Source organism: Micromonospora rosaria (assembly GCF_001567585.1).
GTDB classification, from domain to species: Bacteria; Actinomycetota; Actinomycetes; order Mycobacteriales; family Micromonosporaceae; genus Micromonospora; species Micromonospora rosaria.
Genome location: NZ_LRQV01000032.1, coordinates 1 through 56311, shown reverse-complemented (window position 1 = coordinate 56311; position 56311 = coordinate 1). Strand labels below are relative to the sequence as shown.

Genomic DNA, 56311 nt, shown 5'->3' with positions numbered 1-56311 from the left:
GGCGTGGTCGGCGGCGGGGTGGTCGGTGGTGGCGTGGTGGGTGGGGGCGGGGTGGTCGGTGGGGGCGTGGTCGGCTGGGGGGCGACGACCACCGGCACCGACGCGGTGTTGTCCGAGGGACGGGCGTCCAACGTCCAGCCGCCGACCGTCCACTCCAGCGGGTGCGTCCCGGGGGTCACCCCGGTCAGCTCGACCCGGACCCGCACCGTGTTGCCCAGCCCGATCGAGCCCAACTCGCAGTCGGGCGGGTCGAGTTGGCAGGAGCCCACCTCCGGCTCCAGCGCGGTGACCCGCACCCCGTCGGGTACCCGCAGATCGAGCTGGACCTCGACGGCCGGGGTCGGCCCCCGGTCGGTGACCGTCAGGGTCAGCGAGGTCCGCTCGCCGACCCGCACCGGGGCCGGTGGCTCCAGCACCGCCGTGGCCACGTCCACGAAGCGCTGCCAGGTCGGCTTCCGGTGCCGCCCCGGGAACTCCCAGGTCAAACCGTCGTGTACGGCGGTGCCGAAGTCGTACGTCTTGACGTACTCGGTGCTGGTCGGGTCGGTGTACCGGCGGGAGCTGTACGCGAGCCGGCCGCCCTCCGGCGACCAGGCCACGTCGCGCGGGCGGTGCGGCCCGTCGTCCGGGGCGGTCAGCGGCTCGGTGCAGGTCGCCTCCGGAAGCTGCGGCGCCAGCACCTGGCAGTCCTCCCCGGCGAGGTCGGTCACCAGCAGCCCGTCCGGCCCGCGTCCGAAAGCGATCCGGGTGCCGTCCGGGGCGAAGCTCGGCCCGTAGTCGGCGGTGTCGCACTCCGGGCAGCTCACGTCGGTCAGGTCCAGTTGCGCGCTGCCGTCGAGCGCGTCGGCCGTCCAGACGTGGCTGTCCGCTCCCGCCCCGTCCGGTTGGCCCCGGACGAAGGCCAGCGTCAGGCCGTCCGGCGACCAGGCGGGCTGGCTGTCGGCGAACTCCCCGCCCGCCGCCGGGGGCACGGTCAGCAGATGCTCCCCGGTCGTCGCGTTCGCCACCACAACCCGGCTGGGCAGGCCGTCGACGGACCGGGTGTACGCCACCCGGGTCCCGTCCGGCGACCACGCCGGGTCGGTCTCCCGCTCGGTGCCGGTCCGGTCGGCCAGCGGCAGGAGCTGCAGGTCGCTGCCGTCGGCCCGGGTCACGTAGAGCCGGGAGACCCGCTGGCCGTCCACGGTCTCGAACCGGTTCACCATGATCCGTTGGCCGTCGGGCGAGTAGTCGGGGCGGGCGGTCCACGGGTCGCCGTTCACCGGCCGCCAGAGCAGGTCCGGGTCGGTGGCCGCGCCCGGGTCCTCGCGCAGCACCGTCACCCCCAGGTCCCGGGGGTCGGTGGCGTCCGGGCGGACGTCCTGCACCGTCACCGTGAGCCGGTCCGGCGCGGTGGTCCGGGTGACCAGCAGCCGGGGCTCGCCGCCGGTCGGCGGCAGGTACCAGGTGGGGTGGCCGACCAGCCGGTCCTCGGCGAGCCGCAGCACCGCCTCGCACGGGCACCAGTCGTCGCGCGGCACCCCGGTGTAGACCAGGTCGATCTCGCCCCGCGCCCCGTCGGTGCCGGTGGTCCGGCTCAGGAAGACCAGGGTGGTGCCGTCCGGGGACCAGCTCGGCGCGTGGCTCTCCCAGAGTTGGTCCAGCAGCAGCCGCTGGTCCCCGCCGACGCTGTTCATCAGCCAGACCTTGCGGTCGGTCGGGCTGTCCGGCGCGGCCGTGTACGCGATCCGGTCGTTCGCCGGGTCCGGGTCCCAGGCCGGCTCGCCGGCCCCGTCCGCGCGGGCGGTGAGCGCGACCGCCGGCCCGCCGCCGTCGACCGGTACCCGCCAGACCTGCGGCACCCCGCCGTCACCGCGGTGGAAGGCCAGCGCCGTGCCGTCCGGTGACCAGGTGGGCCGGCGGTTGTCACCGGTACCGTCGGTGACCTGGCGCAGCCCGCTGCCGTCGGTGCCGATCACGAAGATGTCCCGCCAACTCCCCACGCCCTCCCGGGTCTGCTCGAAGGCGATCCGGGTGCCGTCGGGTGAGACGGCCGGCCGGCCGGCCACCTGCGTCGGGTCGTCGGTCAGCCGCGCCGGCTCACCGCCGGCCCGGCTGACCCAGAGCTGGGCCAGCTCCGACTCGCGCCGGCTCACCCAGGCGACCAGGGCACCGGTCGCCGACACCTCGTCGTCGAAGTGCGCCGGCCCGGACCCGAAGAAGGGTACGGAGACCGCCTCCACCCCGGTGCCCTCGACCAGCCCGATGCTGCGGTGCCCGGTGCCCAGGTACGCCACCCGCAGCTCGGCCGGCGGGTCCGGGTCGGCGAGCGCGGCCGGCTCGGCGTACGACACCCCGCTGGGCGGGACGACCAGAGCCCAGCCAGCCAGCGCCGCGACCAGCCCGGCCACGGCGACGACGAGTGGGGACCTTCGGGTGGGACGCAATCGGCACCTCGACAGGATCAGGTGGCGCCCATCATCGACGCCGGCCGGCGGCCGGGACAGGACCCCCGGGACAGGGAAGCGGGCACGATCCGCCGCCGGTACGGGCACCCCGCCGCTGCCTCCGCCGCGCCGAGGGGTGACGGGCGGTGGTGAGAAGGGTTCCCCTCTCTACCGGAGGCGTTAACAAGGGGCCCTTCCTTTCAGATCAGGTCGTGCCGGAGGGCGTACGCGACGGCGTGGGCCCGGTTGCGCAGGTGCAGCCGGGTGGTCATGCCGTGCATCACGTTCTTGACGGTCCGCTCCGAGTACGACAGCTTGGTGGCGATCTCCCGGGTCTCGAAACCGTCGGCGACCAGCCGCAGCACGTCGACCTCCCGGGTGCTCAGCCCACCCAGGGTCAGGCCCCGCGGGTCGAGCACCTCCCGCTGGAGCCGGCGCATCTGCCCGAGCAGCCGGCCGAGCAGGTCGGCGGGGACGCTGCCCTCGCCCCGGGCCGCCGCGAGGATCACCTCGACCAGACGACCGGCGGAGGCCTCGCCGCGTCGTACCACCCCGACCACGCCGCACTCGACGGCCGTGGAGAGCTGCGCGTCGTCGATGCTGGCCGGGACCAGGACCAGCCGGTTCTGCTCCCGGCGCAGCCGGCGCAGGGTCTGGGCGGTCTGCGCGGTCAGGGTGTCCGCGACGACCAGGGTCACCGCCGCGTGGGCGGCCTCCGCGTCGGTCAGCACCCTGACCTCGGGGCGGGCCGTGAGTTGTCCCGTCACACCCGTCCACGAGATCGGATCGGTGGCGTGCACGTAGACCGGTACCCGGTGCATTCTCGTCTCCTCACTCACCGTGCCGCCGCCCGGCGCGGCCGACCGCCCGTGCAGTATGCGCAGCGCGTCTTCGCGTTCACTTAACGTCGTCCACAGGGGCACCACGTTCTGCCCGCCGCCGTACCCCGATGGCCACTGGCAGCACCGGGAAGCGTGCCTACGCTCGACCAGATGCGGGCATCGGCGAATCTGGGCAGCACCGCGGTGAGCGTCGCCCCGGGCGGCGAGGTCGAGGTTCCGGTGACGGTGCGCAACGCCGGCGACACGGTCGAGGCGTACCAGATCGAGATCCTGGGCGTGCCGGACGAGTGGGTGACCGTGGAGCCGCCGACGCTCACCCTCTACCCGGCCGGCTCCGACACCGTCGTGGTGACCTTCCGCCCGCCCCGGTCGTCCCGGGTGGACGCCGGGGACCGGACCTTCGGGGTACGGGTCGTGCCCGCCGAGTATCCGGACTCGGCGCTGGTCGAGGAGGGCGTCCTCACCGTCGAGCCGTTCTACGAGGTCGCCGCCCAGGTGCAGCCGCCGTCGCGGAGCGCGGTGCGGACGGCCCGGTACCGGATCGACACCGACAACCTCGGCAACGTCACCGAGCAGGTCTCCTTCGCCGTCGCCGAGGGCACCGACCAGGTGACCTTCACGCTGCCCGCCGCGCCGGTGGCGGTGCCCAACGGCACCCGCGCGGAGACCCGGCTCCGGGTCCGCGCCCGCCGGCTGCTCTGGTGGGGCGAGCCGAAGCAGTACCCGTTCACCGTCGAGTTGACCCCCGGCGACGGCCGGGTCCGCACCCTCGACGCCACCTTCGTCCAGCGTCCGGTGATCTCGGCGGGGCTGCTGAAGCTCCTCGCCGCGCTGCTGGCCCTGCTCCTGGTGCTGCTGGCGCTCTGGTTCGGCCTGCTCCGGCCGCAGGTGGAGACGGCCGCCCGGGAGGCGGTCGAGGCGGAGAACGCCCGGCGGGTCGCGCAGGACGGCCCGCAGTCGCCGAGCCCGGAGCCGGTCCCCCCGGCGGCCTCACCGGAGGCGCCGGGCGGTGCCCCGGGCACCGGCGACGGCCAGGGTACCGACGGGGGCGTCGGGCCGGGTGGCGTCGGCGGCCCGGCCGGTGGCCCCGGCGGGGAGCAGTTCTCCGTCGCCATCACCTTCCGCACCAGCCCGAACGGCTCGGCGGAGCGCAGCTACACCGTCCCCGAGGGCCGGACGTTCCTGCTCACCGACTTCCTCGTCGACAACGTGCAGGGCGACGAGGGCACCCTCACCGTCACCGCGAACGGCGTCCGGGTCGTCACGTACGCCTTGGAGAACTTCCGCAACCAGGACTACCACTCGGTCACCCCGATCCGGGTGCCCGAGCGGGCCCGGGTGACGCTCACCGTGGTCTGCCGCCGCCCCGGCCAGCCGGCCAACGCGCCCCGCGCCACCACCTGCCGGGAGTCCCTCTACCTGAACGGCGTCCTCACCGCCCCGCCCACCACACCACCCGCCGAGGACTGACCCGGTCGGTGCCTTGCGCCGGTCACCGGTCGGTGGCGGGGGCGGGAGCGCTGGCCGACGGGGAGGAGGAGCCGGTGTCGTCGTCCTCGCCGGGGCCCGGGGGCTCCGACGGCCCGGTCGGCTCCGGGGAGGGCGTACCGGTCGGCTCCGGCGGGGGCGTACCGGTCGAGGGCGACGGGCTGGGGCTGGTCGGCTCCGGATCGGGCGTCTCGCCGCCGGTGCCCGGCGACGGCACCTCGCTGGGAATCGGCAGCGGACGCCCCGGGCGGTCCTCCCCGGTCGGGGTCGGGGTCGGTGCCGCCGACGGCTCGCCGTCGGCGGCACCGATGCCACCCGTATCCCCGGTCGACGTCACCGACGTCGGCCCCGAGGCCGAGGTGACGGTGGCGAAGGCCTGGTCGCACCGGGTGCCGTTGAGGGTGAACTCGCGAGGCGCCCCGGCTCCCGTCACGTCGTGCGTGCCACGTACCGACAGGGTGGTGGTGCCGCCCGGGGTGAGGGCCTGCCCGGCCCGGACCGTGATCCCCTGGCCCTGCTGGCGAACCTCGACGTCGTCCGGGCTGCCGACCAGCCGCTGCCCGGCGGGCAGGGTGAAGCCGAGCTGCCACGAGGGCAGCACGGCGGTGCCGGAGTTGGTGACCACTACCTCGGCGACGAAGGTGCCGTCCAGGTCGTGCCGGGCCACGTACCGGGCCGCGCAGCCGGGGACGGGCTCCACCGGGGCGGCGTCGGCCCGGACGCCGTCGCCCGAGTCGTCGGCCGTACCGACCCCGGGCAGTTGGGTACCGAGGACGGCCACCAGGATCGCCGCCGGGGCCGCCGCGAGCAGCAGCGGGTGGCGTCGCCGTCGCTCGTCCGCACCCCGCCGGCCCGAACCGTCCCCGGCCCGGGTGCCCGGTCGACCCGGTCCGCCGGCCACCGCGCCGCCCGCCGGGCGTCGGCTCCCCGCACCGGCCGTGCCGGTGAGCGCGCCGGTGCTGGTCAGCGCGCCGGTGTCGGTCAGGGCGGCGGGGCCGGCTGCGCTCGCCGGGACGGGAACGGGGACGGGGGCGGGCGGCGTGCCGGGTGTGGTCAGGGGACGAGGGCCGGCGACCCGGGCCAGGATCTCGGCCGCCGCCACAGCGCTGGGCCGGTCGGCCGGATCCGGTGCCAGGCAGCGCCGGCACAGCTCGGTGACATCCTCGGGCAGGCCCGGCACGTCCGGTACCGCCGGGCCGATGCCCTTCTGGCGCTGGCGGATCAGCTCGGTCGGGGTCGAGCCGTGCGCCGGGGGCCGGCCGGTGAGGCACTCGATCAGCAGCAGGCCCAGCGCGTACAGGTCGCTGGCGGGGACCGCGGCCTCGCCGCGCGCCTGCTCGGGGGCCATGTACCGGGGTGTGCCCAGCACCTCGCCGGTGCCCAGGTCGGTGGGCTGGCCGACCGACTCGGCGATGCCCAGGTCGACCACCTTCACCCCGGCCGGGGAGAGCATGACGTTGGCGGGCTTCACGTCCCGGTGGACCAGCCCGGCGGCGTGCGCGGCGGCCAGCGCGGCGGCGACGTCCGCACCGATCCGGACGGTGTCCGGCCAGTCCAGCGCGCCCGTACCCCGCAGCCGTTCGGCCAGCGTCCCGCCGTCGACGAACTCCAGGACCAGGTACGGCACCTTGCGCTGGCGGCCGTGCCGGGTCTCGCCGTAGTCGTACACGCCAGCGATGTGCGGGTGGTTGAGCTGGGCCGCCGCGTACGCCTCCTGGCGTACCCGGGCCCGGAACCGTTCCTCGGTGGCCAGCCGCGACGCGAGCAGCTTGACCGCGACGGTCCGGCGGAGCACCCGGTCGGTGGCCCGCCAGACGACTGCCATCCCACCCTCGCCCACCGGCTCGACGAGCTGGTAGCGGCCTCCCAGCACCTGCATCCGGTCCTCCCAGGTGAGTCGGTCGAGACGATCGGCGTCTTCGTCTCGGCGACCGCGCCTTGGGATGAGCCGGGCCGCCTGGGTCGCTGGCCTCGGTACCCCCTCCCGGACCAGGGAAAACCCCTGCCCTGAATCTGATCCGGTCGGCCCGGTGCCACCCCACCGGGCAGTTGCCGCGCGCGTCCTTTCGAACTGCCCCGTCTATGCGACCGCCGGCCGGCCGCCGGCGACCCTGGGCCCGCCACCCCGCGTGTCCGAGGCTGCCCGCCACCCCGCGTGTCCGAGGTGCCTGTCGCACCGCGTGTCCGAGGTGCCTGTCGCACCGCGTGTTCGAGATTGTCGTCCGGGGCCGGTCAGCCGCGCGGGGCGGCTGCCCCGGCCATGAGGGCAGCTCGAAAGGACGCGGACAGCACCATGCCGCCCGGCGACCGGAGGGAACGCGCGCACCTCGTCGTCCAGCCGGCCGCGGCGAGGGCGCCTGGACCGGCGGGGACACTCCGGCCGCCGTCCCGGTCCGGGCTACGGCGTCGGGTGGGCCGATGGTCGGCGTAGGTGTTCGGCGATTGTGGACAGGGCGGCGTCGCCCAGGTCGCCGGAGGGCTGCGGCAGGCGCTCGACCAGGCGGGTCAGCGCGCCGTTGGCGAGGGTCGCGCCGGCCGCCGACCCGGCGGCGATGCCCCACCCCACCGGGCCCAGCGGGGTGCAGCCGAAGAACTGGCTCAGGCCGGGGGTCTGCACCACCGCCACCAGGACGCCGACCGAGGCGGCGGTGGAGAGCAGCACCCCGGGGCTGGTGCCGCCGGCCAGGACGGTCTGCCCGAGCTGGGTGCCGACCAGGGCGGCCAGCGCGACCGTCCCGGCCCGGCGCTGGGTGCCGGTCCACCGGGCCAGGGTCCAGCCGACCGTCGCGCCGAGCGCGGTGGAGGTGGCGCGGAGCGTGATCTCCCGGTCCAGGGTGCGGCCCAGCGAGGTGTCCGGGCCCTCCCGGAGCAGGTTCTCGCTGTGCCCCGCATCGGGTGGCCGGACCGCGATGGCCAGCGCCGGGGCCAGGTCGGTGAGCAGGTTCACCAGCAGCAGTTGGCGGCCGTTGAGGGCGGACCGGCCGGTCGCGGCGGCGCTGACGATGCTGAACGCGATCTCCCCGAGGTTGCCGCCGACCAGGATGCTCAGCCCGTGCCGGACCGAGGACCACATGGCCCGCCCCTCGGCCAGGGTGGCGATGATCGTCTCCAGCCGGTCGTCGGTGACCACCAGGTCGGCGGCGGCGCGGGCGGCCGGGGTGCCGCGCTGGCCCAGCGCGATGCCGACGTCGGCCAGCCGGATCGCCGGGGCGTCGTTCGCGCCGTCCCCGGTCATCGCCACCGTCCGGCCCGCCGCCCGCAGCGCCTGGATGATCCGTACCTTGTGGGTGGGGGTGCACCGGGCGACCACGTCGGTGGCGGCCAGCCGTTGCGCGACCGCCGCGTCGTCCAGGTCGTCGAGTTCGCTGGCGGTCACCACCCGCTGCCCGTCGCCGGGGCTGATCCGCCCGGCGATCGCCGCGGCGGTGGCCGGATGGTCCCCGGTGATCATGATGGTGTGCACCCCGGCGCGGCGGATGTCGGCCACCGCCGGGGCGGCGCTGGCGCGGACCCCGTCGGCGAGGGCGAGCAGGCCGACGAAGGTCAGCTCCCGCACCTGGTCGTCGTCGAGGTCCCCGGCGTCGACCGGGCGCTCGGCCACGGCGAGGATCCGCTGGCCGGCGGTGGCGTGCCGGACCAGCTCCTCCTGCACCCGCTGCCGGCCCGCCTCGTCCAGCGGCTCCACACCGGCACGGGTCCGGCGGGTGGTGCACCGGGGCAGCACCGTCTCCGGGGCGCCCTTCACGCTGAGCAACTGGCCACCGTCGCAGGTGCCGGAGGTGGCGTGGTACCCCCGGGACGGCTCGAACGGCAGGCTGCCCGCCGGCCGCCACGCCCGCGCCCCGGTCTGCTCGGTCACCTCCGCCGTGCGGGCGCCCCGGCGTACCGCCCGGTCGGTCTGCTCGGGCAGTTCCTCCGGGTCGTCGGCGGCCGGGGTGGCGCGCAGGCCCACCGCCAGCACCCGCCGCAGGTGCCCGTCCAACTGGTCGGTCGGGGCGTACCGGTCGCCGTCGCCGATCCCGGAGAGCACCAGCCGCCCCTCGGTGAGGGTGCCGGTCTTGTCGAAGCAGAGCACGTCGACCCGGCCCAACGCCTCGATGGTGCGCGGGTTGCGCACCAGCGCCCCGTGCTCGGCCAGCCGCCGGGCCGCCGCGAGCTGCGCCGCGCTGACCATGAAGGGCAGCCCCTCCGGCACCGAGGCGACGGCGAGGTTCGCGGCGGTGGCGGCCGTCTCGGCCAGCGGTACGCCCCGGACCAGCCCGGCCCCGGCGACCGCGACCGCCGAGGCGATGGCGAGCGGTACGGACTTGCTGGTCAGCCGTTCCAGCCGGGCCTCCACCCCGCCGGTGGGTGCGCCCTGCCGGGCCAGCGCCATGCTGCGTCCCGCCTCGGTGTCGGCGCCGACGGCGACGACCAGGGCGACGCCGTGGCCGGTGGCGACGGTGGTGCCCTCGTACACCATGGAGCGACGCTCGGCGATCGCCCCGGCGACCACCGGCTCGGAGGTCTTCGCCACCGGCAGCGACTCCCCGGTCAGCGAGGACTCGTCGGCCTCCAGCCCGACCGCGTCCAGCACCCGGCAGTCGGCCGGTACCGCGTCCCCGGGGGCCAGCACGACCACGTCCCCGGGGACCAGGTCGTCTGCGGGTACCACCTGCTCGTCGCCGTCACGGCGGACCCGGGCGGTGACCGCCGAACGGGACAGCAACTCGGCCAGGGACCGTTCGGTCCGACGTCGGTGCACCGCGCCGACCAGGGCCGATCCGCCGACCACCCCGCCGACCAGGGCGGCGTCGACCAGCGAGCCGAAGGAGGCGGAGAGCACCGCCCCGGCGGCGAGGACCGGGGTGAGCGGGTTGTTCAACTCGTCGACGAAGGCCCGCAGCAGACCGGCCGGCCCCGGCTGCGGCCCCGTCCCGGCACCGTGCCGCCGGGCGGCCTCCGCCGAGGTCAGCCCGTCCCGGCCGGTGTCGAGCCGGCGCAGCGCCGCGGCCGTCGGCATCAGGTGCCACGCCGTGGTGGGCGCGGTGGGGGTGTCGGCGGGCGCGGGGAGCTGGTGGGCCCGCCAGACCCCGTGCACGAAGGCCAGCGCGCCGGCCGCGTTGACCGAGGCCAGGGTACGTCCCGGCAAATGCTCGGGCGGGGCGGTGAACGCGCCCAGCGCGCCCAGCCCGCTGCCGGCCATGGCGATCCGGACGTTCTGCCGGGTCATCCGGCGGGCCACCCCGACCGCCTCCACGATCAGCGCGGCCACCCGCAGGTCGGTGCCGACGAGCAGGTGCGCCCCCCAGGGCGGCGGGTCGTCCGGCCCGGCCACGCCGAGCCCGCAGTCCGCGGCGGCCAGCGCCGCCCGGTCCCCGGAGACCACCAGCACCACGGCACCGTCGCGTTGCAGGTGCCGTACCGACTCGGCGAGCCGGTCCCCGGCGGGCAGGACGGCGTCGGCGAAGCCGTACCGGTCGGCGTCCGGCGCGGCGACGACCAGCCGCAACCCGGCCTGCCGGGCGGCCGTGGGCAGGGCGTCCGTGCCGGGCGCGGGTTCCGCCTCGACCCGCAGGACGGCGGTGAGCGTGTCGTGGCGGGCCAACCCGAGCAGGTGGCCGCCGGTGGCGCGCAGTTCCCGACTGCCCTCGGTGTCGCCGGGGTCGGTGACGGTCAGCCGGTCCAGCGGGCCGAGCCGCCACCCGTCGGCGTGCCGGACCTGGTCGGCGGCGTTCGGGTCGAACAGCTCGAAGGCGCGGGCCGCCACCTGTTCGGTCTCCGCTCCGGCCAGCGGGGCCAGGTCGGCCAGGACGCTGCGGCCCGACCCGAGCACGGCGGCGTCCACCAGCACCGTGTCGATCCGGTCCAGTTCCCGCAGCACGCTGCGGTCCATGGCGATCACCCCGCGCCGGGCCAGCAGGGTGCCGAGTTGGGCGGCGTACCCCTCCCGGCCGCTGCCGGGGGCCTTGGGGAGGCTGGACAGGGCGAGGGCGGCGGCCCGCTTGCCGCCGAGCGTCGGCAGCGCGGCGGCCCCGGCGGCGGCCCCGGCGGCGAGCGCCCGCATCACGTACCGCTCGGCGACGCCGTCCGGCTTCGGTCGGGGCCGGCCCACCTCCGGGGCCCGCGCCTTGGCCCGGTCCGGCGTGCCGGTCAGCCGGGGCTCCGCCTGCTCCCAGGTGTGCAGCTGGGCGCGGGCCTCGCCCCACTGGACCACCCGCTGCGCGCCGTCCAGGACGATCCCGGCCCAGCCGCCGGTCAACCCCTGCACCACCGCCTCGGCGAGCGGGAAGAGCACGTCGGTACGGGGGTCGGCGTGCAGGCCCCGGCTGGCCAGCGCGTGCAGGCGGGGGTGCAGGTCGATGGCGGTGAGCAGGCCGGCCACCTCGCCGGGGACCGGGGTGAGCGGCAGGATCCGGGTGGCGGCGGAGATGGTCAGGCCCAGGCCGTCGGAGACCAGCGCGCCCAGGGTGCGGGCGGTCCGGGGGCCCTCCTCCGGTGGGTGCGGCGGCGGGATGTCCGGGTCGGGTTCGTGCTCGCACCGGCGTTCGGCCCGGACGACCGTGGCGATCAGGTCCTTCAGCCGGGGCGCGGGTTCCCCGACGGCGACCACCACCCGGCCGGACGGGGCGTTGACCCGGGCCCAGGTCACCCCGGGCAGCCGCTCCAGCGCCGCCTCGACCTGCCGGGCCAGCACGTCCCCGCCGTCCTGGCAGACCCCGTGCACCTCGATGTGGTGCCGCCCATCGGTGGACCAGACCCGTCGCCGGCTGAGTCCGGCCATCCGGGCCAGCCTGGTCGCGGCCGTCCCGACGGTCCGGGTCGCGTCGTCGACCACCCGGGGTACCGCGGGCAGCGACGGCATGCCCGCCAGCGGCGGCACCCCCACCGGCGCGCGGAGCAGGCCGGCGAGGCGGCCCAGCGGGGTCATGAAGGGGTACGTCCGCTACCGGTACCGGCGTCCACGCCCGTGAGCTGCCCCATCTCGCCTCCCGCGCCGTTTGGTCCGGCGGCCTGCCTTCCCGCCGTCGCGTCCGTTATGCCTCCGGTTTTCGCCTGCCCGCCTGCGGTTCGGCGCTGGTCGGGGGCATGGACCGGGGCGTCGGTGGAATCCGGGGATGGTCGTCCGACATCGGGGAGGCCAGGATGGGATCGGTGCTGGGGCAGCTCAGCGACACACGGGAGATGGTGCACACGTACAACCGTCGGGTGGAGATCCCGATGGTCGGCGAGGTGGCCGTGCCGCCGCCGGACAAGGTCGCCTACTACGCCGGGCTGGGCGTGCTCGCCGCCGTCGGGGTGATCGAGTGGCCGTTGGCGTTGGTCATCACCGCCGGCCACCTCCTCGCCGACCAGCACCTCTCCGGTCTGGCCAAGGGGATCGGCGAGGCCCTGGAGAACGCCTGACGCCACCTTCGCCGTCGTCGGTGTGACCTGAGCCCGGCGTGACCTTGCACCCGGCGTGACCTTGCACCCGGCTTGACCTGAAGCCGGGTGCAAGGAGCAGGCTCGGGGTCATGGTGACCGAACCGCCGGCCAGCGACCGGCTGTACGCCCCGCACCTGCGGGCGATGACCGTGGGCAGTGTCGCCCTGGTGTCCCTGCTGGCCTTCGAGGCGCTGGCGGTCGGCACCGCCATGCCGACGGTGGCCGCCGCCCTGGACGGGCTGGCCCTCTACGGCCTGGCGTTCGGGGGCACGTTCGCCGCCGGGGTGATCGCCATGGTGGTCTCCGGCATCTGGTGCGACGCGCGGGGGCCACGGCGACCGATGTGGCACGGGGTGGGCTGGTTCGTGGTCGGGCTGCTCGTCGCCGGGAGCGCCCCGGTGATGGAGTTGCTCGTCGTCGGCCGGATGGTGCAGGGCTTCGGCTCGGGCCTGCTCACCGTGGCGCTGTACGTCGTCGTCGGGCAGGCGTACCCCGAGAACCTGCGGCGCAAGGTCTTCGCCGCCTTCGCCGCGGCCTGGGTCGTACCCTCGCTGGTCGGCCCGGCGGTGGCCGGGCTGGTCGTCGAGCACCTCGGGTGGCGGTGGGTCTTCCTCGCCGTGCCGGTGGTGGCGGTGCCGGCGGCGCTGCTGGTGCACTCCGGCGTACGCCAAATCGGGACGCCGGCCGCGAGCCGTCCCGCGCCGGGCGCCCGGACGCGGATCGCCTGGGCCTGCGCGGCGGGGGTGAGTGCCGCCCTGCTGCACTACGGCGGGCAGCAGCGCGGCGTGCTCGCCGTGGTCCTCGTCGGTGCCGCCCTGGTTGGCCTGGCCGGCTCGGTGCCCCGGCTGCTGCCGGCGGGGTTCCTGCGGGCGGCGCGGGGTTTGCCCACGGTGGTGGGGCTGCGCGGGCTGGCCGCCGCCGCCTTCGCCAGCGCCGAGGTGGTCATCCCGTTGATGCTCTCCCGGGAGCGGGGCTTCTCGCCGACCGCCGCCGGGCTGGTCCTCACCACCGGTGCCCTCTCCTGGTCGCTGGGCGCGTGGGTGCAGGGCCGGGTCGCGCCCCGGTCCCTGGCGACCCTGCCCCGGGTGGGGCTGACCTGCCTGACGGTCGGCACGGCGACGGTGATGCTCGGCGTCCTGCCCGCCGTGCCGGTGGCGGTCGGGGTGGTCGGCTGGGCGGTGGCCGGGCTCGGCATGGGCCTGACGTACCCGTCGCTGTCGGTGCTCACCCTGGCCCTGTCCGCCCCCGGTGAGCAGGGCCGCAACAGTTCGTCGCTGCAACTGGGCGACAACCTGTGCACCGCCGTCGTGCTGGCGCTGACCGGTTCGGTGCTCGCCGTCGGCGCCGCGCCCGGCCCGGGGACGTACCTGGCCATGCTGGCCGTGGCGGTCGGCTGCGCCCTGCTCGGCGCGCTGCTCGCCGGTCGGGTGGTGCCGCCGGCGGTCATCCGTCCGGGGGACGGGGTCGGCGACGCAGCCGTGGCGGGCTCACGTTCCGCCTAACGTGACGTCATGTTCACACTTGCGGCGATGGTGATCCTGTACGTCTTCGGCTTCGTCTTCCTCTATGCCGTGATCCGGGTGTCGGTCCGGCACGCGATGGAGGACCTGGAGGTCCGGCGGGCGGAGGCGCTCCGGATGGAGCGGATGGCCGCCGAGCGGGACCGGGACTTCATGCAGCAGAACGCCTTCCTCGCCAACGGCTGACCACCGGCCCGGCGGTGGCGTCCCGGCGTCGGCCCGGTGGCTCCCGTCGGGGTGCCGGTCGCGGGGGCTGACCAGCGGGTGCGAGGATCGGACCCGTGATGGGGACGTTGAAGACCGAGCCCGCCCGGACCCGCCTCGACCTGCTCGCCGCGCCGGTCGCCGCCGCGATCGGCCAGTGGCCGGCCGACGCCCCGGTGGACGTCGACGAGGTGCTGGTCGCGCCGATCGACGCCGACCTGGCCGACACGGCGGCCTTCTGCGCGGCGTACGAGGTGGGGCTGGACGAGTCGGCCAACTGCGTGGTGGTCGCCGGCAAGCGGGAGGGGCAGGTCCGGTACGCGGCCTGCATCGTGCTCGCCACCACCCGCGCCGACGTCAACGGTGTGGTCCGCCGGCTGCTGGAGGTCCGCAAGGCGAGTTTCGCCCCGATGGCCGACGCGGTCGAGTCGACCGGGATGGAGTACGGCGGGATCACCCCGATCGGGCTGCCCGAGGAGTGGCCGATCCTGGTCGACTCCCGGGTCGTCGCCACGCCGCACGTGATCATCGGCTCCGGCGTACGGCACAGCAAGATCGCGCTGCCGGGGCCGGCGCTCGGCGTGCTGCCCGGGGCGCAGGTGATCGAGGGCCTGGCCAAGCCGGCCGCCTGAGCGGCCGGCTCCGCTTCGATGCATCGTTGTTGATGTTGTTGCACGTGAAACATCGGCCCGGTGCAGGTCAGTGCGGTGCCGACTCCCGGTTCTCCACCTCGGTCAGGGCGGCGAGCAGGGTCTCCGGCTCCTGGGCGCCGGTCACCGCGTACTTGCCGGCGAGCACGAAGGTCGGCACGCTGCTCACCCCGATCTGCCGCGCGGTGGTCAGGTCCGCGGTCACCTCGGCGCTGCCGGCGTCGGAGTCCAGGTGGGCGCGGACCGCCTCGGCGTCCAGGCCGAGCCCGGCGGCGACGGTGGCCAGCGCCGCACGCGACCCGATGTCCACCCCGTCGGCGAAGTGCGCCCGGTGCAGCGCCTCCACCGCCTCGACGCCCTGCCCCCGCTCGTCGGCGTACCGGATCAGCCGGTGCGCGTCGAACGTGTTCGCGGCGATCGCCCGCTCGAAGTTCATGGTCAGGCCGGCCTCCGCCCCGACCCGGGTGACCTGGGCGGCCATCTGCTCGGCCCGCTCCCGGCCACCGAACTTCGCGGCCAGCGCCTCGATCAGCGGTACCGGCCGGGCGACCGGCGTCGGGTCGAGCTGGAACGGGCGGTACCGCAGGGTCACCGGGCCGTCGTACGACGCCAGCGCCTGCTCCAGCCGGCGCTTGCCGATCCAGCACCACGGGCAGACCACGTCGGAGTAGATCTCGATCTCCATGCCCCCGGACAACGCGCCACCCGGACGGTCTGTTCCCGGCCCGGCCTGCTGTTTCCAGCGTTGGCGGGCCTCAGGTGGTCTGTTCCCGGACCTGGCGCTTGAGTCGGGCCAGGATCGCGGTGCCGCCCCGGACCCGCAGCGGGCTGATCGCCTGGGCCAGCCCCATCCGCTGGTACAGGTCGTCCGGAACGGCCAGGACCTCGGCGGCGCTCGCCCCGGCCAGCCCCTCGGCCAGGATGCCGGCGAAGGCGCGGGTGGTCGGCGCCTCCGGCGGGCAGTCGAACCAGGTGGTCACGGTGCCGTCCGGGGTCACCTCGGCGCGCAGGAAGAAGGCGGTCTGGCACTCCGGCACCTGCTCCATGCCCTCCCGGTCGGCGAGTTCGGCCGGCAGGGGTGGGATGACGTCGGCGTACTCCAGCAGCATCTCCAGCACCACGTCCCGGGGCGCGGCGGCGAACTCGTCGACGATCTCGGCCAGCGTGGTCGGCATCTCGGGCATCAGGTCAGGCTACCGCCGCCAGCAGGGCCCCTTCCGCAGGTGTTAAGAAGGGGCCCTTCCTCTACCGGAAGCGTTAATAAGGTGCCCTTCCTTTCAGTAGTTCGGGGCGTGTTCGGTGATCTCGCTGAGGGCCGAGGTGGGGTCGAGCTGCATCGCCAGGTCGCCGAGGGAGACGATGCCGACGAGCTTGCGCTCGGCGTCGCAGACGAGGATCCGGCGGATGCCGCGTTCCCGCATCAGCGCCGCCGCCTCACCGGCGCTGGCGTTCTGCTCGATCATCACCACCTCGCGGGTGGTGATGGAGCCGATGGTGGTGACCTTGGGGTCGCTGCACTCGGCCACCGCCCGGACCACGATGTCCCGGTCGGTGACGAGGCCGGCGAGGGTCGCGCCGTCGGTCACCACCACGTCGCCGATGTCCGCCTCCTTCATCACCCTGGCCGCCTCTTCCAGGGTGGTCTCCGCCGGCAGGTAGACCACCTGCCTGGTCATCACGTCACCGACCCGAAATCCGGCCATGAGAGCCTCCTGATGCACAGACAACCCGATCGGGCACCGGTACCCAGTCATACGATCGCTACACCCGGTCCGGGTGCTTCCCGAGTGTCTGTTCACACTCCTGGCGCATCTCGTCCACCATTCGGGGGACCAACCCGTCGAGGGGTACCTCGACCCGCTCCCCGGTGGCCCGCTCCCGGACCTCCACGTACCCGTCGGCGAGGCGGCGACCGACCACCACGGTGCGGGGGATGCCGACCAGTTCGGCATCGGTGAACTTCACCCCGGCCGAGACGTGCGTCCGGTCGTCGACCAGCACCCGCAGGCCCGCCGCGGCCAGCCGCCCGCCGAGGTCGAGCGCCGCGTCGAGCTGCGGTCCCTTCCCGGCCGCCACCAGGTGTACGTCGCACGGCGCGACCGCCGCCGGCCAGACCAGCCCCCGCTCGTCGTGGTGCTGCTCGGCGATCGCCGCGACCGCCCGGGACACCCCGATGCCGTAGCAGCCCATGGTGGGCCGCACCGGTGTGCCGGCCGGGCCGAGCACGTCCAGCGCGAAGGCGTCGGTGAACCGGCGGCCGAGCTGGAAGATGTGCCCCACCTCGATGCCCCGGCGCATGGTCAGCTCGCCGGTCGGGCAGGCCGGGCAGGGGTCGCCGGGGCGGACCTCGGCGGCCTCGACGGTGCCCTCGGGGTGGAAGTCCCGCCCACTGACCACGTGCACCGCGTGCCGGCCCGGCTCGTTCGCCCCGGTCAGCCAGGCCGTGCCGGGGGCCACCCGGGGGTCCACCAGGTACCGGATGCCGAGCGCGCCGAGGATCTGCGGGCCGAGGTACCCCCGGACCAGGTCGGGCTGCTCGTCCCAGCCCTCGAAGACGGCGACGCTCGCCGGGTGCAGGGCCGCCCCGATCCGCTTGAGGTCCACCTCCCGGTCCCCGGGCACCCCGACGACCAGCAGTTCCGCCGCGTCGACCCCGGGGCGGCGGACGGTCAGCACCACGTTCTTCAGGGTGTCGGCGGCGCTCCAGTCGTCCCGCCCGGCGAGCCGGCGCGCGTTCGCCAGCGCCACCAGCGCGGCGATCGTCGGCGTCTGCGGGGTGTCGTGCACCTCGGCGGGCGGCTGCGCGGCCGGGTCACCGGGTGCCGGGGCGCGGGTCACCACCGCCTCCGTGTTGGCCGCGTACGCGCAGGCCGTACAGCCGACGAAGGTGTCCTCGCCGACCTCGGTGGCGGCCAGGAACTCCTCCGACGCCGAACCGCCCATCGCCCCCGAGGTGGCGGCCACGATCGTGTACGCCAGCCCCAGCCGGTCGAAGACCCGCCGGTACGCCACCCGGTGCCGGTCGTACGCCGCCCGCAGGCCGGTCTCGTCCAGGTCGAAGGAGTACGCGTCCTTCATCAGGAACTCCCGCCCGCGCAGTACCCCGGCCCGGGGTCGGGCCTCGTCGCGGAACTTCGTCTGCACCTGGAACAGCGTCACCGGGAAGTCCCGGTACGAGGTGAAGAGGTCCTTCACCAGCAGCGCGGCCATCTCCTCGTGGGTCGGGGCGAGCAGGTGCTCGGCGCCCCTGCGGTCGGCCAGCGTGAAGATGTCGTCGCCGTACTCCGCCCACCGTCCGCTGGTCCGGTACGGCTCCGCCGGCAGCAGCGCCGGGAAGTGCACCTCCTGGTCACCGATGGCGACCATCTCCTGCCGGACGATCTCGGTCACCCGGTCCAGCACCAGCTTGCCCAGCGGCAGCCAGGTGAACCCGCCCGAGGCGGCCCGCCGGACGTACCCGGCGCGCAGCAGCAGCCGGTGGCTCGGCACCTCGGCGTCGGCCGGGTCCTCGCGCAGGGTCCGCAGCAGCAACGTCGACATCCGCAACAACATGCGCGCAGCGTAGGACCCCGCCGTCGGCCGGCGGTACCGATTTGCCCGGCGGTTCGCCGCCGCCGGGCGGCGCTGCCCAGTGCCCCGTCGGTGACGCGGGCGTCAGGGCGTCAGGGGCGCCTGGTGGCGGCGACGAAGGTACGCCAGGTCCCGGGGGTGAAGGCGAGGACCGGGCCGTGCGGGTCCTTGCTGTCGCGGACGGCGACGCCGCCGGGCAGGTCGACGGCGACCTCCACGCACTCGCCGTTGCCACTGCGGGTGGACTTGCGCCAGGTCGCGCCGGTCAGCGCGTGGGTCAGATCGTCCACGATCTCATCACTTCCTTCATCAGCAGCACCGACTGTCCGTGAGGCAGGGCCTCGCTGCGGACGCTCTCCCACCTCGCCAGCAGGATAGCGACCTGCTCATCGTTGTCGATGGTCGTGCCGCCGAGTTGGTTCTCCAGGTGCCCGACCCAGCCGCCCTCGGCGTCCCGGGCCAGGGTGAACGGGCCGGCGAGCCCGATGTGCCCGCTGATTTCCGCCGGGACGACGTGCACGCTGATGGTCGCGCGTTCGCTGGCGTCGACCAGGTGGGTGATCTGCTGGGTCATGATGCCCCGGAACCCCTCGTCGGCCCGGCGCAACGCCGTCTCCTCGACCACCACGACGAGCTTGGGCGGGGTCGGCCCGGTCAGGATCGCCTGCCGGTCCATCCGTACGGCCAGGCGTTTCTCCACCTCCTCGTCGCTGAGCATGTCGTCGGCGCGCAGGACCGCGCGGGCGTAGTGCTCGGTCTGCAACAGGCCGGGGACGAGCGTGGGGTGGTAGCAGCGCAACTGCCGGGCGTTCTGCTCCGCCTCCAGCCAGGGGCGCAGCCAGCTCGGTTGGCCGTCACGCTCGGCCATCTTGAGCAGGGAGACCAGCAGCCCGTCCGTCTTCAGCACCTCGTCGGCGCGTTTGAGGAACAGCCGGTCGAGCGGGCGGTGTCCCAACTCGACGGCGGAGACCTGGGAGGCCGAGTAGTGCACCAGCTTCCCGAACTCCTCCTGACTCAGCTCGGCGTTGAGCCGGTACCGGCGTAGTTGCGCCCGGATCAGCTCCGAGGTCGGTTCACCTTCCACAGTCCCTCCACGATCCGTCCGCCTCCGTCCCGGCGTGCCGCGCCGGGTGCCTGTCGGCGTCCCGCCTCCCGCCCCGACCGGCCTCGACGGCTTCCGGCAGGAGCGCCGCCGTCAGCAGACTGTCACACAGTGGTCACGATCCGAGGAGGTCGACATGCTCAACCCGTTCCGTCGTGGGCGGGCCGCCGGGGGACGCGGGTGGTGACGCGCGACGGGTGGCCGGTACCCCGGCTCGGGCCGTACCCCGACCGGCCCCGCGCCTGCCCGGCGGACCGGCCGCCGCACCTGCCGCTGCGGCCGTTGTGGCTGTGCCGGGCCTGCGGTGGACCGTGGCCGTGCGCCGAGGCCCGGCTGCTGCTCACCATCGAGTACGCGGAGCAGCCGGTGAACCTGGCGGTCTACCTCTCGGGGCTGTACCACGAGGCCTCGCACGACCTGTTCCGGCTCAACCCGCACGACGGGCCGACCCCGCGCGACCTGTTCGACCGTTTCGTCTCCTGGGCCCCGTACCGCCGGTCGGGTCCGGGCGGGGATCGTCGCCGATGAACTCCCTCACGTTCCCGGGGCGGTGCCGGCGTCCCCGCCCCGCCGGGTGCCAGACTGTCGCTGGCGTTTGGAAGGGCCCCCTTTACAACCGTATGCGTTAACAAGGGGCCCCTCCTTCCACCCGCGAAGCGGAGGGTTTCAGTGCGCTGGCGCAGTTACGTGGCGGTCGGGGACAGCTTCACCGAGGGCATGGACGACGCGTACCCGGACGGGACGTACCGGGGCTGGGCGGACCTGGTCGCCACCCGGCTGGCCGTCGAGGCCGGCCCGGACTTCGGCTACGCCAACCTGGCGATCCGGGGGCGACTCTTCCCGAACGTGGTGGCCGAGCAGGTGCCCGCCGCGCTGGCCATGAAGCCCGACCTGATCAGCTTCGCGGCCGGCGGCAACGACGTGCTGCGCCGCAGCTTCGACCCGGAGACGCTGGTCTCCCGCTTCGACGAGGTGGTCGGTGAGCTGCGGTCGAGCGGGGCCGACGTGGTGCTGTTCCGGTTCGCCGACCTGATGGCCCGGCTGCCCGGTCAGCGGCTCGTCGCGCCCCGGGTGGCCCTGCTCAACCAGGCCGTCGGGGAGACCGCCGAGCGGCACGGGGCGATCCTGGTCGACCTGTACGCCGACGACACGTACCTGAACCCGCTGCTGTGGAGCACCGACCGGCTGCACCTCTCCGCGGCCGGGCACCGCCGGGTGGCCGCCCAGGTGCTCACCGCGCTCGGCGTCGGCTGCGACGAGGAGTGGCTGCTGGTGCCGCCGCACCCGGAGCCGTCGCCCTGGCTCGCCGCCCGCGCCGCCGACCTGCGCTGGGCCGGGCAGCACCTGGCCCCGTGGATCCGGCGTCGGCTCACCGGCCGCTCCTCCGGCGACCTGGTGACCGCCAAGCGCCCGTCGCTCGGCCCGGTCGACGCCGACTGACGTGCGGACGATCCACGCCGGCACGCTGCTGCGGACCACCCCGGACGCCGAGCCGCGCCCCGGCCAGGGGGTGCTGGTCTCCGGTGACCGGGTCGAGGCCGTCGGCCCGCTGGACGAGTTGACCGGGGCGTACCCGCAGGTCCGGGTGCGGCACTGGGCCGGCACCCTCGGGCCGGCGCTGGTGCACGACGGGCCCCTGCCGGCGGCCCCGACCCCACGGGAGCGGGTGCACGCGCTGTTCCGGCTGGGCGTGGCCGCCGTGCCCGCCGCCCGGCTCACCGATCCCGACCTGCGGGCGGCGGCGCTGCGCAGCCACGTCGCCGTCCCGGCCACCCCCGCGCCCCGGGTCCTCACCGTCGGTGTCCGCGCCGACCTGGCCGTCTTCGCCCCCGACGGCACCTGCCTGGCCACCGTCGTTGCCGGCCGCCTCCTGCATCGCACCACCTGACCCGGGGCGACGGGCGTAGGTTGGGGCTCATGCCTGTGCCGAGTGATCCGAATCCCCGTTTCCAGTCGTACGCCGACCCGCAGCGGCTGGTCAGCACGGAGTGGCTGGCCGAGCACCTGGGCGACGACGGGCTCGTCGTCGTCGAGTCCGACGAGGACGTGCTGCTCTACGACACCGGGCACATCCAGGGTGCCGTCAAGGTCGACTGGCACACCGAGCTGAACGACCAGGTGACCCGGGACTACCTGGACGCGGCCGACTTCGCCGAACTGTGCGCCGCGAAGGGCATCGGCCGGGGCGACACGGTCGTCTTCTACGGCGACAACTTCAACTGGTGGGCCGCGTACGCCCTCTGGGTCTTCTCCCTCTTCGGCCACGCCGACGTCCGGCTGCTCGACGGTGGCCGGCAGAAGTGGATCGCCGAGGGGCGGGAGGTGACCCGGGAGAAGGTCACCCGGCCCCGCGCCGAGTACCCGGTGCCGGAGCGCAACGACGCGCCGATCCGGGCGTACCGGGAGCAGGTGATGGCGCACATCGCCACCGGTCGGCCGCTGGTCGACGTCCGCTCGCCCGGCGAGTACACCGGCGAGATGCTGCACATGCCGGACTACCCGCAGGAGGGCGCGCTGCGCGGCGGGCACATCCCGGGCGCGGTGAGCAAGCCGTGGAAGTCGGCGGCGAACGAGGACGGCACCTTCAAGTCCGCCGACGAACTGCGCGCCATCTACACCGACCAACTCGGGTTGAGCCCGTCCGACGACGTGGTGGCGTACTGCCGGATCGGTGAGCGGTCCAGCCACACCTGGTTCGTCCTGCGCCACCTGCTCGGGTACCCGCAGGTGCGCAACTACGACGGCTCGTGGACCGAGTGGGGCAACCTGGTCCGGGCCCCCGTCGTCAAGGGCGACCAGCCCGGCGGCCTCACCGGCTGAGCCGAGTGGTGCGGAGGGGTCCCTTTCCAGCGCGTACGCGCTGGAAAGGGACCCCTCCTAACACCTGAGCCGGCCGTACCTGACCAGCAGTCGGGCGGCGGCCAGCGTGAGCCCGGTCGTCATCAACGCCTGCACCGGGTGGAACGGCCCGGTCACCAGGTCCGCCAGCACCCCGAGCGCCACCGCGACGAGGGCGGCCCAGGTCGACCAGATCCGGCCGAGCGGGGCGACCACCCCGGCCAGCCCGAGGAGCACCCCGACCACCAGGTGCGCCCGGAGCCAACCGGAGATGTCGTGCAGCACCACCCCCTCCCGGCTGAGGCTGGCGTACTGGTTCGTGGTGAGGTCGCCGAGGCTGACCACGACGTCGATGACGGCCGCCCCGCAGAGCAGCGCGCCGGCCAGCGGCAGGGGCCGTCCCGGGCCGCCCGGCGTGCTGGTGGTCACCACCGGACCGTCGGTGCGCTGCGTCACCGTCCCAGGTTATGAGGGTTGTATCCGACATGTCCGGCGAGCAGTCCGATTCGCGCGGGGTACGGTCCGGTCTCGGCTCGCGTCCGGTCCACCACGAAGGGTCGATGGGGGACTACGCTGATCGAGTGACGGTCGAGCAGCAGACCCGGGCGGCCCCGGGGCGGAGTCGGCGACGTTCCCGACGGGACGAGATCCTCGGGATCGCGGTCGGGCTCTTCGCCGCGCGCGGTTACCACGGCGTGTCGATGGACGACATCGGCGCCGCCGCCGGGGTGACCGGGCCGGCCCTCTACCACCACTTCGCCGGCAAGGAGGCGATGCTGGTCGCCGCCCTCGTGCCGGTCAGCGAGGGGCTGCTCGCCGGTGGCCGGGAGCGGGCCCTGCGGCACGCGGAGGACCCCCGGGCGGCGGTCGAGTCCCTGATCACCTTCCATGTCGAATTCGCCCTGGCCAACCCGGCCGTGATCGCCCTGCACCTGCACGAGCTGGACCGGCTGCCCGAGGAGCCCCGGCGGGAGATCCGCCGGTTGCAGCGGCTCTACGTGGAGGAGTGGGTGCGGGTGCTGACCGCGTTGCACGCCGGGCTCCCCGCCGAGGAGGCCCGGGTGCTCGCGCACGCCGCCTTCGGCCTGATGAACTCGACCCCGTTCCTCGGCGGTGAGGTGGACCGCCGGCGTCGCGCCGAGCTGCTGCGCGCCGCCACCCTCGCCGCCCTGCTCGCCAGCCCGCAGTCCTGACCGCTGGTGGACGACCGCCGGGTCGTGGTTCCCTGACTCCCGTCCCCACCCCTGGACGCTGGAGGAATACATGATCGAGTCGTTGCTCGTCGCCAACCGTGGCGAGATCGCTCGTCGGATCATCCGGACCGCACGACGGCTCGGGATCCGGACCATCGCGGTGCACTCCGAGGCCGACGCCGCGCTGCCGTTCGTCACCGAGGCGGACGAGGCGGTCTGCGTGGGGCCGGCGAACCCGGCCCAGAGCTACCGCAACACCGACGCCATCCTCGCCGCCGCGAAGTCCACCGGCGCGCAGGCGATCCACCCCGGGTACGGCTTCCTGTCGGAGAACGCCGACTTCGCCCGTACCGTCGAGGCGAACGGCCTGATCTGGGTCGGTCCCGGCGCGGACGCGATCACCGCGATGGGCGACAAGATCAACGCCCGGAACCTGATGGCGGCGGCCGGGGTCCCGGTCGCGGCCGGCACCACCGAGCCGGCGGCCGACCTGGACGCGGCGGTGGCCGCCGCCGCCGAGATCGGCTACCCGGTGATGGTGAAGGCCGCCGCCGGTGGCGGCGGCATGGGCATGGGCGTGGCGACCGACGAGGCCGCGCTGCGCACCGAGTACGACAAGGTGCGGGCCTTCGCCGAGCGGATGTTCGGCGACGGCTCGGTGCTGATCGAGCGGTACTTCCCCCGGGTACGCCACGTCGAGGTGCAGATCCTCGGCCTGGCCGACGGCCGGGTGGTGGCCCTCGGCGAGCGGGAGTGCTCGGTGCAGCGGCGCAACCAGAAGCTGGTCGAGGAGTCCCCCTCCCCGGCGGTCAGCCCGGCGCTGCGCGAACGCCTCCTGGCGGCGGCGGTCCGGGCCGGCGAGGCGGTCGACTACCGCAACGCCGGTACCGTCGAGTGCCTGCTCGACCCCGCCACCGACGAGTTCTTCTTCCTGGAGATGAACACCCGCCTCCAGGTCGAGCACCCGGTGACCGAGCTGGTGTACGGCGTCGACCTGGTCGAGGAGCAGTTGCGGGTGGCCGCCGGCCTCGCCCCCACCGTCGACCCGGCCACGCTCACCCCGCGCGGGCACGCCATCGAGCTGCGGATCAACGCCGAGGACCCGAAGCGCTTCCTGCCCGGCCCCGGGAGGATCGCCACCTGGAACGAGCCGGCTGGCGAGGGGGTCCGGGTCGACTCCGGGTACGTCGCGGGCAACACGGTGACCCCGTTCTACGACAGCCTGCTGGCCAAGCTGGTCGTGCACGCCGACACCCGGGACGAGGCGATCGAGCGGGCCCGCGCCGCCGTGGCCGGGTTCGAGGTCGCCGGCCCGAAGTGCAACCTGCCCTTCTTCGCCGAACTGCTCGACACCGACGAGTTCCGCTCCGGCGACTACGACACCGGCATCGTCGGCCGGATGCGTTGACCCGGTTCCGTCCCTGTTCCGGCCCGCCCGGCCCGCCTGCGCGGCGTCGGTGCGGTGCCTGTCGTCTCCGAGGAGCCGCCTGAGGAGCCGGCTGACGACGTCCCTCCGCGCGCGCCTGTCGAGCTGACCTCCGCGCGCCTGTCGAGCTGAATCGTTGACGACATCACCGCGCGATCCGGTTGGTCGCCTCACGGGGCTCACCGCCGCGCCGTCCGCACTGCGTCGGGCCACCGGCCTGACGACCCGACGGAGTGTGAGTCGTTCACGACATCAGCTCGACAGGCGCTGAGGGGTTGGCCCGTGGGCGACGACGAGAGGCGACGACCTGTGCGCGCACCCCGCCACCCCGCCACCCCGTCCGCCCGCTTGGCTGGTTGGCCCCGGACGGTCAGGGGCGGGGTGGTGCGGTCTGGCGGGGTACGACCGGGTCGGCGGCGACCCAGTGGGCGACGTCGGCGGCGATCGGCGGTCGCGGTGTCGCGGTGTCGAGGCGGATGGGGAGGCGGGGCCCGTTCGACCCCGCGACGGTGGGTTGGCCGGCAGGGAAACGCCCGCTGTTGGGGCTGTCGCGGCGGGCTGCCGCCTCCCGCCCTCGCGGCGGATCCTCGGCCCTGGCCCCCTCGTGCGGCGGGCAGCCTGGCGCCTCGTGGCCAGCCGCCGGCCGGTGGCGCGACCCCGGGCCCGGCGGCTGCCGCCGGGGTAGGCCCCGCCGCTGGTCCCGCCCCGGCTCGGCGCGCAGCCTTTCGATCTCCGCCTGGCTGGCCGCCAGTTGTCGATGGAGCACCGCGTTCTCGCGGCGCAACCTGGCCAGCTCCGGGCTCTCCGGGCTTCCCGGGGCGGTCTGCGCGATGCCCGTCCCGCCAGCCCTGTCCGGGCAGCCGTCGTCCGCCGGGTGCCAGGCCGGGGGCCAGTCGCCCCGGGCGGACCGGTGCAGCCGGGCCAGGTCGTCGAGCGTGGCCCGCCGGTCGACCTCCGGTACGGTCACCTTCGCCACGAGGACCACGGTCTGCCAGGGCGGCCCCTTGCTCTCGGTGGTGAAGTGCCGGGACAGCCGTTTACGCCAGTTCTCCTGACGCCACTCCGGCCGCCCGCCGCAGATCGCGTCGGCGAGCCTGCTCCAGGTGTCGATCGGGCCGATCTCCGGACACCGCTCCACCAGGTCCCGCGCCGCCAGCGCGTACTCGGCCACGGCCGGGCCGTACCGTGCGGTGAATTCCGCGGCGAGTTCGGTGCGGTCGGCGAGTCGGTGCCGCCGATGCCGCCCCCGGGTCCGCACCGGCCCGGCGTTCTGCGATGTCATGTCGGTCCTTCCGAGAGCACATGACGTGGGAACCGTATTTCTATCGTCTCCGATCAAGTGTGGACGCCGATCGGCTGTGTCGTCGGTCAATTTCTGGCCGGGTCGCTGTCCGGGTAGGACAGTCGACGGGCCGGAATGCTCCGGGGCGCTGGTTCCCGCAGGGTGACCGGGGAACGCCGGGCCCTACGGCGCAACCTCCACTTTGGCCGGGTGACCGACGCGCAAGGCGGCCAGAACGCCACGCGCAACCGGTGTGCTGTCTCGTTGGGCCTCTCGCGCGAGTGACGCCGGGAACCGTCCTGGATTCACCGGTGAGAGCTCGCCGACGGGTCGGTGGACATTCCACGGACCCGGTCCGCCGGGCGAGAGGGGAAATGTGAGCGGAAAACGAATGGACGACATCGGGCCGAGGGGGTTGACCGACGGTCGGCGGGCGGCCCGGACACTGCGCACGCTCGCCGGGTACGTCGAGGGGGTGGTGGCGGTGATCCTGCTCGTGGGCCGGGAGGACGTCGGCGCGTACGCCGGTGTCCTCCCGGCCGTCCTCCGGTGCGCTGCGGAGCTCTTGGAAGGACCGTCCGAGCGCTGACCCGAGGCATGCCGCGAGGGGGTGGGTGCACACCTGCCCCCTCGCCGCGCGGCCCCACGGTATCGATCCCCGCCGTCGCCGCCGTGTCGCGTGGCGGCGTTTTCGGCCGTCCGGTCGCTCCGGCCACCAGACGGCCACCAGACGGCCGGCGGCGGTGGGCCGGACGGGCCACCCCGCACGCTCGTGGTCGCACAACAGGTCCGGGTTCGGGTGCCTCCCGGCTGGTAACGCCCCCGGGTGGCACGCCGGACGGTGGCGGCGGCCGGGTCGGCTCTGCTTCCCTGTAGGCAGCACCACCAGCTACGCGGCCACTCGTCGGCGGGTGGCCACCGGGTCACAGTGAGGTGACGCATGACCGAGATGCCAGATTTCGTGTCGATCCGCGAGGTCGGGCCGCGCGACGGGCTCCAGAACGAGGACCCGATCCCGACCGAGGCCAAGGTACGGCTGCTGGACACCCTCTCCGGCACCGGCGTCCGGCGGATCGAGGCGGTCTCCTTCGTGCACCCGAAGGCGATCCCGCAGATGGCCGACGCCGACGAGGTGTGGCAGCGGGCCACCCGGGTCGACGGGGTGCGCTACTCGGCGCTGGTGCCGAACACCCGGGGCGCGCAGCGCGCCCTGGCCGCCGGCTTCACCGAGATCGAGGTGGTCGTCTCGGCCAGCGACACGCACAACCGGCGCAACGTGAACCGCTCCACCGACGAGTCGCTGGACGACATCGCCGAGCTGATCGACCTGCTGCACGGCGCCGGCGCGACCGTCGAGGTGATCGTGGCGACCAGCTTCGGCTGCCCGTACGAGGGGGACGTCGACCCGGCACGGGTCGCCGGCATCGTCGACCGGGTGGTCCGTGACGGCGCGGACCGGGTCGCCTTCGGCGACACCACCGGCATGGGTACCCCACGTCGGGTCCGTGACCTGCTCGCCGCCGTACGCGACCGCAACGCACACGTACCGGTGCTGCTGCACTTCCACAACACCCGGGGTACCGCCCTGGCGAACCTGATGACCGCGCTGGAGTTCGGGGTGACCGAGTTCGACGCCAGCGTCGGCGGGCTCGGCGGCTGCCCGTACGCCCCCGGGGCGAGCGGCAACCTGGCCACCGAGGAGGCCGTGCACATGCTGCACGACCTGGGCATCGACACCGGCATCGACCTGGACGCCCTGATCGAGGCCGCCGAACTCGCCGAACGCCTGGTCGGCAAGCCCCTCCCCTCCGGCGTCCTCCGCGCCGGCCCCCGCACCCGCCTAACCCCCCACTAACCCCCCACCCCCCTCCCCACCCCACCCCGCCCCCCCGCCCTCCCCCTCCCCACCCCGTTGATCATGGAGTTGGCGGCACTCCCCGAGCCGGAAAGCGCCGCCAACTCCATGATCAACAGCCAGGGAGTGCGGCGGGGGGCGGGTGGGGAGCGGGGAGGGGCGGGGGTCGCCGGAGGGGGTGGGGATGGGATAGCCTAACGATCGTTCAGGTCGGTGTGCGGGTGGGTGGTGAGTCCACCCGGGTACGGCGGGGTAGGGGGTCGGCGTGACGCTCGACGGTGAGGCACTGGAGCAGCTCCGCAAGCGGGCTCGGGCCGGCGGCGCGGACAAGTACCATGCGGCGAACGCGGCCAAGGGCAAGCTGTTCGCCCGGGAACGGGTGGCGTACCTGGTCGACGAGGGTTCCTTCGTGGAGGACGGCCTCTACGCCAACGCGCTGGCCGACGGGCTGCCCGCCGACGGCGTGGTCACCGGCACCGCCACCATCGACGGTCGGCAGGTCTGCCTGATGGCCAACGACTCGACGGTCAAGGCGGGAAGCTGGGGCGCGCGGACCGTCGAGAAGATCATCCGGGTCATCGAGCGGGCGTACTCGACCGGCGTGCCGATGGTCTACCTGGTCGACTCGGCCGGGGCCCGGATCACCGACCAGGTCGACCTGTTCCCCGGTCGGCGCGGTGCCGGCAAGATCTTCTGGAACCAGGTCCGCGCCTCCGGTTCGATCCCGCAGGTCTGCGCGCTGTTCGGGCCGAGCGCCGCCGGTGGGGCGTACATTCCGGCGTTCTGCGACGTGGTGGCCATGGTGGACGGCAACGCCAGCATGTACCTCGGCTCGGACCGGATGGTCGAGATGGTCACCGGCGAGAAGACCACGCTGGAGGCGATGGGCGGGGCGAAGGTGCACTGCGCCGAGTCCGGCGTCGGACACTTCCTCTGCAAGACCGAGGCCGAGGCGCTCGACGTGGTCCGACGCTACCTGTCGTACCTGCCGGCGAACTGGACCCAGGCACCGCCGGTCGCGCCGGCCGCCGAGGCGCCCGCGAAGGTCGACCTGGCCGCGTTGGTGCCGGCGAGCGAGCGGCAGGCCTTCGACATGCGCCGGTACGTCAAGGGCCTGCTCGACGAGGGCAGCTTCTTCGAGATCCAGGCGCTCTGGGCCAAGGAGCTGACCATCGGCTTCGGCCGGCTGAACGGCGAGGTCGTCGGCGTGGTCGGGAACAACTCGATGTTCAAGGGCGGGGTGCTCTTCGTCGACTCGGCCGACAAGGCGAGCCGGTTCGTGCAGCTCTGCGACGCCTTCAACGTGCCGCTGCTGTTCCTGTCCGACGTGCCCGGGTTCATGGTCGGCAGCGCGGTGGAGAAGCAGGGCATCATCCGGCACGGGGCCAAGATGATCACGGCGATCTCCGAGGCGACGGTACCCAAGATCTGCGTGGTGGTGCGCAAGGCGTACGGCGCGGGGTTGTACGCGATGGCCGGCCCCGGCTTCGAGCCGGACGCGACGATCGCGCTGCCCACCGCGAAGATCGCGGTGATGGGGGCGGAGGCGGCGGTGAACGCGGTCTACGCCAACAAGATCGCGGCGATCGGCGACGAGGCCGAGCGGGCCGCCTTCGTCGCCGCGAAGCGCGAGGAGTACGAGCGGGACATCGACCTCGTCCGGCTCGCCAGCGAGCTGGTCATCGACACGGTCGTCGAGCCGCACGAACTGCGCGCCGAACTGGTCCGGCGGTTCGCCGCCGCCCGGGGCAAGGACCGGTCCTTCTCCCGTCGCCGGCACGGCGTCACCCCGGTCTGACCCGCCGGCCGGCGCACCCCGCGCCCGCCGCCCGCACCCGGCAGTCGGCCCGCCCGCACCCGAGGGCCGCCCGCACCCGAGGGCCGGCAGCCCGGCCGGGCGCGTCGGAGGGCCGGCAGCCCGGCCTCCCGCCCCGACGGCCGGCAGCCCGGCCACCCGCAGCCCGTCGGCCGCACCCGGTCGGCCCCGCGAACGAGCAGCTCGGCCCGATCCCACCGGTGGTCGGGGTCGAGCGGCACGAACCACCCGTCCCGGCGTCACGAGCGCCCGGCGGCTCAGCCACACAGGAGGATCAGATGGACTTCCGGCTCACCGAGGAGCAGGAGGCGCTGCGCGACAGCGTCCGGGACTTCGCCCGCGAGGTGGTCGCCCCGGTGATCGCCGAGCACTACGAGCAGCACACCTTCCCGTACGAGGTCGTCCGGCAGATGGGGAAGATGGGGCTGTTCGGGCTGCCCTTCCCCGAGGAGCACGGCGGCATGGGCGGCGACTACTTCGCGCTCTGCCTCGCCCTGGAGGAACTGGCCCGGGTCGACTCCAGTGTGGCGATCACCCTGGAGGCGGCGGTCTCCCTCGGCGCGATGCCCATCCACCGCTTCGGCACCGACGAGCAGAAGGCGCGCTGGCTGCCGAAGCTGACCAGCGGCGAGGCGCTGGCCGCGTTCGGTCTCACCGAGCCCGGGTTCGGCTCGGACGCCGGGGGCACCCAGACCCGCGCGGTGCTGGACGAGCGGACCGGCGAGTGGGTGATCAACGGCTCGAAGGCGTTCATCACCAACTCGGGTACCGACATCACCAGTCTGGTCACCGTCACCGTGGTCACCGGCACCCGGCCGGACGGGGCCAAGGAACTGTCCACCATCATCGTCCCCGCCGGCACCCCCGGCTTCACCGTCGCGCCCGGGTACTCCAAGGTGGGCTGGAACGCCTCGGACACCCACGAGCTGACCTTCGACGACTGCCGGGTGCCGGCGGCGAACCTGCTCGGTGAGCGGGGGCGGGGCTTCGCCCAGTTCCTGCGGATCCTCGACGAGGGGCGGATCGCCATCGCCGCCCTCGCCGTCGGCCTCGCCCAGGGCTGCGTCGACGAGTCGATCAAGTACGCCAGGGAGCGCCACGCCTTCGGCCAGCCGATCGGCAACTACCAGGCCATCCAGTTCAAGATCGCCGACATGGAGGCGAAGGCGCACACCGCCCGCCTGGCGTACTACGACGCGGCGGCCCGGATGCTCGCCGGTGAGCCGTTCAAGCGGCAGGCGGCCATCGCCAAGCTGCACGCCAGCACGATCGCGGTGGACAACGCCCGGGAGGCCACCCAGATCCACGGCGGGTACGGCTTCATGAACGAGTACCCGGTGGCCCGGTTCTGGCGGGACTCCAAGATCCTGGAGATCGGCGAGGGCACCTCCGAGGTCCAGCGCATGATCATCGCCCGCGACCTGGGGCTGTGAAAGGAAGGGCCCCTTCTTAACGCCTCCGGTAGAGAAGGTGCCCCTTCTCACCGTCACCCTGCGCTTGAAACGAGGGCCGGCGGGGACCGGTCAGGCGGAGGGCCGGCGGGGACCGGTCAGGCGGAGGGGCCGGCGGTCAGCCAGTGGCGCAGGGCCGAGGGGTCACCGGCGGCGGCCACGAGCACCTGCCGGGCGTCCACCCGGTCGCCGGCCGGGTCGACCAGGACGCCCCGGACGGCCGGGTGCTCCAGCCGCCACCCGCGCCGCAGCAGGGCGTCCTCGACCAGGAACACCAGGGCGCCGGGCGGGTCATCGTCGTCGTACGGCTGCTCGTCCGCCAGGTCCGCCAGCGGGATGTCGAAGGCGGCGGCCAGCACCTCCCGGGTCCGGGTCCGGACCACCTGGTAGACCTCCAGGTCGTCGACCGGCTCCCGGCCGAGGACGGTGGCCACGTCGGCGCGGACCGAGTCGGCGTCCCGGGTCGCCCGCCGTCGCCACCAGGCGTGCGGGGCCTCGGCGAAGGTGGTCCACCGCAGGGACTCCGGGAACGGGATGCCGAGCAACCGGCGGACGAGCCGGCGCTGCTGGCGTGGGGTGAGCGGCGGGACCGGCACCGGGTCCGGGCTCGGCCGTACCGACAGGGGCGTGGTGCCCAGCGCCCGTACCGGCCCGGCCAGGCCGGGGTGGATCGTCGCCAGCAGTTCGGCCGTCTCCTCGTCCCAGTCGGACTCGCCGAGACCCCGGTGCACCACCCGACGCCACCCGTCGTCCAGGTCACGGACGCCCACCCCGCGCCGCCACAGGGTCCGTTCGGGCACGCCGAGCAGGTCCAGGAAGTCGTCGAGGTACGTCTGCGCCACCACGTGCGCCAGCGCGGTCGCGCGGGCGGCCGGCCCGCCGCCGCCGGCCACGGTGGCCGCCGCCGCGTCCGCGTCCCGCTGCACCTGGGCGGCGAAGGCGTCCAGTTCCCGGCGGAGCCGGGTGGCCCGGCGCAGCTTCCGCCCGGTCTCGTCCGCGCTGTCGCGCACCGCGTCCATCCAGATGGCGACCAGCGGTACGACGAGTCCCGCCCGCCGGTGGCGCAGCAGGGCGAGCCGGTGCCCCAGCACGGCCCGCAGGTCGGCCCGGCTGAGGCAGGCCAGCACCGGAAGGCCGATCCGCAGGTACCGCTGCCCGTGTGTCACCTCGGCCTCGACCACCGGCTCGGCGGACAACAGCACCCGGTCGGGCGGGTCGGTGCCGAGGTGCCGGGCGACCTCCGTCACCAGGGCGGACAGTTCGGGGTGGGTCTCCGGGGCGACCGGCACCCCGTCCCGGCTGCCCCACCGGGCGGTCACCTGGTCGACCAGGGCCAGCACGGCGAGCCAGAGCAGGAACAGCGGGGCGAGGGCCACCGCGCCCGCGCCGTAGACCACCGGTCCGAGCGTCCCGCCGTGGCGCAGCACCAGCCAGCGGGCCCGCCAGACACCCAGGCCACCGGGCAGGTCGTCGTCCACCATGCCGGTATCCTGCCGGCACCGGAAATCCTGATCAATCCGACCGGGCAGATCGTGATCAATGCGACGAGCCGGCCGGCTGTCGGGTTTCGGCAGGTCAGGGTCGGGTGCCCGACGCTGCCCTGCCCGCTGTGGACTGCGGCCCGTAGGGTCGGGGGCCATGACTCCGGGCCATGATCAAGCGGTGGGCGCGGCCGGTGGTGTCCACCTGCCGGACCTGCTGCGGCGGCACCGGCTGGCCGCCGGTCTGACCCAGGCCGAGCTGGCCACCCGGGCCGGCGTCGGCGTCCGCACGGTACGGGACCTGGAGCGGGGGCACTCGTCGCGCCCGCAGCGCACCACCGTCGAGCTGCTCGTCGGCGCGCTGGCGCTGACCGGCCCGGCCCGGACGGCCTTCATGGCCGTCGCCCGGGGAGCCGCCGCCGGGCCCGAGCGCGTCGTGCCGGTCACCGGCTCCGGCGGTCCTCCGGCGCTGCCCGCCGGGCCCGTGCTGGTCGGCCGGGACCGGGAGGCCGCCGAGCTGGTCCAGCTCCTGATCGATCCGTACGGCCCCCGGCTGGTCAGCCTGGTCGGGCTGGCCGGGGTGGGGAAGACGGCGCTGGCCCTGACGGTCGCGCACGCCGTGGCGACCCGGTACCCCGCCGGGGCCGCCGGAGTGCCGGTCGGCGAGGGCGCGGACGCCGACGACGTCCTGGCGGCGGTGGCGGCGGCGTTCGGGGCGGGCCACGTCGACGACCTCGCCACCCGGCTCGCGGGTCGCCCGGCGGTGCTGCTGGTGGACGGCGCGCACGGGGCACCGGAGCAGGTGGCCGAGGCGCTGTTCCGGCTTGCCCCGATCCTCCCGCAGCTTCGGCTGCTGGTCACCGGCCGGCAACCGGTCGGGGCGCCGGGGGAGCGGGTCCGGCCGGTCGCCCCGCTCGGCGTACCGCCGCCGGAGGCCGACGGGGAGGGGGCGGTGGCGCTCGCGGCGTACCCGGCGGTGGCGCTCTTCACCACCCGCCTGGCCCAGGTCCGGCGGGAGCCGCCGACCCCGGCGGAGCTGCCGGCCCTGGCCGCGCTCGTCCGGCGGCTCGGCGGCCTGCCGCTGGCCATCGAGCTGATGGCCGCCCGGGCCCGGATCCTCGACCTCACCGAACTGCTCGCCCGGTACGGCGACCGGGTGCTGGACCTGGCCGGGCCGGCGCAGCGGACGGGCTGGCCGGTGCCGGGCCCGGCATCCGCCGGGCGGGACGCCACCGGCCCGGCGGTGGTGACCCTGCGGGAGGCGCTGGCGGACAGCTACCGGCTACTCACTCCACCGGAGCGGGAGGCGCTGCGCCGGCTCGCCGCGTTCCACCACCGGTGGTCCGTGGACCTGGCCGAGGAACTGCTCGCCGACGAGGCCGACGCGGACGGCACCGTGACGGTCGACCCGGTCCCGGTGCTGGACCGGCTGCACGACCTGGGCCTGCTCGACGTCTCCGGCGGCGGCCCGTTCCGGTTCCGGCTGGTCGACGTGGTCCGGGGGTTCGCCGTCGAACAGGCCGACACGGCCGGCGAGGCGCGGGCGATCCGCCGTCGGCACGCCCAGGTGGTCGCCCGCCTCGTCGGGCGTACCGCGCCCGATCTGGTCGGGCCGGGCCTCCCGGCGGCGGCCCGCCGGCTGGACGAGGTCGCCGCCGACATCGCCTCGGCGCTGGAGCACGCGGCGGCCGACGACCCGGAGACCGCGCTCCTGCTGGCGGCCGGCCTGTCCCGGTGGTGGCGGTTCCGGGGGCGGGAGGCGGCCGGGCGGCAGTGGCTGTGCCGGTTGCTGGCCGACCCCCGCACCGCCGACGCCGATCCGGTCCTGCGCGCCTGGGCGTTGCTCGGGGCGGCGGAACTGACCGCCGGACGCCGGGCCGGCGTCGAGGAGGTGGCCCACGCCCGTACCGCCCTGGCCGCCTTCCGGGTCGCCGGGGACGTCGGCGGGGAGCTGGCGGCCCGGACGGTGCTCTGTTCGCTGCTCATCGCCACCGGGGCTCACGACGAGGCCCGGGAGCAGGCCGAGAAGGTGCTGGTCCTCGCCGCCCGGACCGGGCGGATCCGGGACATGGCGGTGGCGCACAACAACCTCACCTGGCACGACATCCGGGTCGGTGACCTGTCCGGGGCCCGGCGTCGGCTGGCCGCGGCGGGGCGGCTCGCCGCGCAGTGCGCCGACCAGCGGCTGCGTCTGCTGACGCGGGCCAACCTGGCCGAGGTGGCCCGGCTGGAGGGCCGGTACGCCGACGCGGTGGAGCAGGGCCGGCAGGTCGCGGCGGCGCTGGCCGACCTGGGTGACCCGGGGTGCCACCGGCGGGTGCTCGGCACGGTCGGCCTGGCGCTGGCGCAGGACGGCCGGGCGGCCGAGGCGGCCGACGTGCTCCGCGAGCTGCGTACCCGGGCCGGCCCGTCCGGGTCGCCGTCGGCCGGTCGGGCGGAGCCGGTGGGGGCGGCGGGCCCTCCGGAGGACGGCGTGGGCGCGCTGGTCGAGGGCACCATCGCGCTGCTGCGGGGTGACCGGGACCTGGCGGCGGAGTGGTTCGCCGTGGCCGCCGAGGCCGGTGGCGACGGCCAGGACCGTCGGGACGTGGTGGAGGCGCTGGTGGGGCTGGCCGCGAGCACGACGGACGTCGGGGTGCTGGACCGGCTCGACCAGGTCTGTCAGGAGAGCGGCATCCGACTGCTGCCGCACGAGGAGGGGTTACTGTACGCGTTGACGGTGACGCGGTACGTTGGTCCGGACCGGAGTCGGGTAACCTCCTCCGGAGGGTGGCGCGAGCGATATGCCCCCTGATATGTCCTCGCCCATCGCTCGCGCCGGCATCCCCCGGTGCTCCCCCGCGTGGTGAAGACTAGCCACCGCTGTAAAGCCCTTACGCCCCTTTTGTGGGGATATTTCGCCGCTCCCGGGTAGTTCTGCCGGTCTTTCTGCCGGTGCCCCGCCCCGGCTCCGGCTGGCGGGTCGGTCAGGTGACGGGGTCCTCGTCCCGTGGTCGGGCGAGGTGGGGTGGCAGGTCGGTGCTGCCGGCGGTCGCCCCCGGGTGCACCGCGTCCCGTACCTGACGCAGGCCGTCGAGCAGGGCGGCCAGGGCCGGCGGGTCGAGTTGGCCGGTGAACCACTGCTCGATGATCCGCAGGTGGCCGGGGAGGACGTCGTCCAGTCGCTCCAGCCCGGCCTGGGTGACCACCGCGTACGAGCTGCGCCGGTCGTTGGGGCAGGCGCGCCGGCAGAGCAGGGCGTCGCGCTCCATCCGGTCGACCACCCGGGTCACGCCACTGGTGGAGAGGGAGGTCTGCGCGGCAAGATCGGTCATCCGCAGTTGGTTGCCCGGCGAGCGGGCGAGGCGGGTCAGCACCTCGAACTCGACCGACGAGAGGCCGTGCTCCTCCAGCTGGGCGGCGAACCGGGCCGACAGCCCGGCGTGCGCCTCGACGAGCAGGCCGACGGCCGTGATGCGGGGGTCGTCGAAGACGTTCTGGTTCACCGGTCCAGCATAGCAGTACTTGACACGAGGAATATTGCTGTAGCTATAGTTGCTGGCGCAAACGTTGGATCGCTTCGTACACCTCTCTTGGAGGGCAGTGCCATGACCGTCAACACCGACGCGGTCACCCGCGACTGGAACGGCCTCACCATCCCCACCGCCGGCACCTACCTGCTGGACGCGGCGCACAAGCGCGTCGGGTTCGTCGCCCGGCACATGATGGTCAGCAAGGTGCGCGGTGAGTTCACCGAGGCCACCGCCACGATCACCGTCGCCGAGGACCCGCTGGCCTCCTCGGTCAGCGCCACCATCCAGGCGGCCAGCCTGACCACCGCCCAGGGCGACCGGGACGCGCACCTGTGCAGCCCCGAGTTCCTCGACGTGGAGACCCACCCCACGCTGGAGTACCGCAGCACCGGCGTGAAGTCCCAGAACGGCAGCGAGTTCGTGCTCTCCGGCGAGCTGACCATCCGGGGCGTCACCCGCCCGGTCGACCTGGCCGTCGAGTTCGAGGGCGTCGGCCGCAGCCCGTTCGGACAGGACATCTTCGGCTTCACCGCCAGCACCGAGATCGACCGGGAGGACTTCGGTCTGACCTGGAACGTGGCCCTGGAGGGCGGCGGCGTGCTGGTCGGCAAGAAGGTCAAGATCGAGATCGAGGGCGAGGCCATCCGGCAGGCCTGACCCGCGACCGGCACCGGGCCCGCACGTCGTCGACGACGTGCGGGCCCGGCTGTTTTCCCAGCTCGCGCCCCTGCCATGCGGGCGGGTGACGATTCTCTCCCCACCGGCGTCAGGCGGGCGGAGCCGTCCGTCACCGGTGGCCGGGGCACGCTGCCGCTCTTACGGTGGATGCTTCACAATGCGCTCTCGGGACGGTGCGTTCCGGTCGCGCCACCCGCCGGGAGGAACAGATGGGCAAGGATGTTGCGCAGCGCGCCTACTCCCGGGAGGACCGGGTCCGCTACCGGCAGAAGGTCCGTCGGTGCCTGGACGTCTTCGCGTTGATGCTTGACGACTTCGGGTTCGACGCCGACCGGCCGATGACCGGCCTGGAGATCGAACTCAACCTGGCCGACCCGGCCGCCGAGCCGGCGATGCGCAACGACGAGATCCTGGCCGAGATCGCCGACCCGCTGTTCCAGACCGAGCTGGGTCAGTTCAACCTGGAGCTGAACGCGCTGCCCCGGCTGATCGAGGGCACCGGCTTCACCGACTACGAGAAGGACCTGCGCAGCAGCCTCAGCCGGGCCGACGAGCGGGCGGCGAAGTCGGACGCGCGGATCCTCCTGGTCGGTATCCTGCCCACCCTCACCGAGCGGCACCTGGTGGCCGACAACCTCTCCACCGCCGAGCGGTACCGGGTGCTCAACGACCAGATCGTGGGGGCCCGGGGCGAGGACATCGAGCTGGACATCCGGGGCGTGGAGCGGCTCCAGACGCACACCGACTCGATCGCCCCGGAGGCGGCCTGCACCAGCCTCCAGGTCCACCTCCAGGTCGCGCCGGACAGCTTCCCCGACTACTGGAACGCCTCCCAGGCCATCGCGGGCGTCCAGGTCGCGGTCGGGGCCAACTCGCCCTACCTCTACGGCCGGCAGCTCTGGGCGGAGACCCGGATCGCCCTCTTCCAGCAGGCCACCGACACCCGCCCCGACGAGCTGAAGGCCCAGGGGGTACGCCCCCGGGTGTGGTTCGGCGAGCAGTGGATCACCTCGATCTTCGACCTCTTCGAGGAGAACGTCCGGTACTTCCCGCCGTTGCTGCCCATCGTCGAGGACGAGGACCCGGTCGAGGTGCTGCACGCCGGTGGCGTACCCGAGCTGGCCGAACTCCGGCTGCACAACGGCACCGTCTACCGCTGGAACCGGCCGGTCTACGACATCATGGACGGCCGCCCGCACCTGCGGGTGGAGAACCGGGTGCTGCCGGCCGGGCCGACCGTGGTGGACATGCTCGCCAACGCCGCCTTCTACTTCGGGCTGGCCCGGGGGCTGGCCGAGGCGGACCGGCCGATCTGGAGCCAGCTTCCGTTCAGCTCCGCCGAGGAGAACTTCCACGCCGCCGCCCGGCGCGGCATCGAGGCTACGCTGCACTGGCCCCGGCTCGGCGAGGTGCCGGTCACCACCCTCGTGCTCGACGTGCTGCTGCCGCAGGCCGCCGCGGGGCTGGACCGGTTCGGCGTCGCCCCGGCCGAGCGGGACCGGTTGCTGGGCATCATCGAGCAGCGCTGCCGGACGGGACGCAACGGCGCGGTCTGGCAGACCGAGACGGTGTTGTCCGCCGAGCGGAACCGGGGACTGGACCGGGACGCCGCCCTGCACCACATGGTGCAGCGGTACGCGGAGTTGCAGGGCGGCAACGAGCCCGTGCACACCTGGCCGGTCGACTGACCGTCCCGCCGTGGGCCCACCACCGGCCCCACCACCGGTCGCTGGGGTCCGGTGTCCGGTGTCCGGTGCGGGGGCCGGTGGTCGGCCCGGCGAGGAGTGGTGGTCGGCTCAGCGGGTTCGGCGGCCGGCGCGGGGTGTACGGGGCCTGGGCACCGCTGCGTCGGCGGGGCCGGTGGGTTCCTCGGCGGCCGACTCCGGGGTGACCGCCGATCCGTCCGGCGGCGCGGCGTCCGGCTGACCGCCCGACCCGGCCGCCGAGGCGTCACCGGCCTTGGTGGCCCGGCCGGCCGACTCCGGGTCGCTCGCGGTCCGGCCCGGCGTCGACGCGGTACGGGTGCGCGGTCTCGGGGCGGCCGAGCGGGTGGCCGGGCGGGCGATGGGGCTGACCGGTTCGGCCGGGCCGACCGGATCGGCCGGACCGGTCGGTGTGGGGCCCTCCAGGGCGGTCCCGTGCGGTGCCGGGGCGGATTCGTCCGGTGCCGGGGCGGTCGGCGCGGTGTCGGGGCGCGGCGGGTTGGTGGGACCGGCGGTCAGGCGCGGTACGGATGCCGCCGAGGGTGCGGCGGCGGGCAGCGGATCGGGGGCGAAGGCGGCCGGCGAGGGGTGCGCCGCGCCGGTGCGCTGTGCGCGGGCCCGTCGCTCGGCGGCGCGGGTGGCGGACCGTTGGCCCAGGGCGGCCACCAGCGCCGACGCGCCCGCCCCGACGATGACCGCGTACGGGGCGACGAGGTGGGCCGACACCTGCTCGGCGCCGAGCGTCCCCAGCCGGGGTACGACCAGGAAGTACGCCACCGCGACCAGCAGCGGTCCGGCCGCCCCGGAGACCGCCGCGCCGACCCGGCGCAGGGGGTTCCGGGCGCACCGCCGGGCGGCGAACACCCCGATGACCAGGGCGGAGCCCAGCGCCAGCGCGGCACCGGGCCAGTAGAAGTAGTCCCGCAGCCAGAAACCGGCGTTGTCCGCGCTGAGTTGCCAGATGCCGAGTTGGGCGGTGCTCAGTCCGCGCCCGGCGAGCACCCCGTCCACCACCGCCGCGACGGCGAGCAGCCAGAGCCAGGCCACGGTGGCGACCAGGTTGGCCCGGGCGGCGGGAGAGTGCAGCGCCCAGAGTGCGACCAGGAACCCGAGCAGCACCCCGGCGCCCGCGTACCCGGCGGCGACGGCCTGCGGGGCGGTGGTCCCCGGCAGTTCCGCCACCCGGGCCGGTACGGCCACCAGCAGGACGGTGGTCAGGGCGCCGATCGCGGCGGCGACGGCCAGCATGAGGCGGCCCAGGGTGCCGCCCCGGGCCGGGTCCCGACCGGGCTCGCCGGGGCCGGGTGGCGTGTCCCGACCGGGGCCGCCCACGCCGGGTGGCGTGTCCCGACCGGCCGGGTCGGTGCCCGCCTGCTCGGCGGCCGGGGCGGTAACCGCCGCCTCGGCGGCCGGGTCGGCGGTGTGCGCCGTTCCGGTGGCCGGTGCCGTACCCGATCCGGCGGCCCCGACCGGGCTCCCGTCGCCGCCAGCGGGCATGGCCTGCCCGTCGCCAGCGGGGGCGGCGGGGGAAACGGCCTGCCCGTCGCCAGCGGGGACGGCCCGTCCGGTGGCGGTGGGGCTGGTCCGGTCGGCGTCGGGCGGCGGGGTCGGGTCGGTGGCCGGCTCCGGGCGGTCGGTGGCGGGCCCGGCGGGTCGCTCCCGCAGTCGTTGGGCGCCGATCGCGCCGACGACGGTCGAGGTGGCGGCGATCCAGGTGGCCCAGGCCAGGCTGGCCACCCAGGCCGCCTCCTCCGGGGCGGTGCCGGCCGGCGCCCAGGTGATGATGCCCAGCCCGTAGCCGAAGCCCAGCTGAGCCGCGCCCGCCCCGGCGGCGACGCCGGTCGCGGTGGCGATGGATCCTCCCCAGCCCCTGGCCATGCCGGGGAGCGTAACCGCCCCGGGCGACCGGGGCGAGTCGTGGCGGAGCGTGGATCACGGGCCGGGGTCGGGTCGTGACGCGCGGTGGTGCGCGCTGATCCGGGCCGGTGGCCGTCCTGCCGGTTAGCGTGGGGCCACGAGGGCCAGGGTGCCCGCACGGAGGGAACGTGCGATGAGCGACGACCGCCAGGAGCCACCCACCGGAGAAGACGACGACCGTACCCGGCAGCTTCCGCCTGGACCCGGCACCCCGGCGGCCTGGTCGGGTCGGGCCGGCGTGCCACCGCCCCGACCGCCGGGCTACCCGGAGCCGGAGGCCGAGTGGTACGGCGACGAGCCCACCGGCCGCCGCTGGTGGACCCCGATCCTGCTCGGCCTGGTCGCGTTGGCGCTGCTCGGGCTGGTGGGCGCCGGGTTGTGGCTCGCCAGTCAGCCGACGGGGGACACCGGGCCGGAGTCGCCGACGGCCGCTCCGACCCTCGCGCCGACCACGGGCACGCGGACCCCGGCGACTCCCGGCCGCACCCCCGCGACCACCCCGCCGACGACCACCCCGGCCACCACCGCACCCACCACCGGTTCGGCCACGGTGCCGGTGCCGCCGCTGGTGGGGCTCGCCCAGGGCACGGCGGAGACGATCCTGGACCGGCTGGGGGTGCGGTACCGGCTGACGTACCGGAGCGCCCCGGACCGGCCGGGCACGGTGATCGAGACCGACCCGGCGGCCGGTACCCCGGTACCGGCGGGGCAGGAGGTGACCCTGGTGATCTCCGAGGGGCCGGCATCGGCACCGACGACCGCGCCGACCAGCGGTCCGCCGGCCACCGTCACCCCGTGACCTGACCGGCTCTCACCACATCCGGCGTCTGGCCGCGAGCAACCCGATGCCGGTCAGGGAGATCACCAGACCGCCGACGCCGGACCAGAACAGGGAACGCGCGTCGTCCGCCCGACCGCCCGGCTCGGGGCGGGCCGCCCCGACGGCGGTACCGCCGCCGCTGCCGGACCGGGCCCCGGGGGCGGGTAGCCGGTCGGCGGGTACCCGGTCGGCGGGCGCTCCGGCGACCGGCTGTTCCGGCGGGCCGAGCGGGGCGCCGCCCCGGGCCGGACCGTCCGGGCCGCGTGGGCTCGTCGCCCATGGATCGGGGTACCGGTCGACGGTCACCCCGGGCTCCTCGACGACGGGGATCTCCGGGGCGGGTACCGGGGTCTCCAGGCGGGTCGCCGAGAGAGCGGGGTCCCGCGCCTCGACCGCCAGGGTGGTCGCGGCGCCGAGGATCGCCAGCAGCCCGAGGGCGTAGCCGATCCGGAGCCGGTGTCGTGGCGTGGCGGGCAGACTGAGCATGGCCATCCCAGGTTCGGGGTCTGAGGCCGCGCGGGGTGGAGCGTGCCGGGGTGGGCGTACCGAGTCTATGGCGGTGGACCCACCCCGGGGGCGGGAACTACGAGGTCAGGCCCACGCGCACGGGGGTACGCGCGATCGGCCGCCGGGCCCGTACGGTGTGCTGGCGCGGCTCCGGCGCGGCCCGGAGCTGGCGCAGCCCCACCGCCTGGACGTAGATCTGCCGGCGGCTGACCGCGTCCCCGGTCGCGTCCAGCTCGTACCCGTCGAGCCAGAGCCAGCCGTCGTACGTCGGCCAGTCGTGTACCCGGATCACCCGGAACATGATGGGGCGGTGGAGGAACTGGACACTCGCCGCGCGAGTCACGTGCAGAACGTCACCAGAGCGGGGAAGCACATGGGCTCCTGGAGGAGAGATCCGCCGACGGGCACGCCGGCGGGAAGCTGGACAGGAAAGGTCACAGCACGGCAAAGGCTCGTGCCTCTTCGGCCGGCTGTGTGGGCAGATCGTGGTGGTCGGGCGGGCTCGCTGGTGGCGTGCCGACACCCGACCATCACTCGACCGCACCCGGCTACCGCTCCCGCCGCCGTAGCCTTCAGGCCTACGGTCGCGGGGTCATCCCCGGGGCGAATCCATCATCTGTTGCCGCAGCTCAGGGCCGCTCACATCGCCCTGGTGCGGGGCGTTCGGAGCGGACCGGTCCGGTGGTCGACCGGGACGGTCAGTAACCCGAGCCACACGGACAGACTGCATGAGTGACGCGATTCATGCAAGTTGCACGTCGACTTTTGCCGATGCGTGAACGCCCAACGAATTTGCGGACGTGAACACACCACACGAGCCCGCTTGAAGCTCTCGATCCATGGCGGCACACTGGACGCCCGTTTCGCCGTCGCGGCCGGCCGACGAACGGCACCACCCCCATGCCGCGAACGATCGCCCGCCGTTCGACCCTGCGCGCCCGCGGCGGGCGTCGACGTAGGCGCGATCTACCGGAGGTAGCGCGGGTGAGCGCGATTGTCCCGGGTTTCGGACCAGTAGACCCCGGGGTGGGCCGTGAGTGAACGGCGCAGCCCCACGATCCGACGTCGCCGGCTCGGCGCGGAACTCCGCCGCCGGCGGGAGCAGGCGGGCATCACCATAGAGGTGGTCGCCGAGCAACTGGAGTGCTCGGCCTCGAAGGTCTCCCGGATCGAGACCGGCCACACCACCGCCACCCCGCGCGACGTGCGGGACATGCTCAGGATCTACGGCGTGGACGGCGCGGAGAGCGACGAGCTGGTGCAGTTCGCGCGGGAGGCGCGGCAGAAGGGCTGGTGGCACCCGTACAACAACGTCCTGGCCGGCGCGTACGTCGGGCTGGAGGACGCCGCCCGGGTGATCAAGACGTACGAGCAGCAGGTGGTCTCGGGCCTGTTGCAGACCGAGGAGTACGCCGACGCGATGATCCGGCTCGCCCGGCCGGACCTGCCCGCCGAGGAGGTACGCCAACGGGTGCGTGTCCGAATGGGACGTCAGTCGTTGTTGACCCAGGACGACCCGGTCAATCTGTGGGCGGTGCTCGATGAGGCGGTGGTGAGTCGACCGGTGGGCGGCGACGCGGTGATGCGTGGTCAGCTCAGGCGGTTGGTGGAGGCGGCGCAATTGCCGAACGTGACACTCCAGTTATTGCCGTTCGCGGCGGGCGCGCACGCCGGCATGGACGGCACGTTCACCATCCTCGGCTTCCCCGAGCCCGGTGACCCGGATGTCGTGTACGCGGAGAACGCCACGGGTGGGCTCTTCCTGGAGAAGAGCGACGAACTGCAGAAGTACAACTTCATCTTCGACCACGTTCGAGCAGCGGCCATCGGACCGGAGGAGTCCATTGCACACATCGCGACACTGGCAGAGGAGCCGTTGTGGAAGTGGCGAAGGGGTTCCCCGCGGACCTGACGCAGGCGTTCTGGTTCAAGAGCTCGAAGAGCGGGCCGAACTGTGACAACTGCGTGGAGGTGGCGTACGCGAGCAGCGCCGTCGGGGTCCGGGACTCGAAGGACCGGTCCGGGCCGGCGTTGATGTTCGCTCCGGGTGACTGGCACGCCTTCGTCGCCGGTGCCAGGAAGGGTGTGTTCGGCCGGGACTGACGAACCGGCGGAGACCGAGGGGCGCGGAACCGTTCCGGCAGCGTGGCCGGGCCGGGGCCGCGTCCCTCGGCGTGCCCGGCGGCCGTCGGCGGCGACGGCGGCGTGGCCGAGGCCGTCGCCACTTCCGGTCCGTCTCGTTGTACCCCTCGTTACGGCGCTGGTCGACAGCCCGCCACAGCAATCCGGAACCGAGCGAGGCAGGCGAGACGGATGACGACGATCGGGTCAGACAACCACACCAACGGTCCGGGCAAGCCGGAACGGTTCGGTGGCAAGTACCGTGGCGCCCGGCGGGACACCGTCCTGACGGAGGTGGTCTCCACCGACGGCGACCTCGACGGGCGCACCGGGATGTCGTCCGCGCCGGAGCAGGTGCCGTCGCCGCTGTCCCTGCCGTTGCTGGACCCGAACCCGCTCACCGAGCCCTCGTTCCCGCCGTCCGGGTGGGCCGGGGAGTCGAGCGAGTCGCTGGTGGACCACCCGCTCCTGCGCGGTCTGCTGCTGGAGTTGCCGCCCAAGGGCAGCGTGCCGCCACCGGGCTGGCTGGACCGCTGGTTCGAGGCGACCCGGGCGATCCTGGAGCTGCTATACGTGCAGGGCTCCGGCGGTCGTACGCGGTAGGTCGCCGGCCGGCTCCCGCAGCGCGGCGGCCGGCTCCGACAGCGCCCGCTCGGCGAGCCGGTTGTGCCGCAGCGCGTGCCGGACCGCGACGGCGGTCATGGCGAGCACCGCGACGGTGATCGCCGGACCGGTGATCCCCGGGCCGTCGAGCACGCCGAAGCCGTTGGCCGAGAGCACCCCCACCACCGTGGCCACGCCGGTGACCTGGAGCGGCAGCCCGATCAGCGGGTGCGCGGCGGCGGCCCGGAGTCCGTGCGGCGCGGGCGTCCGTGGGGCCAAGGCGAAGGCGCCCGCCCCGGCGGAGAGCCGGCGCAGCCGACGGAGGGTGCAGACCGCGACCAGCAGCGCCGGCCCGGTGGCGAGGGCGAGGGCCGCCGCGGCCCGGTCGGCCGGGGCCGCCCCGGGACTCTGCAACCCGGCCATCAGCACCGCCCCGGTCAGCCCGAGGCCGGTCAGGGTGAGGCCGAACAGCCAGTGCACCCGCCGCCGGAGGGTACGGGCCCGGTGGAGCCGGGGCATCCCCTCCGCGACGACCCCGGCGGCGAGCCAGACGGCGGCGACCGTCAGCAGAACGGTGAGATGGCTGTCCATGTCTCAACCCTTGCCCATTCGCGGGCCGACCGAATCCGGGACGCCACCCCTGCCTCTCCCGTACCGCACCCCGTAGGGGTCATCGTGCCGAAGTGATGGAAGATTCGACATGTTTAAATCTCTTGTGATCTCCCCTAGCCTCGGCGTGATCGGCCGACGTCGTTCCGTAGTCACTGGTTCGGGTCGACCGTGGCCGGTCGGAGGGAGGTAGGGAGATGGGTATCCCACACAGGTCCGTCCTCGTCGGAGTCGCCGCGCTCACCATGCTCGCGGCCGCGACCCCCGCCATGGCAGCCGAGCCGGTCGGCCCGATCCGGGCCGCCGGTGGGGCCACCGCCGTGGCGGACAGCTACATCGTCGTGTTCAAGGACACCGCCGTCGAGCGCGGCAGGGTCCGGGACACCGCCGGCCGGCTGGTCGGCCGGCACGGCGGCGCGGTGGCCCGCACCTACTCGGCCGCGCTGCGCGGCTTCGAGGTCACCGTCGACGCGAAGGCCGCCGCGCGGATCGCGGCGGACCCGGCCGTCGCGTACGTCGAGCAGAACCACACCGTCTCCATCGCCGGGACGCAACCCAACCCGCCCTCCTGGGGCCTGGACCGCGTCGACCAGCGGGCGCTGCCGCTGGACAGCTCCTACACCTACCCGAACACCGCCGGGAACGTGCACGCGTACATCATCGACACCGGGATCCGGTTCAGCCACAGCGACTTCGGTGGCCGGGCCGTCTCCGGCTTCGACGCGGTGGACGGCGGCGCGGCGGACGACTGCAACGGCCACGGTACGCACGTGGCGGGCACCGTCGGCGGCGGCGCGTACGGCGTGGCCAAGGGCGTCACCCTGGTCGGCGTCCGGGTGCTGAACTGCGCCGGCAGCGGTACCAACGCCGGGGTGATCGGCGGGGTGGACTGGGTCACCGCGAACGCGGTCAAGCCGGCCGTGGCGAACATGAGCCTCGGCGGCGGGGCGAACGCCTCGCTCGACACCGCCGTCCGCAACTCGATCAACTCCGGGGTGACGTACGGCCTGGCCGCCGGCAACGACAGCGGCGCCAACGCCTGCAACACCTCGCCGGCGCGTACCACCGAGGCGATCACGGTCGGCTCGACCACCAACACCGACAGTCGGTCGTCCTTCTCCAACATCGGCACCTGCGTGGACATCTTCGCGCCGGGCTCGGCGATCACGTCCGCCTGGCACACCAACGACACGGCGACCAACACCATCAACGGCACCTCGATGGCGACCCCGCACGTGGTCGGCGCGGCGGCCCTGGTGGCCAGCGTCAACCCGTCCTGGACGCCGCAGCAGGTCCGCGACTACCTGGTGAACAACGCCACCGACGGGGTGATCCCCAACCCGGGCACCGGATCGCCCAACAAGCTGCTCTACGTGGTCAACGGGGACACCCCGCCGCCGACCGACGACTTCTCGGTGGCGGTGTCGCCGACCAGCGGCTCGACCGCGCCGGGTGGTTCGGTCACCGCGACGGTGGCCACCGCCACCACCAACGGCTCCGCCCAGACGGTCGCCCTCTCCGCCAGCGGGCTGCCCAGCGGGGCGACCGCCTCGTTCAGCCCGGCGAGCGTCACCTCGGGCGGGTCGTCGACGCTGACCGTGGCCACGGCCGCCGGCACCCCCGCCGGGACGTACCCGGTGACCGTGACCGGCACCGCCGCGTCGGGTACCCGGACGGCGACGTACCGCCTGACGGTGACCGGCCCCGGCGGTGGCTGCTCCGGCAGCAACGGCACCGACGTGGCGATCCCGGACGCCGCCCTGGCCGGGGCGACCAGCCCGATCGTGATCGCCGGCTGTGGCCGGGCCGCCTCGGCGTCCGCGTCGGTCGCCGTGCAGATCGTCCACACCTACCGGGGTGACCTGGTCATCGACCTGCTCGCCCCGGACGGTTCGGCGTACCGGCTGAAGAACAGCAGCATCCTCGACGGCGCGGACAACGTGAACGCGACGTACACCGTGAACCTGTCGTCGGAGGCGGCGGACGGCACCTGGCAGCTACGGGTGCGTGACGTCTTCTCCGGTGACACCGGCTACCTCGACACCTGGAGCCTGACCCTCTGACCGACCGCGCCCCGCCCGGCCCCGTCCACGGGGCCGGGTCGGGTCGCCGAGCGCGTTCCGTCCCGGTTGTCGTGGCCCGGTCGAGAGGGTGGCCACGACAACCCGGAGGGGACGCGCTCGTGCGTCGGCCCTCGCGCCGGGCTCAGCCGGTGCCGGGCTTCCGCGCCGGGCTCAGACGGCGAAGGTACGGGGGCGTTCGGTGGCCGGGGCCGGGGCCGGAGCCTTCCACAGCCCGGTCTTCTGCGCCGCCAGCCGGCCCAGGTACGCCGGGTTGAGGATGACGTACCGGCGCCAGAGCCGCTTCGGCTCCAGTCCGAGCCGCCAGAACCACTCCAGCCCCGCCTTCTGCATCCACGGCGGGGGGTTCTTCAGCAGCCCGGCGTGGTAGTCGAAGGCCGCACCGACCGCCATCATCGGCATGTCCAGCAGCGGGCGCATCGCGTACGTGAAGACCTCCTGGCGGGGGCAACCGAGCCCGACCAGCACCAGCCGGGCCCCGCTGGCCCGGATCCGGTTGGCGATCTCGACGTCCTCGCCCGGCTGCACCTGGCGGAACTTCGACGGCTCCACTCCGGCGATCTTGAGAGCCGGGAACTTGCGGCCCAGCTCCGGGATCAGCCGGGACAGCGTCGCCTCGGTGGAGCCGTAGAGGTAGACCGGCAGCCCCTCCTCGGCGAAGCGGCGCAGCACGTGCAGGGTGAGCAGCGGGCCGTAGACCCGGTCCGACAGGTTGGCCCGGTGCAGCAGGTTGAGCGCCCAGCGCACCGGCTGCCCGTCCGGGGTGACCACGTCGAAGGAGTTCAGCCGGGCGTTGTGCGCCGGGTCGAGCACCCCGGTCATCACCCCGTGCACGGCCAGCGCGGTCAGCGCCAGCGGTCGCCGCTCCCACGCGGCGGCCACCACCTGCTCGGTGGCCGAGGCGTAGTCGGTGGCGTCGACCAGGACGCCGAGGACGTTCCGTTTGCCCTGCGCCGTCACCGTCGCACCTCCCGCACGCCCGTCGCCGGGCGGTCGTCGCCGGTGTGCCCGCTCATCCGGCCGACACCCACTTGTCGACGTTGGCCTCGTGGATCTCCCGCATGATCATGGGTACGTCGTACACCTGCTTCCAGTCGGGGTAGTCGGCCTGGAAGGCCTCGTTCGAGCCGATCCACCACTTGTGGTCGCCGATCCGGTTGGCCTCGACGTACTCGGTCACCATCTCCAGGCCGGTGATCTGCTCGGCCAGCGCGAACGCCTCCCGGTTGGAGACGTTGGAGTGCCGGCCGCCGCCGAGGTTGTAGACCGCCGCCGAGCGGGGGTTGCGGAAGAACGCCTCGAACGCCGAGACCACGTCCGAGCTGTGGATCGCGTCGCGCACCTGCTTGCCCTGGTACCCGAAGATCTTGTACGTCCGGCGTTCCATGTTCGCCCGCATCACGTACCCGAGGAACCCGTGCAGCTCGGTCGCCGAGTGCGCCGGGCCGGTCAGGGTGCCGCCCCGGAAGCAGGCGGTCCGCATGTCGAAGTAGCGGCCGTACTCCTGCACCATCACGTCGGCGGCGACCTTCGAGGCACCGAAGATCGAGTGGAGGCAGGCGTCGATCGACATGTCCTCCCGGATGCCCTGCTCGTACGGGTGCCCCGGCTCGATCTCCCAGCGGGTCTCCTGCTCCACCAACGGCAGGCTGTTGGGGCGGTCGCCGTAGACCTTGTTGGTGGAGCAGTGGATCACCGGTGCCTCGATGCAGTGCTCGCGCACGTTCTGCAACACGTTGAGGGTGCCGGCGGCGTTGACGTCGAAGTCGGTGAACGGGTCCCGGACGGCCCAGTCGTGGGAGGGCTGCGCGGCGGTGTGGATCACCACGGCGATGTCCCGGCCGTAACGGGCGAAGAGCCGGCCCAGCGCGTCCCGGTCCCGGATGTCGATGCTGTGGTGCGCGTACGCGTCGCCCAGGTCGTCGGCGAGCCGGCGGACGTTCCACGCGGTCGACGCCTCGGCGCCGAAGAACTCCTGCCGCATGTCGTTGTCGATCCCGACGACGTCGAGCCCGAGACCGGCGAAGTGCCGTACCGCCTCCGATCCGATCAGACCGCCTGATCCGGTCACCAACGCGACAGTCACACGCCACTCCTGGTCCATGGGAGGCAGAAAAACCATCGGAGCATAGCGTGACGCCCGGCACGCCCTGACATGAAGCGAGGGCCCCGCATCGTGCGAGGCCCTCGTCTGGTGGTGGGGAAGGGGGGAGTTGAACCCCCACGCCCTTTCGGGCACACGGACCTGAACCGTGCGCGTCTGCCATTCCGCCACTTCCCCGTGGCTTGCCGGGATCACTGTAGCGGCCCCGATCCCGCTGTCTCCAGCGGGCCCGGCACATACTACGCTGAGCCTGACCATTGCCGCGATCGGATACCGTCCCAGGCTCGGACACCGTTCCAGCGAGACACCGTTCCAGTGATCGGTTACCGTTCGTGGCGGACGAAAGAGTAGCACGACAGCAGCGGCCCGTCCGAGCGGGCCGACGACAGGCGGTCGAGCGGCGTGTGAGCTGCACGCGCGCCGGCCGGATACCATCATGTCCTCGGGACCCGAGGAGGAGCCGGTGAGCGTGCTGCAACGCTTCGAGAAGCGACTGGAAGGCCTGGTTGAAGGGGCCTTCGCCAAGGTCTTCAAAGGGGTGGTCCACCCCGTGGAGATCCTCAACGCCATGCAGCGGGAGGCCGAGGCGCACAAGGCGATCCTGGCCGGTGGGCGCACGTTGGTGCCCAACCGCTACGTGATCGATCTCTCGCCGTACGACCACAGTCGGCTGGCGCCGTACGCCGCCGCGCTGGCCCAGGAGCTGGCCCAGTCGCAGGCGGAGTTCATCGGCGAGCAGGCCTGGACGGTCTACGGCGACGTGATCGTCGAGATCGAGCGTGGTGAGGGCCTCGACACCGGCATGTTCCGGGTCACCGCCGAGGTCTACACCGGTGGCGACGTCGCCCCGGTCTCCGCGCCCGGCTACGACCAGGGCGGCTACGACCAGGGCCCGCCCGGGTACCCCTCCTACGACCAGGGCGGCGGCTACGGCCCCCCGCCCGGCCACGGCGGTGGGCGCAACGTCCGGCTGGTCTCCGGCGACGGGCGGACGTACCCCCTCCAGATGGGTTCGACCGTGATCGGCCGCGGCGACCAGGCCAACCTGCGCCTGCCCGACGTCGGCATCTCCCGCCGGCACGCCCGGCTGGACTTCGACGGTGGTCAGGTCGTGCTGACCGACCTGGGGTCGACCAACGGCACCATGGTCAACGGCCAGCGGGTCTCCGCCGTCGCGCTCAACCCCGGTGACATGATCCAGCTCGGCACCACCACCCTGACCTTCCGCGTGGACGGCTGACCCGCCTTGCCGGAACTCGTCATCACCGTCGCCCGGTTCGGGTTCCTGATCCTGTTGTGGATCTTCGTCTTCACGGTGGTCGGCGTGATCCGCCGGGACCTCTTCGCGGGGGCCCGGTCCGGTCGGCTGGTGGCCGCACCACGCGCGGTGGGCGCCCCGGCCGGGCAGCAGCCGGCGAAACCGGCGAAGGTCAAGCGGGGGCGGGCCGCGCACCAGTTGGTGGTCACCGCCGGTCAGCTCGCCGGCACCCGGATCACCCTCGGCGAAGCGCAGATCACCATCGGGCGGGCCGAGGACTCCACCCTGGTCATCACCGACGACTACGCCTCGGCACGGCACGCCCGGCTGGTGCCGCGTGACGGGCAGTGGTTCGTCGAGGACCTCGGTTCGACTAACGGCACGTACCTGGATCGCGCTAAGGTCACCGGACCAACCCCCGTCCCCCTCGGCGTGCCGATCCGGATCGGCCGCACTTCCCTCGAATTACGGCCATGACTCTGACCCTGCGCTATGCGGCCCACAGCGACCGCGGTCTGATCCGAGACGGCAACCAAGACTCCGTCTACGCCGGGCCGCGGCTTCTCGCCGTTGCCGACGGTATGGGCGGCATGGCCGCCGGTGACGTCGCCAGCAACATCGTGATCGGTGCCCTGGCGCCGCTCGACGAGGACGTCCCTGGTGACGCGCTCGTCGACGCGTTGCGCTCAGCCGTCGGCACCGCCAACCAACAACTCCGCGACACCGTGGACGCCAACCCCCAACTGGAGGGGATGGGCACCACCCTCACCGCGACACTCTTCTCCGGCAGCAAGATCGGTATGGTCCACATCGGGGACTCCCGGGCCTACCTGCTGCGTAACGGCGAGTTCGCGCAGATCACCAAGGACGACACGTACGTCCAGATGCTCGTCGACGAGGGCCGGATCAGCGCCGAGGAGGCGAGCAGCCACCCGCAGCGGTCGCTGCTCACCCGGGCGCTGGACGGCCGCGACATCGACCCCGAGTACAGCGTCCGCCAGGTGCTCCCCGGCGACCGGTACCTGATCTGCAGCGACGGGCTCTCCGGGGTGGTCAGTGCCGAGACCATCGCGGACACCATGCGGGAGTACACCGACCCGCAGCAGTGCGTCGAGCGGCTGGTGCAACTGGCCCTGCGCGGCGGTGGCCCGGACAACATCACCGTGATCATCGCGGACGCCACCGACCGGGACATCGTGGAGTCGTCCCCGATCGTCGGGGGCGCCGCCGCCCGGGACCGGGGCATGGCGACCTCCGCCGACGTCTCCACCCCGGCGGCCCGCGCCTCGGCCCTCTCCGCGCCCCGCCCGCCGGCTCCGGAGGAGCCGACCGCCGGCCGCGACGACGAGCCGGACCAGCCGCGGCGTCGTCCGGTCCGGACCGCCGCCATGCTGGTGGGGCTGCTGGTCATCATCGGCGGTGGCCTCTTCGCCGGATGGAGCTACACCCAGCGGCAGTACTACGTCGGCGCCACCGACGCCGGACAGCTCGCCGTCTTCCGGGGGGTGCCCGGCCAGGTCGCCGGGATAGATCTCTCCACCCTGCACTCCACCAGCCCGGTGCTGCTGGACGACCTCACCCTGGCCGCCCAGGAGCAGGTCAAGCAGGGCATCCAGGCGCGCAGCGAGACCGATGCGGCACGCCGGCTGGCCGACCTGACCAACGACGACCCGACCAACCCGAACCTGAAGCCGCTCTGCCCGCCGAGCCCGTCGCCCAGCGCGCCGGAGTCGCCGGAGGCGTCGGCCTCGCCGAGCCCCCGGGCCAGCGCGGCGGCCAGCGCCGAGGGGCGCAGCCCCCGGCCGGAGCCGTCCGCCACGCCCACCCCGACCACCACGCCCGACGTGCTCCCCACCGACACGGTTCCGCCGGTGTTCGACCCGGCGGGCTGCCGGTCGGCCGAGTGAGCGCCGGCCCGAACCCGAGGGACGACGCGTGACCGCAGCGGCCACCCCGGCTATCTCGCCCCCCACGGGCGAGCAGTCCGGCGTGCGCCTGGCCCGGTCCCGGCGCAACTCCGAGCTGTCGCTGCTGCTGCTGGCCATGGTGCTGGTCGCCGCGTACCAGGCGACCATCGAGGCGACCCTGCTGGACACGGTCACCTCGGACTTCTGGGTGCCGGCCGCCGCGCTGACCGCCGTCTTCCTCGGCGTGCACGTGGTGGTCCGGTTCCTCGCCCCATTCGCCGATCCGGCCCTGCTGCCGGCGGTGGCCCTGCTCAACGGGATCGGGGTGGGCTTCCTGCGCCGCCTCGACCTCGACGACGCCGCCCCGGCGGACCGGGCCGACCTGGCCACCTTCGCCGGGATCGGCGGCCGGCAGTTGCTCTGGACGCTGATCTCGGTGCTGCTCGCCGCCGGGCTGCTGGTGCTGATGCGCGACCACCGGTCGGTCTCCCGGTACGCGTACACCCTGGGGCTGGCCGGCATCGTGCTGGTGATGATCCCGGCGGTGCTGCCGGCGCGCTTCTCCGAGATCAACGGCGCGAAGCTGTGGATCCGGGTCGGCAGCTTCTCCATCCAGCCGGGTGAGTTCGCCAAGCTGGCCCTGCTGGTCTTCTTCGCCTACTACCTGGTGCGCAAGCGCGAGGTGCTCTCCCTGGCCAGCCGCCGGTTCCTCGGCATCGACTTCCCCCGGGGCCGTGACCTCGGCCCGGTCCTCGTGGTCTGGGCGATCAGCCTCATGGTCCTCATCTTCCAGAAGGACCTGGGCACCTCGCTGCTGTACTTCGGCATGTTCGTGGTGACCCTCTACATCGCCACCGAACGGGTCAGTTGGCTGCTCATCGGCCTGATGCTGTTCTTCGTCGGGGCCTACATGGCGTACGTCCTCGGCAGCACGGTCGGGGGGCCGTTCGCCAACTTCTACGTCCGGGCGGAGATCTGGCTCGACCCGTTCGCCGACCCCACCGACAAGGGTTATCAACTCGTCCAAGGGCTGCTCGCGCTCGGCACCGGCGGGCTGTTCGGGGCGGGGCCGGGCGGCGGTGAGCCGGGCATCCTCCCCGAGGTGCAGAACGACTTCATCTTCGCCGGCATCGGCGAGGAGATCGGCCTGTTCGGGCTCTCCGCGCTGCTCATCGTCTACCTGCTGATCGTCGAGCGGGGGCTGCGGGCCGCGCTGGCGGTCCGGGACTCCTTCGGCAAGCTGCTCGCCGGTGGCCTCTCCTTCACCATCGGCCTCCAGGTCTTCGTGATCGTCGGCGGGATCAGCGGGCTCATCCCGCTCACCGGTCAGACCACCCCGTTCCTCTCCGCCGGTGGGTCGTCCCTGATGGCGAACTGGCTGATCATCGCGGTGCTGCTCCGCGTCTCCGACGCGGCCCGCCGCCCGGTCGCCAGTGGCGGTGGCGGCCCGGCGGCCCGGCCCGGCGGCGGCCCGCCGCAGCAGTTGCACGGTGCCCCCACGGAGGTGATTCGCCCGTGAACGCACCCCTGCGCCGCGTCGGTGTGGTGGTCATGGTCCTGTTCGGCCTGCTCTTCGCCAACCTGAACTGGGTCCAGGCGTACAAGGCCGACGAGTACCGGACCAGCGACTACAACGGCCGGGTCCAGGTCGCCGAGTACGACCGGCGGCGGGGCAACATCGAGGCCGGGGGCACCGCCCTGGCGACCAGCAAGGCCACCGAGGGCAACCTCAAGTACCTGCGCACCTACCCGGCCGGGGCCCAGTACGCCCACGCCATCGGGTACAAGCCGGTCAACCTGGGCGACACCGGGATCGAGCGGCTGGAGAACGAGTTCCTCGCCGGGACCAGCGACCAGTTGATCGCCAACCGGGTCAAGGACATGTTCACCGGCGACGAGAGCGGCGGCGGGAACGTGCTGCTCAGCCTCTCCCGGCAGGCCCAGAAGGCGGCGTACGACGGGCTGCGCAACAACCGCAACGGGGCGAGCCGGGGCGCGGCGATTGCCCTCGACCCGCGTACCGGGGCGGTCCAGGCGCTGGTCTCCATGCCCAGCTTCGACCCGAACCCGCTGGCCAGCCACGACAGCCGGGAGGCCAGCGCGGCGTACAACAAGTACGAGCAGGACCCGGAGGGCCCGTTGAAGAACCGGGCGCTCTCCGAGACCCTCCCGCCGGGCTCCACCTTCAAGATGGTGGTGGCCGCCGCGGCACTGGAGAACGGGGTGACCCCGCAGACCCGGATCCCGGCCGGGTCGAGCTGGCGGGCCGCCAGCGGCGGCAACACGATCACCAACGCCGCCCCGTCGATCTGCCCCCAGTCCGAGGTCACCCTGTTGAAGGCGGTGACCGACTCCTGCAACACCGGCTTCGCCCAGCTCGGGGTCCGGCTCGGCGCGGACACCATCAAGGAGAAGGCCCGCCAGTTCGGCTTCGAGCAGGACGACCTCACCGTCGGCCAGCTCGGCGAGGGCGGACACCGGGTGGCGGCGAGCCGCACCGGCGACATCCAGAACCCGGACGGCAGCACCGACGAGGCCGCCCTCGGCCAGTCCTCGATCGGGCAGCGGGACGTCCGGATGACCCCGTTGCAGGGCGCGTTGATCGCTGGCGCGATCGCCAACGGCGGCGCCCAGATGCGGCCGTACCTGGTCCGTCAGCTCCTCGCCCCGGACCGCACCACCACCTACTACACCGCCAAGCCGCGCGAGCTGCGCCAGCCGGTGAGTTCCCAGGTCGCCGGCGACCTGCGGGACATGATGGTGAACGTGGTCCGGGAGGGCACCGGCCGCAACGCCGCCTTCAACGGCTACACCGTCGGCGGGAAGACCGGTACCGCCCAGTCCGCCGAGGACCGGCAGGACCACGGCTGGTTCATCGGCTTCGCGCTCGACCGCGACGGCAACCCGGTCTCCGCGGTCTGTGTGGTGCTGGAGGAGGCCGGCGACGGCGGCAGCGCCGAGGCGGCCCGGATCGCGGGCCAGATCATGCGCGCCGCGGTGACCGACGCGGGGGGCCGCTGACATGCTCAGCCCCGGCGTCCAGCTCGGCAACCGCTACCGTCTCGACGAGCGGATCGCCAGCGGTGGCATGGGCGACGTCTGGCGCGGCATCGACCAGGTCCTCGGCCGTACGGTCGCGGTGAAGAGCCTGCTCCCGGCCCTGCTGGACGAGCCGGGCTTCGCCGAGCGGTTCCGGGGCGAGGCGCGCACCATGGCGACCATCAACCACCCCGGCGTGGTGGACGTCTACGACTTCGGCAGTGACCAGCAGATCGCCTTCCTGGTCATGGAGTACGTCGAGGGCGACGCGCTCTCCGCCACCCTGAACCGGGTCGGCCGGCTCACCCCGGCCCGGACGATGGCCCTGGTCGCGCAGGCCGCCGACGCGCTGCACGCCGCCCACGAGAAGGGCATCGTGCACCGGGACGTGAAGCCGGGCAACCTGCTGGTCCGCCCGAACGGCACGCTGGTGCTGACCGATTTCGGCATCGCCCGTTCCGAGTTGGTGGGGCAGCTCACCGCCGCCGGTTCGGTGCTCGGCACCGCCTCGTACATCTCGCCGGAGCAGGCCACCGGCGCGGTCGCCACGGCCGCCTCCGACGTGTACGCCCTCGGCGTGGTCGCGTACCAGTGCCTGGCCGGGCGGCGGCCGTTCGAGGGGGACAACCCGCTGGAGATCGCCATGAAGCACGTCCGGGACACCCCCCGGCCGCTGCCCGGCGACATCCCGCCCCCGGTCCGGTCGATCGTCGAACGGGCCATGGCCAAGGACCCGGCCGCCCGGTGGTCCAGCGCCGCCGCCCTCGCCGGGGTGGCCCGGCAGGCCAAGCAGGCGCTCTCCCAGCAGAACCGGGGCGGGGGGTCGGCCGGCCCGATCTCCGGGGTGCCGGCCTCGCCGGCCGGGCCGGGGCGGGCCCAGGTGCCCGCACCGCCCCGCCAG

The 56311-nt window shown here is 74.0% G+C and carries 48 protein-coding genes, 1 tRNA gene and 1 pseudogene; 29 read left to right on the top strand and 21 right to left on the bottom strand.

The genetic code is table 11. The annotated features are described in order from the left end of the window. Together AWW66_RS11710 and AWW66_RS11705 are read right to left on the bottom strand one after the other, a co-directional pair. Nucleotides 1-2426: pseudogene (locus AWW66_RS11710) on the bottom strand (DUF11 domain-containing protein); the annotation flags it as partial. 200 nt (nucleotides 2427-2626) lie between these two features. Further along, nucleotides 2627-3247, bottom strand: coding sequence for a response regulator transcription factor (locus AWW66_RS11705; RefSeq protein ID WP_067364150.1), 621 nt, complete (start codon nucleotides 3245-3247; stop codon nucleotides 2627-2629). Between the two features lie 171 nt (nucleotides 3248-3418). Between AWW66_RS11705 and AWW66_RS11700 the strand changes: the two genes are divergently transcribed. Continuing rightward, entirely contained in the window at nucleotides 3419-4738 is a 1320-nt protein-coding gene (locus AWW66_RS11700) for a COG1470 family protein (protein WP_067364147.1), read from the top strand. 22 nt (nucleotides 4739-4760) lie between these two features. On the opposite strand, the gene AWW66_RS11695 is transcribed toward AWW66_RS11700, so the two are convergent. After that, the gene (locus AWW66_RS11695; RefSeq protein ID WP_067364143.1) at nucleotides 4761-6635 is read right to left on the bottom strand and encodes a serine/threonine-protein kinase; all 1875 of its coding nucleotides are present in this window, start codon (nucleotides 6633-6635) and stop codon (nucleotides 4761-4763) included. Between the two features lie 519 nt (nucleotides 6636-7154). Beyond that, a complete protein-coding gene (locus AWW66_RS11690) occupies nucleotides 7155-11666 on the bottom strand; it encodes a cation-translocating P-type ATPase (protein ID WP_067364140.1) in 4512 nt (1503 codons plus the stop codon). A gap of 215 nt (nucleotides 11667-11881) precedes the next feature. Here AWW66_RS11690 and AWW66_RS11685 point away from each other — a divergent pair, with 215 nt between their 5' ends. The 4 genes from AWW66_RS11685 to AWW66_RS11670 all read left to right on the top strand — a co-directional run bounded on the left by AWW66_RS11685 (nucleotide 11882) and on the right by AWW66_RS11670 (nucleotide 14519). Further along, complete coding sequence (locus AWW66_RS11685) at nucleotides 11882-12142, top strand: hypothetical protein (RefSeq protein WP_245648182.1); 261 nt, start codon at nucleotides 11882-11884, stop codon at nucleotides 12140-12142. A gap of 110 nt (nucleotides 12143-12252) precedes the next feature. Next, nucleotides 12253-13665, top strand: a complete 1413-nt coding sequence (locus AWW66_RS11680; RefSeq protein WP_067364134.1) for an MFS transporter — start codon at nucleotides 12253-12255, stop codon at nucleotides 13663-13665. Nucleotides 13666-13674: 9 nt separating this feature from the next. Then, nucleotides 13675-13869: a hypothetical protein gene (locus tag AWW66_RS11675; protein ID WP_067364131.1), complete on the top strand. Its 195-nt coding sequence runs from the start codon at nucleotides 13675-13677 to the stop codon at nucleotides 13867-13869. A gap of 98 nt (nucleotides 13870-13967) precedes the next feature. Further along, nucleotides 13968-14519 (top strand): YbaK/EbsC family protein, encoded by a 552-nt coding sequence (locus AWW66_RS11670; RefSeq protein WP_067364128.1) that lies wholly within the window; start codon nucleotides 13968-13970, stop codon nucleotides 14517-14519. A 67-nt stretch (nucleotides 14520-14586) separates the two neighbouring features. Here AWW66_RS11670 and AWW66_RS11665 read toward each other — a convergent pair whose 3' ends face one another. From AWW66_RS11665 to AWW66_RS11640, 6 genes are all read right to left on the bottom strand, one after another. Beyond that, nucleotides 14587-15222 (bottom strand): DsbA family oxidoreductase, encoded by a 636-nt coding sequence (locus tag AWW66_RS11665; RefSeq protein WP_067364125.1) that lies wholly within the window; start codon nucleotides 15220-15222, stop codon nucleotides 14587-14589. A 70-nt stretch (nucleotides 15223-15292) separates the two neighbouring features. Continuing rightward, complete coding sequence (locus AWW66_RS11660) at nucleotides 15293-15721, bottom strand: SufE family protein (protein WP_067364123.1); 429 nt, start codon at nucleotides 15719-15721, stop codon at nucleotides 15293-15295. 93 nt (nucleotides 15722-15814) lie between these two features. Then, nucleotides 15815-16240 (bottom strand): CBS domain-containing protein, encoded by a 426-nt coding sequence (locus AWW66_RS11655; protein ID WP_067364120.1) that lies wholly within the window; start codon nucleotides 16238-16240, stop codon nucleotides 15815-15817. A gap of 58 nt (nucleotides 16241-16298) precedes the next feature. Continuing rightward, the gene (locus AWW66_RS11650; RefSeq protein ID WP_067364117.1) at nucleotides 16299-18089 is read right to left on the bottom strand and encodes a proline--tRNA ligase; all 1791 of its coding nucleotides are present in this window, start codon (nucleotides 18087-18089) and stop codon (nucleotides 16299-16301) included. 110 nt (nucleotides 18090-18199) lie between these two features. After that, a complete protein-coding gene (locus tag AWW66_RS11645) occupies nucleotides 18200-18376 on the bottom strand; it encodes a DUF397 domain-containing protein (RefSeq protein ID WP_067364162.1) in 177 nt (58 codons plus the stop codon). 8 nt (nucleotides 18377-18384) lie between these two features. After that, nucleotides 18385-19191: a helix-turn-helix domain-containing protein gene (locus AWW66_RS11640; protein WP_067364114.1), complete on the bottom strand. Its 807-nt coding sequence runs from the start codon at nucleotides 19189-19191 to the stop codon at nucleotides 18385-18387. Between the two features lie 201 nt (nucleotides 19192-19392). Between AWW66_RS11640 and AWW66_RS11635 the strand changes: the two genes are divergently transcribed. The 4 genes from AWW66_RS11635 to AWW66_RS11620 all read left to right on the top strand — a co-directional run bounded on the left by AWW66_RS11635 (nucleotide 19393) and on the right by AWW66_RS11620 (nucleotide 22029). Continuing rightward, nucleotides 19393-19737, top strand: coding sequence for a hypothetical protein (locus tag AWW66_RS11635; protein ID WP_067364156.1), 345 nt, complete (start codon nucleotides 19393-19395; stop codon nucleotides 19735-19737). A 141-nt stretch (nucleotides 19738-19878) separates the two neighbouring features. Then, nucleotides 19879-20649: an SGNH/GDSL hydrolase family protein gene (locus tag AWW66_RS11630; RefSeq protein ID WP_067364111.1), complete on the top strand. Its 771-nt coding sequence runs from the start codon at nucleotides 19879-19881 to the stop codon at nucleotides 20647-20649. A gap of 1 nt (nucleotide 20650) precedes the next feature. Continuing rightward, the gene (locus AWW66_RS11625) at nucleotides 20651-21097 is read left to right on the top strand and encodes an imidazolonepropionase-like domain-containing protein (RefSeq protein WP_067364108.1); all 447 of its coding nucleotides are present in this window, start codon (nucleotides 20651-20653) and stop codon (nucleotides 21095-21097) included. 29 nt (nucleotides 21098-21126) lie between these two features. Beyond that, nucleotides 21127-22029, top strand: a complete 903-nt coding sequence (locus tag AWW66_RS11620; protein ID WP_067364106.1) for a sulfurtransferase — start codon at nucleotides 21127-21129, stop codon at nucleotides 22027-22029. A 57-nt stretch (nucleotides 22030-22086) separates the two neighbouring features. Here the strand turns inward: AWW66_RS11620 and AWW66_RS11615 are convergent, their stop codons facing one another. After that, a complete protein-coding gene (locus tag AWW66_RS11615; RefSeq protein WP_067364103.1) occupies nucleotides 22087-22503 on the bottom strand; it encodes a DUF7144 family membrane protein in 417 nt (138 codons plus the stop codon). 104 nt (nucleotides 22504-22607) lie between these two features. Between AWW66_RS11615 and AWW66_RS11610 the strand changes: the two genes are divergently transcribed. Both AWW66_RS11610 and AWW66_RS11605 read left to right on the top strand, forming a co-directional pair. Continuing rightward, entirely contained in the window at nucleotides 22608-23240 is a 633-nt protein-coding gene (locus tag AWW66_RS11610) for a TetR/AcrR family transcriptional regulator (RefSeq protein WP_211271918.1), read from the top strand. A 70-nt stretch (nucleotides 23241-23310) separates the two neighbouring features. Beyond that, nucleotides 23311-24648 (top strand): acetyl-CoA carboxylase biotin carboxylase subunit, encoded by a 1338-nt coding sequence (locus AWW66_RS11605; RefSeq protein ID WP_067364092.1) that lies wholly within the window; start codon nucleotides 23311-23313, stop codon nucleotides 24646-24648. 388 nt (nucleotides 24649-25036) lie between these two features. Here AWW66_RS11605 and AWW66_RS11600 read toward each other — a convergent pair whose 3' ends face one another. Then, nucleotides 25037-25948: a hypothetical protein gene (locus AWW66_RS11600; RefSeq protein WP_067364089.1), complete on the bottom strand. Its 912-nt coding sequence runs from the start codon at nucleotides 25946-25948 to the stop codon at nucleotides 25037-25039. 391 nt (nucleotides 25949-26339) lie between these two features. Here AWW66_RS11600 and AWW66_RS11595 point away from each other — a divergent pair, with 391 nt between their 5' ends. The 4 genes from AWW66_RS11595 (at nucleotide 26340) to AWW66_RS11580 (ending at nucleotide 31052) form a co-directional block, all read left to right on the top strand. Then, nucleotides 26340-26537 (top strand): hypothetical protein, encoded by a 198-nt coding sequence (locus tag AWW66_RS11595; RefSeq protein WP_067364088.1) that lies wholly within the window; start codon nucleotides 26340-26342, stop codon nucleotides 26535-26537. Between the two features lie 351 nt (nucleotides 26538-26888). Then, nucleotides 26889-27803: a hydroxymethylglutaryl-CoA lyase gene (locus tag AWW66_RS11590; protein WP_067364085.1), complete on the top strand. Its 915-nt coding sequence runs from the start codon at nucleotides 26889-26891 to the stop codon at nucleotides 27801-27803. Between the two features lie 265 nt (nucleotides 27804-28068). Then, nucleotides 28069-29601 (top strand): acyl-CoA carboxylase subunit beta, encoded by a 1533-nt coding sequence (locus AWW66_RS11585; RefSeq protein ID WP_067364082.1) that lies wholly within the window; start codon nucleotides 28069-28071, stop codon nucleotides 29599-29601. Nucleotides 29602-29897: 296 nt separating this feature from the next. After that, the gene (locus AWW66_RS11580) at nucleotides 29898-31052 is read left to right on the top strand and encodes an acyl-CoA dehydrogenase family protein (protein WP_067364079.1); all 1155 of its coding nucleotides are present in this window, start codon (nucleotides 29898-29900) and stop codon (nucleotides 31050-31052) included. A gap of 116 nt (nucleotides 31053-31168) precedes the next feature. Here AWW66_RS11580 and AWW66_RS11575 read toward each other — a convergent pair whose 3' ends face one another. Further along, complete coding sequence (locus tag AWW66_RS11575) at nucleotides 31169-32551, bottom strand: M48 family metalloprotease (protein ID WP_067364076.1); 1383 nt, start codon at nucleotides 32549-32551, stop codon at nucleotides 31169-31171. A gap of 157 nt (nucleotides 32552-32708) precedes the next feature. Here AWW66_RS11575 and AWW66_RS11570 point away from each other — a divergent pair, with 157 nt between their 5' ends. After that, nucleotides 32709-35345, top strand: a complete 2637-nt coding sequence (locus AWW66_RS11570; RefSeq protein ID WP_083978405.1) for an ATP-binding protein — start codon at nucleotides 32709-32711, stop codon at nucleotides 35343-35345. A 172-nt stretch (nucleotides 35346-35517) separates the two neighbouring features. Here the strand turns inward: AWW66_RS11570 and AWW66_RS11565 are convergent, their stop codons facing one another. Further along, nucleotides 35518-36036 carry a MarR family winged helix-turn-helix transcriptional regulator gene (locus AWW66_RS11565; protein ID WP_067364070.1) on the bottom strand — a complete coding sequence of 173 codons (519 nt, stop codon included), beginning with the start codon at nucleotides 36034-36036 and terminating at the stop codon, nucleotides 35518-35520. A 102-nt stretch (nucleotides 36037-36138) separates the two neighbouring features. Between AWW66_RS11565 and AWW66_RS11560 the strand changes: the two genes are divergently transcribed. Together AWW66_RS11560 and AWW66_RS11555 are read left to right on the top strand one after the other, a co-directional pair. Beyond that, nucleotides 36139-36720 (top strand): YceI family protein, encoded by a 582-nt coding sequence (locus AWW66_RS11560; protein ID WP_067364067.1) that lies wholly within the window; start codon nucleotides 36139-36141, stop codon nucleotides 36718-36720. A gap of 230 nt (nucleotides 36721-36950) precedes the next feature. Continuing rightward, nucleotides 36951-38429: a glutamate-cysteine ligase family protein gene (locus AWW66_RS11555; RefSeq protein WP_067364064.1), complete on the top strand. Its 1479-nt coding sequence runs from the start codon at nucleotides 36951-36953 to the stop codon at nucleotides 38427-38429. Between the two features lie 108 nt (nucleotides 38430-38537). Here AWW66_RS11555 and AWW66_RS35250 read toward each other — a convergent pair whose 3' ends face one another. Next, nucleotides 38538-40322 carry a hypothetical protein gene (locus tag AWW66_RS35250; protein WP_067364061.1) on the bottom strand — a complete coding sequence of 595 codons (1785 nt, stop codon included), beginning with the start codon at nucleotides 40320-40322 and terminating at the stop codon, nucleotides 38538-38540. A 172-nt stretch (nucleotides 40323-40494) separates the two neighbouring features. Between AWW66_RS35250 and AWW66_RS11545 the strand changes: the two genes are divergently transcribed. Next, the gene (locus AWW66_RS11545) at nucleotides 40495-41160 is read left to right on the top strand and encodes a PASTA domain-containing protein (protein ID WP_067364058.1); all 666 of its coding nucleotides are present in this window, start codon (nucleotides 40495-40497) and stop codon (nucleotides 41158-41160) included. A gap of 12 nt (nucleotides 41161-41172) precedes the next feature. Here AWW66_RS11545 and AWW66_RS11540 read toward each other — a convergent pair whose 3' ends face one another. Beyond that, nucleotides 41173-41673: a hypothetical protein gene (locus AWW66_RS11540; protein WP_067364055.1), complete on the bottom strand. Its 501-nt coding sequence runs from the start codon at nucleotides 41671-41673 to the stop codon at nucleotides 41173-41175. A 91-nt stretch (nucleotides 41674-41764) separates the two neighbouring features. Continuing rightward, the gene (locus tag AWW66_RS11535) at nucleotides 41765-42061 is read right to left on the bottom strand and encodes a hypothetical protein (protein WP_067364052.1); all 297 of its coding nucleotides are present in this window, start codon (nucleotides 42059-42061) and stop codon (nucleotides 41765-41767) included. A 660-nt stretch (nucleotides 42062-42721) separates the two neighbouring features. On the opposite strand from AWW66_RS11535, the gene AWW66_RS11530 reads away from it, so the two are divergent. From AWW66_RS11530 to AWW66_RS11520, 3 genes are all read left to right on the top strand, one after another. Continuing rightward, complete coding sequence (locus tag AWW66_RS11530; protein WP_067364049.1) at nucleotides 42722-43600, top strand: helix-turn-helix domain-containing protein; 879 nt, start codon at nucleotides 42722-42724, stop codon at nucleotides 43598-43600. Continuing rightward, a complete protein-coding gene (locus AWW66_RS11525; RefSeq protein WP_083978404.1) occupies nucleotides 43567-43791 on the top strand; it encodes a DUF397 domain-containing protein in 225 nt (74 codons plus the stop codon). The genes AWW66_RS11530 and AWW66_RS11525 overlap by 34 nt, the downstream gene beginning before the upstream one ends. A gap of 210 nt (nucleotides 43792-44001) precedes the next feature. Then, complete coding sequence (locus tag AWW66_RS11520; RefSeq protein WP_067364043.1) at nucleotides 44002-44412, top strand: hypothetical protein; 411 nt, start codon at nucleotides 44002-44004, stop codon at nucleotides 44410-44412. Here AWW66_RS11520 and AWW66_RS11515 read toward each other — a convergent pair. Beyond that, nucleotides 44377-45003 (bottom strand): hypothetical protein, encoded by a 627-nt coding sequence (locus AWW66_RS11515; protein ID WP_067364040.1) that lies wholly within the window; start codon nucleotides 45001-45003, stop codon nucleotides 44377-44379. The two genes, AWW66_RS11520 and AWW66_RS11515, sit on opposite strands and share 36 nt — an antisense overlap. Before the next feature lie 215 nt (nucleotides 45004-45218). On the opposite strand from AWW66_RS11515, the gene AWW66_RS11510 reads away from it, so the two are divergent. Next, a complete protein-coding gene (locus AWW66_RS11510; RefSeq protein ID WP_067364037.1) occupies nucleotides 45219-47084 on the top strand; it encodes a S8 family peptidase in 1866 nt (621 codons plus the stop codon). Between the two features lie 171 nt (nucleotides 47085-47255). On the opposite strand, the gene AWW66_RS11505 is transcribed toward AWW66_RS11510, so the two are convergent. The 3 genes from AWW66_RS11505 to AWW66_RS11495 form a co-directional block, all read right to left on the bottom strand. Beyond that, on the bottom strand, nucleotides 47256-48062 hold the full coding sequence (locus tag AWW66_RS11505) for a WecB/TagA/CpsF family glycosyltransferase (RefSeq protein ID WP_067364034.1): 807 nt from the start codon (nucleotides 48060-48062) through the stop codon (nucleotides 47256-47258). 52 nt (nucleotides 48063-48114) lie between these two features. Further along, the gene (locus tag AWW66_RS11500) at nucleotides 48115-49188 is read right to left on the bottom strand and encodes an NAD-dependent epimerase/dehydratase family protein (RefSeq protein WP_067364031.1); all 1074 of its coding nucleotides are present in this window, start codon (nucleotides 49186-49188) and stop codon (nucleotides 48115-48117) included. 109 nt (nucleotides 49189-49297) lie between these two features. After that, a tRNA-Leu gene (locus tag AWW66_RS11495) sits at nucleotides 49298-49383 on the bottom strand. 259 nt (nucleotides 49384-49642) lie between these two features. Between AWW66_RS11495 and AWW66_RS11490 the strand changes: the two genes are divergently transcribed. The 6 genes from AWW66_RS11490 to AWW66_RS11465 all read left to right on the top strand — a co-directional run. Beyond that, nucleotides 49643-50446: an FHA domain-containing protein gene (locus AWW66_RS11490; protein WP_067364028.1), complete on the top strand. Its 804-nt coding sequence runs from the start codon at nucleotides 49643-49645 to the stop codon at nucleotides 50444-50446. A 6-nt stretch (nucleotides 50447-50452) separates the two neighbouring features. Next, nucleotides 50453-50941, top strand: a complete 489-nt coding sequence (locus AWW66_RS11485) for an FHA domain-containing protein FhaB/FipA (RefSeq protein WP_067364025.1) — start codon at nucleotides 50453-50455, stop codon at nucleotides 50939-50941. Further along, nucleotides 50938-52371: a PP2C family protein-serine/threonine phosphatase gene (locus AWW66_RS11480; RefSeq protein ID WP_067364022.1), complete on the top strand. Its 1434-nt coding sequence runs from the start codon at nucleotides 50938-50940 to the stop codon at nucleotides 52369-52371. The genes AWW66_RS11485 and AWW66_RS11480 overlap by 4 nt, the downstream gene beginning before the upstream one ends. Nucleotides 52372-52399: 28 nt before the next feature. Next, complete coding sequence (locus tag AWW66_RS11475) at nucleotides 52400-53890, top strand: FtsW/RodA/SpoVE family cell cycle protein (protein WP_067364019.1); 1491 nt, start codon at nucleotides 52400-52402, stop codon at nucleotides 53888-53890. Then, nucleotides 53887-55392, top strand: a complete 1506-nt coding sequence (locus AWW66_RS11470; protein ID WP_067364013.1) for a peptidoglycan D,D-transpeptidase FtsI family protein — start codon at nucleotides 53887-53889, stop codon at nucleotides 55390-55392. The genes AWW66_RS11475 and AWW66_RS11470 overlap by 4 nt, the downstream gene beginning before the upstream one ends. 1 nt (nucleotide 55393) lies before the next feature. Further along, on the top strand, nucleotides 55394-56311 hold a 918-nt coding region (locus AWW66_RS11465), incomplete at its 3' end, for a serine/threonine-protein kinase (RefSeq protein WP_157527389.1).

Bases quoted from the DNA above. Each gene is read 5' to 3' on its own strand.
- AWW66_RS11680 (WP_067364134.1), top strand. From the start codon at position 12,253: ATGGTGACCGAACCGCCGGCCAGCGACCGGCTGTACGCCCCGCACCTG.
- AWW66_RS11580 (WP_067364079.1), top strand. From the start codon at position 29,898: ATGGACTTCCGGCTCACCGAGGAGCAGGAGGCGCTGCGCGACAGCGTC.
- AWW66_RS11610 (WP_211271918.1), top strand. From the start codon at position 22,608: ATGGGGGACTACGCTGATCGAGTGACGGTCGAGCAGCAGACCCGGGCG.
- AWW66_RS11655 (WP_067364120.1), bottom strand. From the start codon at position 16,240: ATGGCCGGATTTCGGGTCGGTGACGTGATGACCAGGCAGGTGGTCTAC.
- AWW66_RS11555 (WP_067364064.1), top strand. From the start codon at position 36,951: ATGGGCAAGGATGTTGCGCAGCGCGCCTACTCCCGGGAGGACCGGGTC.
- AWW66_RS11690 (WP_067364140.1), bottom strand. From the start codon at position 11,666: ATGACCCCGCTGGGCCGCCTCGCCGGCCTGCTCCGCGCGCCGGTGGGG.
- AWW66_RS11685 (WP_245648182.1), top strand. From the start codon at position 11,882: ATGGGATCGGTGCTGGGGCAGCTCAGCGACACACGGGAGATGGTGCAC.
- AWW66_RS11695 (WP_067364143.1), bottom strand. From the start codon at position 6,635: ATGCAGGTGCTGGGAGGCCGCTACCAGCTCGTCGAGCCGGTGGGCGAG.
- AWW66_RS11620 (WP_067364106.1), top strand. From the start codon at position 21,127: ATGCCTGTGCCGAGTGATCCGAATCCCCGTTTCCAGTCGTACGCCGAC.
- AWW66_RS11600 (WP_067364089.1), bottom strand. From the start codon at position 25,948: ATGACATCGCAGAACGCCGGGCCGGTGCGGACCCGGGGGCGGCATCGG.
- AWW66_RS11575 (WP_067364076.1), bottom strand. From the start codon at position 32,551: ATGGTGGACGACGACCTGCCCGGTGGCCTGGGTGTCTGGCGGGCCCGC.
- AWW66_RS11675 (WP_067364131.1), top strand. From the start codon at position 13,675: ATGTTCACACTTGCGGCGATGGTGATCCTGTACGTCTTCGGCTTCGTC.
- AWW66_RS11520 (WP_067364043.1), top strand. From the start codon at position 44,002: ATGACGACGATCGGGTCAGACAACCACACCAACGGTCCGGGCAAGCCG.
- AWW66_RS11510 (WP_067364037.1), top strand. From the start codon at position 45,219: ATGGGTATCCCACACAGGTCCGTCCTCGTCGGAGTCGCCGCGCTCACC.
- AWW66_RS11540 (WP_067364055.1), bottom strand. From the start codon at position 41,673: ATGGCCATGCTCAGTCTGCCCGCCACGCCACGACACCGGCTCCGGATC.
- AWW66_RS11590 (WP_067364085.1), top strand. From the start codon at position 26,889: ATGACCGAGATGCCAGATTTCGTGTCGATCCGCGAGGTCGGGCCGCGC.
- AWW66_RS11545 (WP_067364058.1), top strand. From the start codon at position 40,495: ATGAGCGACGACCGCCAGGAGCCACCCACCGGAGAAGACGACGACCGT.
- AWW66_RS11605 (WP_067364092.1), top strand. From the start codon at position 23,311: ATGATCGAGTCGTTGCTCGTCGCCAACCGTGGCGAGATCGCTCGTCGG.
- AWW66_RS11570 (WP_083978405.1), top strand. From the start codon at position 32,709: ATGACTCCGGGCCATGATCAAGCGGTGGGCGCGGCCGGTGGTGTCCAC.
- AWW66_RS11665 (WP_067364125.1), bottom strand. From the start codon at position 15,222: ATGGAGATCGAGATCTACTCCGACGTGGTCTGCCCGTGGTGCTGGATC.
- AWW66_RS11560 (WP_067364067.1), top strand. From the start codon at position 36,139: ATGACCGTCAACACCGACGCGGTCACCCGCGACTGGAACGGCCTCACC.
- AWW66_RS11700 (WP_067364147.1), top strand. From the start codon at position 3,419: ATGCGGGCATCGGCGAATCTGGGCAGCACCGCGGTGAGCGTCGCCCCG.
- AWW66_RS11595 (WP_067364088.1), top strand. From the start codon at position 26,340: ATGGACGACATCGGGCCGAGGGGGTTGACCGACGGTCGGCGGGCGGCC.
- AWW66_RS11490 (WP_067364028.1), top strand. From the start codon at position 49,643: ATGTCCTCGGGACCCGAGGAGGAGCCGGTGAGCGTGCTGCAACGCTTC.
- AWW66_RS11660 (WP_067364123.1), bottom strand. From the start codon at position 15,721: ATGCCCGAGATGCCGACCACGCTGGCCGAGATCGTCGACGAGTTCGCC.
- AWW66_RS35250 (WP_067364061.1), bottom strand. From the start codon at position 40,322: ATGGCCAGGGGCTGGGGAGGATCCATCGCCACCGCGACCGGCGTCGCC.
- AWW66_RS11480 (WP_067364022.1), top strand. From the start codon at position 50,938: ATGACTCTGACCCTGCGCTATGCGGCCCACAGCGACCGCGGTCTGATC.
- AWW66_RS11650 (WP_067364117.1), bottom strand. From the start codon at position 18,089: ATGTTGTTGCGGATGTCGACGTTGCTGCTGCGGACCCTGCGCGAGGAC.
- AWW66_RS11705 (WP_067364150.1), bottom strand. From the start codon at position 3,247: ATGCACCGGGTACCGGTCTACGTGCACGCCACCGATCCGATCTCGTGG.
- AWW66_RS11670 (WP_067364128.1), top strand. From the start codon at position 13,968: ATGGGGACGTTGAAGACCGAGCCCGCCCGGACCCGCCTCGACCTGCTC.
- AWW66_RS11515 (WP_067364040.1), bottom strand. From the start codon at position 45,003: ATGGACAGCCATCTCACCGTTCTGCTGACGGTCGCCGCCGTCTGGCTC.